Genomic DNA, 57,671 nt, shown 5'->3' on the forward strand with positions numbered 1-57,671 from the left:
GTTGTGCTGTAACGCAAGCACCTGAGCAACAGGTGGTTAATGCACTGGCTGATAACCTTGATGTGCAATATGAAATTCTAACCAATCACGGTGCGAATGAAGGCATGGCTTGTCAGGACCTAGGTGCTGAGTGGGCGTCATGTAATAAAGTGAACATGACCCTGACCAATGACGGTGAAGCGATTGATTCGAAAGATTGGACTATCTACTTCCATAGTATTCGCCTTATTTTAGATGTTGATAACGAACAATTTAAAATCACTCGTGTAACGGGTGACCTACACAAACTAGAACCAACAGATAAGTTCGATGGTTTTGCCGCTGGTGAAGAAGTGATTCTTCCGTTAACGAGTGAGTACTGGCAACTGTTTGAAACTGACTTTATGCCGGGTGCATTCGTAACTGCGCCAAACGCAGAACCTAAGATGATTGCTTCATTGAATACTGAAGATGTCGCGTCGTTCGTAACAGGTTTGGAAGGAAACAACCTTAAGCGTACACCTGATGACAACAATGTCATGGCGACTGCTGTTACGCGTTTCGAAAAGAATGCGGATCTAGCAACGCAAGACGTTTCAACAACGCTTTTACCAACCCCAATGTCGGTAGAAGCGGGTGAAGGTTCAGTGAGCATTGCTGGTGGTATTGCATTACCGAAAGAGGCATTCGATGCTGAGCAGTTCGCTGCAATTGAAGAACGTGCAGATGTGGTAAACGTAGATGTGAGTGGCGACCTACCTGTTAGTGTTGCCGTTGTTCCTACTCAGTTTACGGGTGATTTAGCAAAATCTGGCGCTTATGAACTAAGCATCTCGGAAGAGGGGATTGCGATTAAAGCGTTTGATAAAACAGGTGCTTTCTACGCAGTTCAGTCTATTTTTGGCCTAATAGACAGTCAGAACGCTGAATCACTACCACAACTGTCGATCAAAGATGCACCACGCTTTGATTACCGTGGTGTGATGGTGGATGTTGCTCGAAACTTCCACTCAAAAGATGCCATCCTAGCGACGCTAGATCAAATGGCTGCATACAAGATGAATAAACTTCACCTTCACTTAACGGATGATGAAGGTTGGCGTTTAGAAATCCCAGGTTTACCAGAGCTAACGGATGTAGGGTCTAATCGTTGTTTTGATTTGGAAGAGCAAAGCTGTTTACTGCCTCAGTTAGGTTCAGGTCCAACAACAGACAACTTTGGCTCTGGTTTCTTTAGTAAAGCGGATTACGTCGAGATCTTAAGCTACGCAAAAGCGCGCAGCATCGAAGTAATTCCAGAAATTGATATGCCAGCACACGCTCGTTCTGCTGTGGTATCTATGGAAGCGCGTTACACTCGCCTAATGGCGGAAGGCAAAGAAGCTGAAGCAAGTGAATATCGCTTGATGGATCCACAAGATACTTCAAACGTGACGACGATTCAGTTCTACGATAAGCACAGCTTCATCAACCCATGTATGGAATCATCGACTCGCTTTGTTGATAAAGTGATTACTGAAATTGCAGCTATGCACAATGAAGCAGGTATGCCACTAACGACTTGGCACTTTGGTGGTGATGAAGCGAAAAACATCAAGCTAGGCGCAGGCTTTCAAGATGTTGATGCTCAAGACAAAGTGGCATGGAAAGGTAACATTGAGCTAGACAAGCAAGACAAGCCATTCCAACAGTCTCCACAATGTCAGTCTTTGATTGCTGGTGGTTCAGTGAGTGATTTTGGTCACCTGCCTGGCTACTTTGCAAAAGAAGTATCAAAAATTGTTGCAGACAAAGGCATTCCTCACTTCCAAGCTTGGCAAGATGGCTTGAAGTATGTGGAAGAGGGTGAATCTGGCTTCGCTACTGAAACGACTCGCGTTAACTTCTGGGACGTTCTTTACTGGGGCGGCACTTCATCAGTGTACGACTGGTCAGCGAAAGGTTATGACGTGATTGTCTCTAACCCAGATTACGTATACATGGATATGCCATACGAAGTTGACGCAGCAGAGCGAGGTTACTACTGGGCAACGCGTGCAACGGATACTCGTAAGATGTTTGGCTTCGCACCAGAAAACATGCCACAAAACGCGGAAACCTCATTAGACCGTGACGGCAATGGCTTCACTGGTAAAGGCGAGATTGAAGCAAAACCTTTCTACGGCTTGTCTGCACAGCTTTGGTCTGAAACAGTACGTACCGACGAGCAGTATGAATACATGGTGTTCCCTCGCGTACTTGCAGCAGCAGAGCGCGCATGGCACAGAGCTGATTGGGAAAACGACTACAAAGTGGGCGTTGAATACTCTCAAGATACCGACCTAGTAAATAAGCAGTCTTTAAACAACGACTTTAATCGCTTCGCGAATATTGTTGGTCAACGTGAACTGGCTAAGCTTGAGAAAGCGGGTATTGATTACCGACTACCAGTTCCGGGGGCAAAAGTTATTGATGGCAAGCTAGCGATGAACGTTCAATTCCCTGGCGTAGAGCTTCAATACTCAGCGGATGGTGAAAACTGGTTAACGTACGATGAGCAACAACGTCCTTCGGTTTCAGGCGAAACTTACATCCGCTCTATCTCTGAAAGTGGCGAGAAAGTAAGTCGAGTGACTTCGGTGAAATAATCGATAAGCAACATTAATAGATGAGCTCCCTAACTATTATCTTACTCAGATAAAAGTGGGAGCTTTTTTTTCGTCCAAACTAAGTTCGGTACATTCCTTAAACTGAAACATATAGAAATAACCTTTGTTTATAACGTCAACAATGCACATAAGGTGAGCTTCATCGCAAAAGTGACGCACTTCTCATTCTTCTCTTCAAAAAATAAGTCCGCCATAAAAAACTATAAATCAGGTGTGATTGAAACAACTGAATCTAATTTTATGCCGTGAAATAACGTGATCTTGATCCGTTTTGATTATTGGGTTTCTTTTTTTATCTATTTTTATGTTTTTAAGTTATTGATTTACTTAAGTTAAATAACTTTCCCTTTTTTGATGGTGAGAGAGATCACTCTGCTTGCCCTTTTATTTTGAAACGTAAATTAAATCGAGCAAGATAGATTTCATGCCAGGGAGGCTACCAATTACTCAAGCGGCGAAGGTGAATGATATACCGAAGATATGTCGCTGAAAAATTTAAACTAAGGCAGTTTACTATGAAAAAAATTATCGCTCTAAGTGCACTTTCTCTTGCTTTCGCTTCTAGTGCTTTCGCTGGTTCTTCTTACGTTACAGGTAATATCCAATTTCACGACGATGGCCGTATCCACGGTTCTGATATGACTTCGACTCTAGAAGCTGGCCACACGTTTGACAACTCTCTAGGCGGTTTAACTGTTTACACTGAGTTTGATGGCATCCAACTTGGCGACCTTGAAGGTCTAACTGCTGCTGAAACTGGTGGCGACGCAACAACTGGTCAAGCAAATGCATTCATCACTGTTGGTGGTGAGCAAGCTTTCAATATCACTGACAACCTATGGGTTGCAGCGGGTTACCAACATGTCTTCTCTGCTGGCGAGAGCATTCAGTTCCGTCCATTGGTTAAAATTGGCTACAACTTCGATAACGGTATCTCTATTAGTAACCGTACTCGTGCACACATCGATGACACTTCTGCAGATGCAGACACTGATTACCGCATGGATAACCGCATTGCTTACTCTGTAAACGAAGATCTAGCGCTGAGCTACAACAACGTATACATGATTGATGCTGAAGCTATGGATCACGAGCTTCGTGCAACATGGACTCGTCAAGGTGTTCAACCTTACTTCGAATTCCGTAGCCAAGCTAACGGAGTTGATTTCGCGAACGGCGCGTCTAAAACAAACAACGCATTCGTATTCGGTGCATCTTACGGCTTCTAAGCTGACTCACTTGGCTGCTTAATCGATTAGATTATTAGCCAAGTGAGTTTCTTCGCTAATTAGCTTTTTTGTTAAATAGAGTTTTTGCTAACTAGCGACGAAAACATAGTGGTACTAACAGCCCGGTTGGTGCCGCGACAAGATTTGCTTTACTGTCCAAAAGCAAAGAGCCTAGTAAGTAAACCACAGTCTTGGGTTTGCTTAATGCTAGGCTCTATTTTTATTGCTGATCGTAGGTCTATTTACGTTTTATTTTCCGTTGTAATGACGGTATTCAAACACCTGACCTTTCTCGTTAAATGCATACACAGAATACTCGTCTTTCTTATCGCCATACTCCATGCCCGGAGAGCCCATTGGCATGCCTGGAACCGCCAAGCCAATCGCATTGCGTGGTGGGTTCTCTAAAAAGGCTTTCACGTCCTCTGCAGGAATGTGCCCTTCAAATACGTAACCGTCGATCTCTGCCGTATGGCAAGAGGCTAGTTTTTGCGTTACTCCTAACTTCCGCTTGATTGGGTTCATGTCATCATGGAGTTTCTCTGTGACATCGAAACCTGCGTCTTGCATGTGTTCTGTCCATTCTGTGCAGCAGCCACAATATGGAGACTTATGGTTTAGTACATTAGTAGCGAGAGCTTGTCCTGAAATTGCAGCGAGTGCAGTAAGAGTCATAACTTTACGAATCATGGTGAACCTCATGAATTTGGTTTTTGTTGATATTATAATGAGTGGGTTTGAACAATCTTAATCTGTTGGCATTGCTGACTACGGTGATTGATGACATCGCCATCGCAGCGCCTGCAACGACAGGGCTAAGTAAAAATCCAAAAAATGGGTAGAGCACACCAGCCGCAATTGGAATACCAAGTGAATTATAGATAAAGGCACCAAAGAGGTTTTGCTTCATGTTTCTCACTGTTGCTTGGGAAAGCTCTATCGCGTTACTGACCGATAAGGGCGACGAGTTGAGTAGTGTCATTTGCGCACTTTCAATCGCCACATCGCTGCCGCTACCCATTGCGATTCCTATATCCGCTTGAGCAAGAGCTGGTGCATCGTTAATACCGTCTCCTACCATGGCAACGCTCTTATATTGTTGTTGAAGCTGAACAATATGCTGAGCTTTCTGCTCTGGTAGTACTTCCGAGATAACCTCGTCGATACCGACGTTTTTACCTATTGCTTGAGCCACAGAGTCGTTGTCGCCCGTTAATAGCACAGTGTGAATTCCGGCGGATTTTAGTTGAGCTATCGCCTGTTTGCTATCTATTTTTAACGCGTCTGAAATGCCCAATATGCCTTCCAGTTTTTGGTCAATCACAATGAAAATAGGCGTCCACGCTTGTGTTCGACAAAGCTCGATAAAGTCCGCGCCAATCTCTGTATTGATACCTAATTGGGTGAGGTACTTAAGCGAGCCAACTTGCACGTTCTTGCCGTTAATTGTTGCTTGAACCCCAAGCCCTCGTTGGTTTTCAAATTCGCTGTGTGGGAGTACTGAAACTTCCAAGCTCTCTGCATATTGGCAAACGGCTTTGGCAAGCGGGTGCTCAGATCCCACTTCTACTGAATAAGCGTAAGCCAGTAATTCTTGTTCCGTTAGATTAGAGTAAAAGGCCTGTTGAACGCTTGGTTTGCCTTGGGTCAATGTCCCTGTTTTATCAAACACAACAGCATCGATCTTGCTGGCAGACTGCAATACATCCGCATCTTTAATAAGAACGCCAAACTCAGCCGCTTTACCGACGCCAACAGTAATCGAAAGCGGTGTGGCTAGGCCTAATGCACATGGACAAGCGATGATCAGCACTGTGGTTGATACCACTAACATGTAACTGGCGCTTGGTTGTGGGCCTACAAAAAACCAAACTAGGGCAGCAACGGCAGCGATCGCAACCACAACCGGAACAAAAACGGCTGAGATAGAGTCGGCAAGCTTGGCGATTGCTGGTTTACTGCTTTGCGCTTGGCGAACCATTTGAATGATTCGAGCCAACATGGTGCTTGAGCCGATTCCCGTGGCTTCAATGATTAAGCTGCCATCACCATTAATGGTACCTGCTGAAACGCCATCATTAATTGATTTAACGTTGGGAAGCGGTTCGCCAGTCAGCATCGATTCATCGATATAAGATTCGCCAGATACCACGACACCATCGACAGGGACTTTTTCTCCCGGTTTCACTCGAACTTGCATACCGACTTGAATGGCTTCTACAGCGATGGTTTGCTCTTTACCATCGACGATAACCACAGCCTTTTGAGGTTGTAAATTAATCAGTGCCTGCAAAGATTTGGTGGTGCGTGCCTTGGCTTTGGCTTCAATGTAGTGACCCAAAGAAATAAGGCCAACAATCATTGCGCTCGCTTCAAAATAGACATGGCGTGATGGTTCTGGGAACCATGATGGAATTAGCACAACCAGCATTGAGTAGAACCACGCGGCGCCAGTGCCTAGAGCGACCAAGGTATCCATGGTTGCACGCTTGTGCATCAGTGATTGCCAAGCGTTAGTAAAGAAGCTGCGTCCTGAGGTCGCAAGCAGTATCAAACAGACGACTCCGACCAACCCCCAAGCCAATTGGTCATTAAATGTAGCAATGGTCATGCTGCCACCGAACAGACCCCACGCCATCAGCGGAGCACCGATCAGCAGTGCACTTACTGAATTCTTTAGGAAAGCTTTTTGGGTACGAAGTTGTTGTTTTTGCTGTTTTTGTTGTTGAGTCGCCGCGTCATCAACGAACTCGGCACCATAACCTGCGGTTGTTACCGATTCTATTAGCGCGCTCTCGATGACGTCACGTGTTTCAGATGTGAAGACCAAGGCTGTCTGTTCAGCGAGGTTGATCTGAGCTTGGTCGACGAACTCATTCTTTTTCAGCGCTTTCTCTACCGAAGAAACACAACTCGCACACGTCATTCCCTCAAGAACAAGGTGATAGGTATATTGGCTAGCAGCAGGTTTATCTTGTGTCTGCTCCACTGGCGCTGTTTTTTTATCGTCTTCTGAATTAGATAAAGGCTCATTAACCTCAGAGTAGGGAGCCGCGTGATAACCCACACTTTCGATTAGCTCAATAAGCTCGGATTCTGAAAGCAGAGTAACCAACGACAATTCATGTTTGCTGACTTCTAGGTCTGAGATTAGCTCGGTCTGCTCAAGCGCTTGAGTCAATTTACTCACGCACTTACCACAGCTGAGCCCTGATAATGAAAGATGCAGCGAATTACCCATGGAATAACCAAGGGTCGCTAACTGTTGGTTGAGTTGAACGTAACTAAAAGGAGTAGAAATATCGATGTAGGTCGGCGATATGTCGTTGATCTTCGTATTATCGAGATCGTCAAACAATGTGCGGACCTTCTCAGCACACCCCATGCAATTTAGGCCGTTGAGCACAGCTGTGTAATGGTTCATATCGATACTCCAATTTTCATCTAGCCCTAACATAAACCTTCCCGTAAGGGTAAGGTCAAACATAAATTCAAGAATTTGATATTTGCTGGAATATTGAGTGATGGAATAGATGAGGTTTATCGCGAGCGTGGCGAGAATTTGTCGTTTTAGAGCATTTGACATGTGCTTGAGCTATTGGTTTTCTCCTTCTACGATAGCTTTCGTACAAGATCAGCGCATTAATCATTCACTACTGATTGTAGATTTAAGCGGTGGTGATAAAATAGCGCCCAAAATTTAGTGATATTTTTCTGTTGCAGGCTTTGTAATGGCAATCACTAAAAGAATCACCTACATAATCAAGGTATTTAAATGACGGTTAAAACTCGTTTTGCTCCTAGCCCAACTGGCTATCTTCACGTTGGTGGTGCACGTACTGCACTTTACTCTTGGCTATTCGCTAAGAACCAAGGTGGTGAATTCGTTCTACGTATCGAAGACACGGACCTTGAGCGTAACTCTCAAGAAGCGGTTGATGCAATTCTAGAAGGCATGCAATGGATGGGTATGGAATGGGATGAAGGTCCTTACTACCAATCTAAGCGTTTTGACCGTTACAACGAAATGGTTGATAAGCTACTTGCTGAAGACAAAGCTTTCAAATGCTATGCGTCTAAAGAGCTGCTTGACGAAATTCGTGCAGAGCAAGAAGAAAACAAAGAAATGGCTCGTTACGATGCGAACCACCCTAAAATTGTTGCAGCAAACGAAGCAGCAAAAGAAGGTGATGCATGCGTTATCCGTTTCCGTAACCCTAAAGAAGGCAGTGTAGTCTTTGATGACCAAATCCGTGGTCGCATCGAAATCTCTAACAGCCAACTTGATGACCTAATCATTCGTCGTACAGACGGTGCACCAACATACAACTTCGTTGTTGTAGTGGATGACTGGGACATGGGAATTACACACGTTGTACGTGGTGAAGACCACATCAACAACACACCTCGTCAAATCAACATCTATGAAGCACTAGGCGCGCCAGTTCCAACTTTCGCTCACTGTGCAATGATTCTTGGTGATGACGGTGCGAAACTTTCTAAGCGTCACGGTGCTGTTTCTGTAATGCAATACCGCGACGAAGGTTACCTACCAAATGCACTAAACAACTACCTAGTTCGTTTAGGTTGGTCTCACGGTGACCAAGAGATCTTCTCTCAAGAAGAGATGATTGAATTCTTCAGCCTGAACGCAATCAGCAAGTCTGCTTCTGCATTCAACACTGATAAGCTACTTTGGTTGAACAACCACTACATCAAGACTTCTGAGCCTGAGTACGTTGCTAAATACCTGCAATGGCACCTAGACGCACAAAAGATCGATACAACAAACGGCCCGGCTATCACTGAAGTGATCACGCTAGTTGGCGAGCGTTGTAATACGCTTATCGAACTTGCTGAACAGTCTCGTTACTTCTACGAAGATTTCTCTGAGTTTGAAGCTGGCGCAGCGAAGAAGCACCTACGTGGTGTTGCTAAAGGCCCACTAGAGCTTGCTCTTGCTAAGGTTGAAGCGCTTGAGGATTTCACTACTGCAAACATCAAAGATGGTGTGATTGCAGCAGTATGTGAAGAGCTAGAGGTAGGCATGGGTAAAATCGGTATGCCACTTCGCGTAGCAGTAACAGGTGGCGGCCAGTCTCCTTCTGTTGATGCAGTGATGGAGCTTGTTGGTAAAGAGCGCGTAATCGCTCGCATCAAGATGGCTCTTGAGTTCATCGCTGAGCGTGAAGCTAACGCTTAATTGAGTATTAGCTAGATTGAAAAAAGGGTCAGTAACTTGGTTACTGACCCTTTTTATTTGTCTTGAGTTTTATCTAGCTAAGCTCAGATTTTCTTGAAGATGATTGAAGTGTTGATTCCGCCAAAGGCAAAGTTATTACTCATTACATACTCAACATTCAATTCGCGACCAGAACCTGTAATGTAATCGAGTTTGCCGCAGCGTTCGTCGATGTTTTCAAGGTTCAATGTTGGGCTGAACCAACCGGAATGCATCATTTCTAGGCTCAACCAAGCCTCAATGGCACCACACGCTCCAAGCGTATGACCAAAGTAGCTTTTTAATGAGCTGATTGGCACTTCACCAAAAATGTTCGCGGTCGCATTACTTTCTGCAATATCGCCTTTATCTGTTGCCGTTCCGTGCGCCGAAACGTAACCAATTTTTTCAGCAGGAAGCTGTGCATCTTTCAGCGCTTTCTCCATACAGATTTGCATGGTTTCCATTTGAGGTTGGGTCACATGGGCGGCATCGCAGTTGCTGGCAAAACCGATGATTTCCGCGTAGATCTTTGCACCGCGAGCAACCGCATGTTCATACTCTTCAAGAACAAGCGTACCAGCACCTTCACCGATAACCAGGCCATCGCGCTCACTGTCGTAAGGGCTAGGGGATTTTTCTGGCGTGTCGTTTTTTAAACTGGTAGCAAAAAGGGTATCAAAAACGGCAGATTCGGTTGGGCATAGCTCTTCACCACCACCGGCAACCATCACGGTTTGGTAACCGTGTTTGATCGCTTCATAGGCGTAGCCAATCGCTTGGCTACCTGAAGTACAGGCACTGCTGGTGGGAATCACACGTCCACGTAAGCCAAAGAATAGCCCGACGTTGACCGCTGCGGTGTGTGGCATCATCTGAACGTAAGTCGTTGCGGTGATAGCTCGTGTCGATTTCTCGTTAAGCATCACGCCAAATGCACCAACAGCGTCAGTACTGCCGGTTGAAGAACCATAGGCAATGCCTGTTTCGCCATTAGTCAAAACGTCGTGGCCAATCAGCCCTGCTTGCTCTAACGCGTTTTCAGTAGCAACGGTTGCTAGGCGCGACACACGGCCCATACCACGTACTTGTTTACGCTTATAGTGCTTAGGTAGTTGGAAGTCATCGATTGGAGCTGCAAGCTTAGTGTTTAGACCATCATACTGCTCAAAGCTTGGCATATACTGGGTCGCATTTTCACACGCTTTTAGTTTTGGCTCGATGTGCTGCCAATCGTTGCCAAAAGCGGTAACGCCTGACATGCCAGTTACAACAACGCGGCGGGTCATACTAAGCCTCCATTAACTGAAATTACTTGGCGAGTTACGTAGCCGGCAATATCCGACATTAGGTAGCTGACTAGGCCTGCTACTTCTTCTGGTTCACCCATGCGGCGCAGTGGAACTTGAGGCAGCGCATGCTCTTTTACATGCTCATCAACCATGCCAGTATCGATTAAACCCGGAGCCACACAGTTTACTGTGATCTTGCGTTTTGCTAGTTCTAGAGCAAGTGACTTAGTAGCGCCAATCACGCCCGCTTTTGCTGCGGCATAGTTGGTTTGACCGCGGTTTCCCATGATGCCGGATACAGAAGCCAGAGTAACGATTCGACCGCCTTTACGCTTTTGAACCATTGGCATTACGCACGGGTGCAGTACATTGTAGAAACTGTCGAGGTTGGTGTGAATCACGCCATCCCACTCTTCTTCCGTCATGGCAGGGAAGGCTGTGTCGCGTGTAATGCCCGCATTGTTCACCACACCATAGTAAGCGCCATGCTCGGCAATATCTGACTCAAGCGTTTCGCGACATTCGCTGCGATTGCTGATATCAAATTGGATCAGACGTCCAGCGCCACCCAGTCCGGTGATCGACCTTAACGTGTCTTCAGCACCTTGCTTGTCACCCATGTAATGAACGGCGATTTCAAAACCGTCTTTCGCGAGTTGAATAGCGATCGCTTTACCAATGCCTTTACTGGCACCAGTGACTAAAACCTGACGGGTCATGATGGGCTCCTAGTTTTCATTTCTTGTAATTTTTGTTCGGTCGGCACGTAGACGTTGAGTTGGCATTGAGCCACTAACTCGCCTTGGTCTTCGACTCGGGCGGTAAACACGGCCATGCCACTGTCTTCCATGAGTTGTTCAGCATAGATATCAAGGATTTGACCTTGAGTAAATTCATCACACAGTGACTTGTAGCGACGAGAACCGAGTAAGAAGCCGATTGGAGGAGTGGTGCCGTTTTTCAGCGCATGGTATCCAGACCAAGCTGCAACAGACTGCGCCATAAACTCGATGCCAACATAAGCTGGGACCGTTTGAGATTCGACGTCAAAGAATAGGTTGTGCGCGCCAATATCGACCTGGCAGTGAATCGACAATGCCTCAACGTTGATAGCTCGATCGATTAATATCATCGGATCATCGTGTGGGAGAAGTTGGTCTACAGAAGGGATATCAGTCATTTACTACACCAAAAATCAGGCTAATGTTGTTGCCACCAAAAGCGAACGAGTTGCTTAAGATGTTCTTTACTTTAAGTTTCTGGGAACAGTTTACCAAATCAATCTCAATATCTTCAGCTTTATACTGACATTTTTGTAAGGGGAGTGGTAAGTCATATTTTAGAATATGCCACGCAATTGCAGCCTCTATCGCACTTGCCGCTCCAAGAGTATGTCCTGTTAGAGGCTTGGTTGAACTGACGGGAACCTTGTTTGCAAAAATACGATGGATGGCTTTGCTTTCCATTGAATCATTGAGTGGGGTTGCGGTGCCATGGGCATTAATATAACCGATGTCTTTTGCTCGTAACTGTGCAGAATCTAACGCCTTTCTCATTGCTTGTTCTGCACCGTTCCCTTCTGGATGGGGCGCGGAAATATGGTGTGCGTCGGAGCTGTCGCCATAGCCTAATAGGGCTATATTCGAAGTGCTTTGAGTTGTATTGGTAGCGGTTGGTTTTGTCTTGCTAAGCAACATAAATGCCGCAGCTTCTCCGATGTTGATGCCATCACGAGAGGCGCTAAAGGGCTTACAATGTGTGGTTGATAGCGCTTCAAGACCATGAAAGCCATTGAGCGTCAGTTTACATAGTGTATCGACACCTCCAACCAACACAGCATCAGCCATTCCTGAATCTAACAAACGTTGGGCAGTAACAAATACACGGCCACTTGATGAGCAAGCGGTCGATATCGCATAGCTTGGCCCGGTTAATGCACAATGTTGGCTAACAAACTCAGAGGTGTTGCTTAGCTCTTGTTTTGAATAGTGGAAATCTTCGGGGAAAGAGCCATGTTCTAGTTTGTGTTTAAACGCAGTTTCACCATCAGAAATTCCCGAGGTGCTTGTGCCGATAACTACAGCAATTCTATCGGCACCAAATTGTGATTTTGCTTGCTCGATAGAGTCTTTGATTTGATTAACAGCCGATAACGCCAGTTGATTGTTGCGAGTGGCGTATTCCGCTTGTTCTGATGGGATTTCTGGTAATTCGCCAGCCACCTTACCAACGACCGTCGGCTTACCGTCGTTTAGCATGTCGCTCACTTCAACCATGTTTGATTCATGCTCGCCTTTGAGGCAGCCATGAATGTCAGCAACGCTTGAGCCTAATGCGGAGTGGAAACCACAGTCTTGGATATAAATAGGCATAATGTTTAGCTCTTACTTGGGTTGTCGACAATCGTTGAGTTCAACGTTTGAATGGTGATGGTGTAGCCTTGAATCAAATGCTTGAAAACAATATTGCCTGCCGTTTTATGTGCTCCGGGCTCTGCTTGGTAATCAATTTCAATGATTGGCTGTTGGTTTTCATCAAAGACGGTGCGGCTGTTTTCTGTATCGACCAAATACCAACCGATGTCTTGTAAAGGTTGAGCCCATGCTTCAACTGGCCATAGAGTTAGCATTAAATTAAATAGTACTTGCTCGGGTTGCGGCAGGGTTGCGCCAAGACCAGATAGAACTTGAGTATCAATCGTTTGGTTTTGGTATTGCAGCGATAGAATGCGAGTACCCCAAGAGGAGAAACCCGCCAACACGACTTTGTCTGATGTGACTTCGACTTGAACCGGTAGTTGCTGCGTATCATTTTCCCACGTAGCGCTGATCAGCTGGCTCGCCGTAAATGAGTATCCCAGTTCAGCAGGCAGCGGCAAGGCGAGCTCTGTGTCTTTATCGATTGCGACACTTGCGCCTGTAGGCTGTTGAGACACCATCGAACAAGCGCTGAGTAGTAAGCCCAATCCAACGACGAGCGCTATCTTGATTGTTTTGTTCATCTAAAAGCCTCTCGAGAGTTTGATTTTTCCGCTGCTTGTTGGTTGTTGATTGCAAGTGGCGAAAGCAACCACGCGACGAAAATACCAGTTAGGACGGTAACACCGAAACTATGAATGGCATGAGTTTGACTCAACGATAATAAGCCAAACGAGAGTAACGTCGTGAGGCCTGACAAAGTAATCGCCAATAAGGTGCTTAGTGATTTCTTCTGCTCAGCAAAGAACAGGGTATAGTCGATACCAATCCCTAAAATTAGAATCAGTCCAAGCAGGTTAAACAGATTCAGTGTCGAGCCTAAAATGCCCGTGACCGCTAAACCAGCGACTCCGGCAATTAATGAAGGCAACAGCATTAATAGGCTTTGCTTCACACCGTAGCGCCAACCTAACACCATCCCAATAGCGGCCAAAGCTATCAATAATAGCTCGGTGATCTTGACTCTATATTCCGCAAAGAGAGCAGAGATTTCATCGGCTTTATTGAGGTATTTAACACCTTGCTGCTGAGCAAAGCTTGAATCAAGCCATTGAGAGAACAGTTCTGAATTTGTGACGTCTTTGATCAAAATGACTGACGCTGCTTGTCCGTCTATCGGCTTTAACCAAAGTGGTCGAACAGGTTCTGACACTGGTGATTCTAAAAATCCAGATACCGTGATTGCTTCGAACTTAGGTAATTTTGGAAAGCTAGGCCAACCAAGTGTGTTCTGTAAGATATGGCTTTGCTGGTCATAGAGTTGCTCAACCAATTGATAGTTATCATGCTGGTCTTGTTTACTTAACAATTGCTGATTGATGCTGCGATATCCTGAGATACCTTGGCTATCGACCAAAGAATCTAAGCTCGTAGTGATCTCAGCCAGTTTTTTTAGCAGTTTTTGATCGCTGTTGGCAGTCACCAGCAGCATATTTTGACCACTGCCTAATCCTGATATCTCAGTAATGGCTTGCTCTTGCTGTTTGAGTTGCTCTGGCATCGCCTGAAGTTGTCGAATATCGTCATCGTAGCGAATTTGACTGAGTGATATCAAACTAACGACAGTCACTATTAATGGTAAGCCAATTCTAAACTTTTGGTTGTTCCAGAGGCTTAACCAAGTATGCCAAAGCTTCGACAAGGGAAGACGGCGTTCTTGGCTTGGTTTTGCCGCTAAAACGGGGTACCAACACACCACGCTGGCGTAAGCGGCAATAAGTCCAATTGACGAGAACAGAGCAAGTTGCTGCAAGCCAGGGAAAGGTGCCACCAACAGACCTAGGTAGCCAATCAAGCTGGTGATCAGACCCAAGGTTATCGCAACGAGAATGTGCTTCAAGCCTTTTTCACTTTGCCATTTACTCCCAGCTGCTAAGCGGTCAGTCAGGTAGTGAAAGGAGTAATCGATGGATACGCCAATTAAGCTGGCACCGAACACCAAACTAAACAGGTGAACTTTACCGAAGATAGCGACGGTGCTTGCCAGTGCGACCAATAATCCGGTACTGATTGAAAGCAAAGACAAGGCAAGAGGTAGGGCACTACGAAACGTCAGCCACACCAATAAAATCACACCTGCCAATGAGCCTAAACCAATGGTACTGATTTCTGATTTCGCGCTTTCGGTACCGTAATTGGCGTAGAACACCACACCGGTATGCTGCACTTTGACACCAAACTGCTTTTCGATCTCGCGCTCAATTGAACCAAGAGCGGGAAGTTGCTCTTGAATCGACAAGCTATAAGGTGAGCCTGCCAGAGTCGCCGTCACCAAAATATGAGTTTGCTCATTAGATTGAGCGGTGAGGTAGCCCTCTTTCACAACAAAGTTACTTGATTGAACGCTAACAGCACTGATGTAGTCGCGAAATAACAAGAATGGGTCGAGAGATAGCTCTGCTGCGGTGACGCCTGAGAACGGATTGTACAAAGACTGAATGACATATTGAGCTCGCGAATCCGGCGAGTGTGTCAGCGTCTCTTTTTGTTGTTGAGTTAGAAGTTGAGCTCGGTGACGAAAATAGAAATCGCTCCATTGGCTTTGCGTGCTGGCGTTGATCTTGCCTTGAACTTGCTTAAACAGAGTTGGCTGATTTGAGAAAGATCTTTGGTTGAGGGCTTTTTCAAAAGCGTCAGTCGCTGTCATGGCTTGTTCGACGTCGGAGGCACTTATGATAAACACCACTTGCTCGCTCATCGAGCTGGATATTTGCTGAAAGGCTTGCTCTACCATGGGATCTTGCTGGTTTTCTGGCAGCAATTTCATGATGTTGCTTTCAATGGGTACCGACGAAGAAAAAGCGAATTGTTTGATCAACAATCCGCTAAACAGTATTACGACAACAAGCCAAGCAAGGGCTAGGCTAGAATTGGAATTGTTGCGCTTCAGCATCTGATAATACTTCCGGTAGATGGCTTAACTGGCTAAATTCGATCACAGTGCTGTCCCCACGAACTTCTCTAAGTTCGATACGTTCAATGTCACCTTTTCCTTGCAGTGTGATGGCTTCAAACACCGCGTTCATTGGTGCATTCTTTGGCTTTAGAGTGAGTGTCCATCGTGTGTCTTCTGAACTTGAGTTTGCACTTTCATCAGAATTTTTCGCAGTTGCTGGTTCAAATGAAAGTGAGAATTGCTCTTGAAGCTTTTGCGTATCCCCATGAAACACTGACAAGAAGATATGGCTGAAATAAAACGCCATCGGGTTTTCTTTGTCGGTGATGATTTTAGCGGGTTGATCTGCAAACCTTTGGCTCAGTTTGTTATCGGTTAGCACTAAGCTCACAGGGAAGGGGGTCGCTTGTGTCCAAAGTAAACCATTCGACTTGTCTAACAGGAAAGTACCTTGTGATGTTAGAGGTTGGGCGAACATTTCCATGTTGCGTGTTTGAGTAAACTCACCACGAACGATACTATTTTCGCTTAACACGGTTTGTAGTTCTGTAATAGAACCGACAGCATTTGTGTTCTCGCTAGCGCCAGCAAAGTGACTAGCCATCATTGAAGCAAGCCCTAGCAGTGCGATACTGATTTGCTTACGGCCGTGTTTAAACAGACTCATGTTTCACCTGCTGCTGTGTGTTAGATACTTGAGATGGGTCTGATTGTTGGTCGTTTGGTTGCTGCTCAGCTGATTGGGGTAAGCAGCCAAATTGATGCCAGCGTTCGACTTTATCGGTAAACACCTTCGGCGAAGCAAAACACATCTCTTGCTCTTCAATGGTTACTGCAACCTGCATGGTGTGAGCGCGTGTCATACGAGCACCGGTGTTGGCATCGTGAATTTCGTAGTCAACACGCAAGCGGTTTTCCCATTCAGTTAACTTAGCGGATACCGTGATCTGATGATTAAACGGTATTGCTTTGATGTACTTTACGCGCGTGTCGATGATCGGCCACATGTAGCCCGAATCCTTCATCTCATGGTAGTTGTACTCAATCTTATCCATCATGATGCGCCTAACTTCTTCAAAAAATCGGAAGTAGTTGCCATGGTAGATCACGCCCATTGGGTCGGCATCTTGGAATGAGGTTACTAAAGTAACCTCTGATTTTAATGGATGAAGGATTTCAGACATAAATCGCTCTCAACAATATTGCGTAAAGGGTTAGCTACTCTAGGAGTAAAGTGACCAGTGTTGACTTTGAATACGAGCAATGAAGTGGCGTAGATCGCCTTCAAGTGGTCGATCTTCTACGATAAATTCAAACTCTTTAAGCACTTCGTCGCGAATGTGCTTTAGGTTTTCACTCATGTGGTGCTCATCAAGCTCATTGTGGCGTTTACGAAGCTCAAGCGCTTGTGTCCCCGCCAGAAGTGATGCTGCCGCTACTTGTTCAGTCAGTTCAAGAACGCGTAAGCAGTCACGAGCCGCAATAGTGCCCATGCTGACTTTGTCTTGGTTGTGACACTCGGTTGAACGAGAGAACACGCTTGCTGGCATGGTGTGTTTTAATGCTTCTGCTGTCCAAGCTGAAACGCCAATCTGTACCGCTTTGAAACCGTGGTTGATTGGTTTACGTTCGCCTTCAGCACCGGTTAGGTTAAATGGCAAGCCGTTGTTGAACTTGTAATCCATCAACTGCGCCATTTGTCGATCAAGTAGGTCTGCAAGGTTGGCTACCGCTGTTTTTAGTGTATCCATTGCCATTGCGATGTGGCCACCGTAGAAATGTCCACCGTGCAGTACGCGCTCATTGTCGCCATCGATAATTGGGTTATCGTTAGCGCTGTTGAGCTCGTTCTCAATCATTTGGCGTAGCCAAGGCAGAGAGTCTTGAACCACACCAATCACATGTGGAGCACAACGCAGTGAGTAACGATCTTGTAAGCGATCACTGTTGCGTGGCGGGCGATCTGCTTGTAAGTCATCACGTAGCCATGCAGCAACTTGCTGTTGACCCGGATGAGGCTTCACTGCAAACAGCGCCTCATCGAAATGGAAATCGTTGCCTTGCATACCTACAGACACCATTGCGGTGATCTTAGTCGACAGCTGAGCTAGGTATTCTGCACGTTTGTAGGCGATACAAGCTAAAGCCGTCATTACTGACGTGCCATTCATCAATGCTAAGCCTTCTTTTGGCTTAAGCTTGATAGGGTTAATCCCTAGCTCTTTGTAAACGTCACTAGTAGGGCGAACTTCACCTTTGTAGATGACATCGCGCTCACCAATCAGGGCAGCTGCCAGATAAGACAGCGGCGTTAAATCACCACTGGCACCAACCGATCCTTCTTGAGGAATACGCGGTGAGATATCTTGATTGATCAGAGTGACGATCTGGTTGAGCAAATCGTGCGTCACACCAGAGACACCTTGTGACAATGAACAAAGACGTGTCGCTAATACGGCACGAGCTTGCTCATGAGACAGTATTTCGCCTAAACCACAGCCATGAAAGCGCGTTAGATGCAGTGGTAATTCATCAACAAGGTTTGGCGGAATTGCAACGGTACATGAGTCACCGTAGCCCGTTGTCACACCATAGATCACGCCTTCTTCTTTCAATAGGCGTTCTAAAAAAGCGACACCGCGGTCGATCTTTGATGTGAACTCATTACTTGAGTTCATCGAGGCTTTTGCGCCTTGTGAAATAGCGACAACATCCTCAATCGTGAGGCGTTCGGCACCAAAGGTGATGCTATTTGGATTTTTTTTCGTCATGGTGCTTGCTCAATGTCCAAAAGTTAAAAAAGTTGTACCACTGAAGCGGTGCTTTCAGTGTGTAGTGCTGAAGTCGGTCTGCGTATTTCTGCACGACTTGCTGTAAAGATTGTTCGCGAGTCTTCCTTGGTAGCTCTATCTTGTCGCTGAAATGCTCAAAATAGACATTAAAATGCGGTTTGGTTTGTGAGTCATCTCGTAGGCCAAACAGTAAGAATACTGGCGCTTTGAGAACAGAGGCTAACATAAATGGCCCTTGAGGGAAGGGAGCTTCTTTACCCAAGAACTCTGCCCATACTGAGCGACTCTCTTTGCTGGTGGAGGTTCTATCGCCAACGATCACAATCCATTCACCTTGCTCCAATTTTTGTTGCAACAAGATGGCGGTATCAGGGCCCATCGATGTCACCTGAATCAGGTTTAAATCAGATTGTGGGTTTACTGCTTTCATCACCGAATTAAAGCGTTCGGCGTGTTCCGTGAAGACCAGCGCATTGATTTTGATGTGTGAGTGTCGACGTCCCAAAGCTCGGCACAACTCGATATTACCAAGGTGAGAACCCAGGATTAGCACACCTTGCTGGTTTTCCACCATACTTTCGAATTGCTCTTGACCATGAATAGTCAGGTTATCGACTGAGAAATCACCTTTCCATGCGGCTAATTTGTCTAGCATGGTGTGGCCAAACGAAAGCAGGTGGTTATAACTGGTTAATTCAGCGGGTAACTCAATATTCTGTTGCTCTGCGTATGTCTTAAGCTGGAATAGGTATTGCTCAGAAGCGTTTCGCGCGCGTTTGCCTGTCAAATGGTAGTAACGCATCACACCGCGCAAAATTAGGTTGAATACACCTCGGCCTAATAGTGAGTACACAGCTAACAACAGTTTGATACCGAGAACTGTGCCGCGCTCTTGAGTTCTGGACCAATGAGGCTGTTCAGTGCTATTTGGTATTTGCTGCGCCTGATTGCTTTCTGAAAATTGTGTCGAAGTCGTTGGGTGATCTTCAGAATCTGATTTGAAGTGACGAGCAATCAGCTTAGGGGCTCTTGGCAGCATGCCGAAGAACAGTCGAGTATGCATCCAACTGATTTTTACGTTGTCCCACAGCGCATCGAAATGAGAGACACCATTTTCAGGGTAGATGACTCGCGTCTCAATGAAGTCAATGTCGCAACCTTCCCAGTATAAGCGAACCAGAATCTCGATATCGAAGTCCATTCTCGAACCGACATCGTATTTATTCAGTACTGTTTGTGTCTTATCGATTGGATACGCTCTAAAGCCACACATGCTGTCTTTAATTGAGAGAGATAGAGTTTCTATCCACACCCAAATATGTGTCGCGTAGCGCCCGTAGAGCCTTGCCTTCGGTACGCTATCGTCATAGACAGGCTGACCTGAGATCAGGCGCTGGGGCTTAGCTTGTGACGCTTCGATTAATGCGGGTAGGGCGTCTAGGTCATGTTGACCGTCAGCATCAATCTGAATGGCATGACTAAAGCCGAGCTCCTGTGCTCGCTTGATGCCAGCCTTTACGGCACCGCCTTTGCCTTGGTTCTGCTCAAGCGTCACCAAGGTTACGTTTGAATTCTCTACTAAGGGAGCCAGAAACTGTTTCGTGGTGAGTTCACTGCCATCGTCAACGATGATGATCGGCAACTCAAAATGATGGAGTGACGACACCACTGCAGGCATGGTTTCGCCGTGGTTAAAGCACGGAATTAGGAAGCAAGCTTTGTAGTCGCTTTCTTTTGTTACGTGTTGAGAAGCAGTCTCAGCAGGAGCGCTATTCACTTTTCTCTCCCAGCTTCATTTTTCCTGAAGAGTGGGTCTGTTCACCGCTGTTTGAGGTGTAGCTGAAGCTCAGCTTGTCTTTGTCAGCATCCCATTTGAGTGATAGCTGGATTGTGGCGTCAGGAAGGATAGGCTCTTGGAATTTGATGACCTCCATACCTTTAAAGTAACCAGGGACATTTAACTCTTGGACAGCATAGTGAAGTGCCCAGTCAATTTGTGTCACACCGGGAAGAATAGGGAAGCTCTTAAAGTGCCCCTTAAAATCGGTGATGTCTCCGGTAACATGGAGTGTCAGGGTCGATTCTTTCTCTACAGTGTCAACAGCAATGACGTTTGGTTTTCTCTTATCCATAGCGTGTGCTTAGAATCCTTGGGCTAAAATGGGTCTTCTGACAAAAATATAAAAGATAATCTCAGTATAAAATGCGACCAGTGATTTTTATGATTTGACGAGCTGCTCTATGTGAGAGGTTAGTCGCTTGCCTTGGCTGTTGAGGGGGATCTCATCAACAACACGATACTTTCTTGGAATAGCGATTGGCTCTAACCATTTTCTGAGTTCTGAACGTAACATTAACCAGAATTTACCTTTACTCATGGTTGCGAGAGTCGCTTGGCCTTCCTCTGATAATACCAAAACTGACGCCAAGATTAAGCGTTCAGGCTCTTCAAAGGGAATGACCACACACTCGCTTATCCAAGGTAGTTGCTCCAGTCGCTTTTCAACTTCAACCAGTGATACTCGTTTTTCTTCTATCTTGATCACTCGGTCGGTTCGGCCTTTCAATATAAATTGATTATCTGAGACCATTTCGCACTCGTCTGCGGTTTGATACCAGTTGTTTTTGTCGATGTACGGCGACAATAACTTAATGCAATTCTCACTATTGAGACTGGCCTTAATACAGTCAAAAAGCTGCCAAGGTGTTTGAACGCTCTGTTGCTGACGAAACGCGATGCCGCCGGTTTCTGTGCTGCCAAACACTTCGATAGGTAAATGCCCAAGCAGACCTCGTGATTGATGAGCCGACTCGGTAGGTAAAGGGCCACCAGAAGAGAATACCCCCGCTAGATGCGTAGACTTTGTCTCGTGTTTTAATCGTTTGAGTAGCGCAGGGCTGCTGATCAGCACGCTCTGCTTGTTAGCGTGAGACAGGATCTGTTCCGGGTATTCGAGATTGTTTCGAGAAAATGGAACGCTAGAACAAAGCGGCCATAAGATTCGAAACAACAGACCATAGATATGTTGGTGTGAGACGGTGCTGTGGACTTGGTTGTCTTTAAGCAAGGCGCCCCAGTTTTTATCTAGCTGAGCGATTTCAATATCTAGGTGTTCTAAGGTCTTATGGATTGCTTTTGGTGCACCGCTTGAGCCTGAAGTAAACAAGGTCAATTGGATTGCTGCTAACTCAATGGCGGGAAGATTATCGGTTAGAGGTTCTCGTATTTCGGTGTCTAATAAGGTTTGGATATTGCGAACTTCATTTATTTCCACTGCACCAATCGCATCATCGACCAACAGACAGTCAAAATGCTCACTCAGCTCGGCAAGCGCACACGGTTGATAGTTACCTGGCAAGATGATGTGTTTGTTGCTGGCTGCGCACGCTAAAAAGGCCACTGAAAATAGGTAGCTGTCTTGGGTGCAAATCGCAACTCGTTGAAAAGGGGATGAAGATAAAAGCTGTACGAGTTGAGATAAGTCGTCGTTAAATGTTTGCCACGAAATCTCGCTATTGTCGTCAAAGCAGACAATACAATCAGGCGATCTGTTCTGACTGAGAAGTTCAGACAAGGAAGTGTAAGAGACGGTTTGGGTCATAACAATTTAACTCTGACGAATGCGCTGTCTTACTACCCACTCTCCTGCAAAGAGCAACCCTGCAAATACATAGCTGAGTAAGCCATTGTATAGGGTCCATATTTCAAGAGGTTGGAAGCAGGTGTAAAGGGCGATAGAGCCATTGATAACAAAGAACAGACACCAAACTTTGGTGACTATTCGTGTGTAATCAACGCCACTTTGTGGAAGTTCTGGCTCTTGGAGGCGAGCAAGCCGCTCGATAATCGTTTGCGGTTGCCATAGGCTCGAGGCGAACACAACCAGCATACAAACATTAACGATGACGGGGTAATAAGTTAGCCAGCCGTGCTGTTTGAAGGTTAACCCTAATGCCAGCAGAACAATTCCGGCACTTCCGCTGATCCAAGCTAGGTGTTTTAGCTCTTTGATTTTAGCCTGACCACCGGTGAAAATGCGGACAGCAAAAATAGCGGCTAAGACGATACCAACGGTTTGTAGGCCAAACTTGTTGAGTCCAAAGTAAACCGCTATTGGATAAGTGAAAAGTATGATTGCCGACAGTAAAGTCAGCAGAGGACGCATTATGCGTCCTTCAATAGTTCAACGACAGACTCGACAACGTCATTAACGGTGCGTACTGCTTTGAACTCTTCAGGCTTGATCTTCTTACCTGTAACGTTCTGTAAGTGAACGACCAAATCAACGGCATCAATGCTGTCGAGGTCGAGGTCGAGATAAAGGTGTGCTTCTGGAGTGATATCTTCAGCATCAAGCTCAAACAGCTCGATAAGCGCATCTTTAACCTGGTTGAATACTTCTTGTTGGTTAGCTTGTGTCATAAAGATCTGTCTAGTTGTTCGTTTTAGATGAAATGTAGTTAGCTAGGTTTTCAACCGATGCAAAATGCTGGCGAGTGTTTGAATCGTCGGCATCGATAACAATGTTGTACTTTTTCTTGATAGCAAGGCCGAGCTCAAGGGCATCGATAGAATCTAATCCAAGTCCATCACCAAACAGTGGTGCTTCCGTTTCAATTTCATCAATGCTCATATCTTCAAGATTCAGTGCGTCGATAATCAGTTGTTTTAGTTCGTTGTGTAATGTTTCCACTTAGGCCTACTTAGTACTTTATCTAAATGCTACTTCAAGGGGGGCGATTCTACATTATGTGATGTATTTTCGAAACGCTGATATCACCAGTTGTTTTATTGATGAGCTAAATATTTTCTTCGGAAGGAAAAATAGTCTGTGCAAGGTGTTGATTGAGGCGCCTTGCTGCCGAAGTTAAGTTATTTGAATTCTCAATAAAAGGTGCGACGTCTATTTTACCTTTCACTGCGATATGAAAAAAGGGTTTAGTGGCAGGAACTTGATACCATTTTTTCTCTTTTGTTAAGAATGTCGGAGAAACTGTAATATGAATCACGCGTAAGTCGGTTTGTGTTCGAGTGGCAATTTGTGCCGCACCACGTTGTAAGGATGGTTCAATTCCTGGCGTTGTGCGAGTGCCTTCAGGGAAAACTAACAATACATTTCCACGCGAAAAGCGTTCTTCACAGCGTTCTAAAAGATCGTCAGGGGTTTGGTTGGGTATGTATCCCGCTGCTTTGACAATCCTCTTCATAAACGGGTTTTCCCATATTGCCGCTTTAACAAGACAATCACATTGAGGAAGTTGAGAGGCGATCAGTACATAGTCAATCAAGCTAGGGTGATTGGCGACAATGATGCAGTTGCGATCTTCGCGGAGCAGTTCGGCGCCATCAATTCGGTAATCAATCGCGCCTGTAAACTTCATTATTTGGCAGAATGCATTGAATGAGAAACGGATTAATCGCTGTGCTTTGAGCTCTCTTTCTATGACGTTGCGAGTCGTTAGGGCGATCGAAGGTAAGATTAAGAAGCTTAAGACTAAGCCTCCCAAACCAAAGATGGTAAAGCAGAGCCCCGTCGCGAATACTCGCCAACATTGGCCTACTTTGCTCATTTCTGTGCACCTGTTTGCGCGTTATTGACCCAGGACCAGTTTTGGTGCTTACCAGCAATAGTCCAATGCTGTGTTCCCAATAGGATATGTTGTAGCGTTTGTAGGCCTTGCGGTAAATCAGCTGCTGAGTTGTCTCTAACTTTGGGGGTGCTAGCGATTGGTTTACTTGTTACTGCTCTCGAAACCGAGTAGTCACTGCCTGCTGTGAGTACTAAACCTAGAGCGTAGTCAGCATAGTGCTGATTTTCATATTCTCGATATACATCAGGCAGAGGTTGGTCGAAGTCAATGACGAGTACACGATGTGACGGATACTGATGTAGGTAAAGATAAGCTTCAATCAGGGCGTTGTGAAAGGTATCTTGCCCAGCAGCGATAGAGGTCAGTGGAATCGGCGCTTTTGCAGCAATCGTTGTTAGACCTGCAGCGGTGTTGTGTACCGATTGGGAAAACGCCATTGGAGAGGCGTCGTCACCTTCTAATATTGATTGAATTAAAGTGGCTGTTCGGTGGAGCTCACCATGTCGACTGGCAAAAACCAGATAATCAATCGAGGTATCTTTTAATAGGGTTAATGCGGTTTGGACGGCCAGTTTGCTTTGCAGGCTCATTCGGCGGCGCATCATAGGAGGGATGGCTTTAAATTCAGTTGAGCCATTTTGTGGCCAATCTAAATGAGTGCTCCACGTTTGCCACTCGGCAACGGAATAGAGGCCTGGCGAATTTGCTGACCATTTTTCAATATTAAACGACATTAATTGGGATTGATTTGACATAGAGTATTGATTTACTTTGGGTCTAACTAATACTATGCATGCTTATAAATAAACACGGGTAAGGAGTTTAAATGAAATTACTAAAAATAGCCGTTTCAATGTTATTTATACTCGTTCTTGCAGGCTGTGGACGTGTCCAACCTGTAATGAATATTGAGGATACTCCAGTTGCTTTGAATCTTCAAAGTAAACAGGTGAAATCAGCGATTTATGAGTCTGCTGAGAACCGAGGTTGGTTGGTTTCAGAAATTAAGCCAGGCCTAATCCGTGCTGAACTGTATGTCCGTTCACATCATGCTGTGGTTGATATTCCATATAATGATAAGTTTTACTCTATTCTTTACGTCGAATCCGAGAATTTGAAGTACGACGATGGTGAAATTCACCGTAATTACAACCGTTGGGTTAATAACTTGAACGTTGATATTAAACGCAAGCTTGCACAAATGGCTGCTATGTAGCTCTCTATTATTTTAAAGTTAGGTTTTTCGTGTCGGAATATAAATTAGATCCATTTAACGCATTAGAAGCAAAAACAGAAGCGCAAAAATTGTCTTTTGCTCCTATTGTTTTTCATACAGCTCGTACACTTCGTGATTTAGGTATTTTGAAAGCGTTAGATGATGCGGGCAATGATGGTTTACCCGCTGAAACTATTTCTCAAGCAACGGGTGTATCCGAATACGGTGTCAAAGTTCTGCTTGATATGGCGTTGAGTGCTCACATCGTTACTTGGGATAAGCCTCATTATAAAATGGCTAACCTAGGTTTTTATCTATTGCATGATGGCATGACCAACGCAAATATGGATTTCACGGCTGATGTTTGTTATGCCGCGATGATGCATTTAACCGAAGCAATAGAAGAAGGTACACCTGCAGGCCTGAAAGAGCTGGGTGATTGGGAAACGATTTATCAAGGTTTGTCTCAATTACCAGAAAAAGCAAAAGAGAGCTGGTTTAAGTTTGATCATTTCTACTCAGATCGTTCGTTCCCTGTGTTGCTTGAGAAAGTTTTCAGTAAGAAGCCTAAATCGCTGGTGGATATTGGCGGTAATACAGGTAAGTGGGCAATGCAATGTTGTAACTACGACTCTGATGTCGAGGTGACGATTGTCGATTTGCCGCAGCAATTAGAAATGGCAATGGCAAACGCAACACAGCACGGTCATCAAGATCGAGTGACTCCATTCCCCGCTAACATGCTTGATAAACAGCAAGCGCTGCCGACAGGTACGGATGTGTGGTGGATGAGTCAGTTCCTTGATTGTTTCTCGCCAATGGAAATTCTTAGCATATTAAAGCGTGTTCGCTCTCATATGTCAGAAGACGCGACTGTTTATATCCTTGAACTGTTTTGGGATGCACAGAAATACGATGCGGCTTCTTATAGCTTAAATGCGACGTCTCTCTACTTCACTTGCTTGGCCAACGGCAACAGCCGCTTTTACCGCAGTGAAGATTTCCTAGAGATAGTGGAAGAGGCTGGCTTTGATGTGGTGACTCGTACCGACGATATCGGTCTTGGGCATACGCTTCTGGAGCTGAAAGCTAGCGCGAAATAATCATGGTAAACATGGCTTAAATTAATGAAAAAACTGTCAACTCAAGTAGTGATCATCGGAGCTGGCCCATCAGGGTCTATTGCGGCGTCTTTGCTTCATAAAAAAGGCATCGATGTTCGAGTGATTGAAAAAAGCCTTTTCCCCCGTTTTTCTGTTGGTGAAAGCCTGTTACCAGCGTGCATGGAAGTGATCGAACAAGCGGGCATGAGCGAAGCTGTGGCTAATGCTAACTTCCAATTTAAAGATGGCGCGGCTTTTCGTAAAAATGGTGTTTATACGGCGTTTAATTTTGAAGATAAGTTCTCTTCTGGGCCGGGAACGACGTTTCAGGTTCAACGAGGTACTTTTGATAAGGTAATGGCAGACTGTGCTGAAGCGCAGGGTGTTACCATTGATTACCAACATGAACTGATAGGCATTAACTTCGCTGAAGACCGTACTATATTAGATGTACAAATACAGGGTGGAGAGCGTTATCAGCTAGAGGCTCAATACGTCCTTGATGGTAGTGGTTTTGGTCGAGTGTTACCCAAAATGCTCGATTTAGAAGAGCCATCACGACTTCCTCCGCGCAAAGCTATCTTCACACATATTAATGATCATATCTCAGCAACGGATAGTGATCTTGAATACGATCGCAGTAAAATTTTGGTCTCGGTACATCCAACCAATCCTGATGTTTGGTATTGGTTGATTCCCTTCAGTAACGGAGTCTCTTCATTCGGTGTGGTAGGGGAACCTAAATTCTTTGAATCATACCCAGAAGACAAGATTTCGGCGATTAAGCAGCTGGCAACAGAAGAGTCGGGCTTGGCCGAGATTTTGGCAAATGCGGAGTATCCAAATCCCGCAGGCGAAATTGGTGGCTATTCTGTCAACGTTAAACATCTTGCAACCGATAAGTATGCATTACTGGGTAATGCAGGGGAATTTCTTGACCCTGTATTTTCATCGGGAGTGACTATTGCGATGAAGTCGGCTCAGTTTGTGGTTGAGTGTGTGGAAAAACAACTCAATGGCGAGAAAGTCGACTGGGATCGTGAATACGCTGAACCATTGATGATTGGGGTAAATACTTTTAGAACGTATGTTGAAGGGTGGTACTCGGGGGCTCTTCAGGATGTGATTTTCTATCAAGAACCAAACCCGAAGATAAAGCAAATGGTATGTTCGATTTTGGCGGGCTACGCATGGGATCAAAGCAACCCCTATGTAAACGAGTCAAAACGTCGATTGAAGACGCTGGCAGAGATATGCCGAAGCTAGATGGTCTATTTAGTATGTAATAGCATGCTAAATGGTCACTATGGTTAGCCATAAATCAAAACAGCCGCAATGCGCGGCTGTTTTTGTATCTGATAATCAGCCTCTCAGCTCGAGTACCAACTCCAGTACGTCAGAATCCAAAGTTTCTAACGAAGTTATCGAGGTTGATACTACTTCAGATCAATGCTGTTCAATCGTCCCATAAAGATAAGCAGCTCAATCACATCTTTGTGAGCTTCAAGCAGTGCTCGTTTGGTTTGGCTGTAGGCTGCGAGTCGACCGTGTTTCCGTATAGAACATACTTTCGTTCTGTATTTGTAATCACCATTCTCAGAGAAAACACGCCATTTAGCTATGTAGCACTCGTCGCGATGTTCAGGGTCACTCTGCGTTGGATTGGGCTTAAATACAATTTTAGGCTCTAAACTATGAGGCAGACGTGTCATGAGATAGGGTTCTTTGAGGACCTTTGGCCAAAACTTGCCCCAAAGCTGTCTACCTAGCTCATCTCTTAATTTGATGGTTTTCTTGAGTGCTTTGTCTTCCCCCATACGAACAAAGCCAACTGAACGATGTAATACCGTATCGTCGGGTGTATGAATGTGGATCTTAAAAGCGGTCTTACCTTTCGAGATAAAGCGGTAACCGGTAGCACCAATTAGATTATTCTGGCTCATAGTTTGCTAAATGATGATTATGTTATTAGTAAGGTTACGACAAATACCGCGAAACCGAAACTAATCCTCATGAAAAAAATAAAGCCTTAACAAAAGTGCTAAGGCTTTATTAGGAAATATGAGTTGATGGTGCTGCTAACTACATGATTTTCTGCATTACATCACCAATTTGAATGCTTCCCGCAAGGCTTGGTTGATCAATGGTGAGTTCAGCTTCGTTTTCATAAACGCGAGAAACCGTCAGGGTGATATCGCTTTGAGAGACCTTATTGCGCGGCAAGCCTCTTTGGTCGATAAATGAACCTGTGTGCCAAAGCTGAAGTTTGTCACCTTGTTGTACACCGTGTATTCGGCCTAAATCAATGGTCACCATATTCCCAAACACCGCGGCAACTTCAGGAAGCGTGATCTTACAAGATACTTCTGATTCTAAGTCCAACATAATATTTCGACTGACACGAAGCATCATACTGCCGTAAGTTGATGCCCAGAAACGAGCACTGCGGGTGTCGATTTCACTGGTCTTAGCAAATGGCCATTTTGCAACTTCACGATAGCTTCGGTTGTAAACCTGATGACCTGTTTTACCATCGAATACCTGCATTTCTAACGCAAATTGGCGATTGATAATGTCGTCTTTCAAAAGCTTCGATTCGATGGTTGCGGTTAAGTCGGTGATGTCACCACCTATGATGTACTGTGCCCCGGTATCTTGTGCGATCATTTTGATCACTTCCGGTCGACGCTTGTCTATGTCGTAATTTGTTGTACCAACAGAGACAAAACTGCGAGATTCTTGCGCCAGTTGTCGGTTAACAACATGGCCAAAATCATCACCAATGTTATAGATTCGACCCATCACAGCTTGTTGTGGAGAGGTCACATCAATATTACCGACCAAAAACGTCTTCTTATATTGGCTGTCATGGCAAGCACTTGCCGAAGGGTAGATGTCTACCCTTGCGGTGATCATGATATTGCCACCGCGTTTCTTCTCTTTTTCTACCAGGATGTAGCGTACTTCATGATTGGTAAATTGAAATTCTTTCTTTTTTGCATCTAAGTAGGGGGTGAGGTTTGCAATACTGCCGATGTCAGCGCCTGAGAACTGTATGGCTTTGTAGACGGCATCCTCTAAGGCGTGAACCCTTGCCGCATCCTCTGACGATACTATGGCCGCAGTACCGGTAACTTCATACCAAGAGGCATGAGTGCTGAAGCTGATGGTTGTCAGTAAACTTATTGAAAATAAGTAATAAATTATTTTTTTCATCTATTCGTTACCAGTTGGGTATAAATATTGCTTAACAAATATTTATAAGCTTAAAGCTGACTCAAGTGCGTTTTTCATAATCTGAACCATTAATGAAAAGCAAAGATTGTTCCAACATTGTAATCCATTGAAAAGAGTCATGGCGAGAACATATTGGAACAGCAAGCACTAAATATATCTGGAGATAAGAGAATGAAAAAATGGCTCGTAGTAATGAGTGTCATGTTAATGACATCATGCGCTTATTCGCCAATCTATAACGGTAAATCTGAGTATTCAGGCAGTCCGTTTATGTTGATGGACAGCCCGCGTCATACCATGGATTTTTTCGTGGAAAGCATGACCGAAGATTTGATCTTGTCGAATACGAGTATTTCAGCCAGAACACCCATTGCCATTACCTCGTTTGTCGATCTGCAACACATGGACACAACCAGTTGGTTAGGAAACTCGGTATCAGAAGGTTTCATTCATCAGTTTCAGCGTCGAGGTTTTAAAGTGGTTGATTTTAAAACCACCGGCTCTATCCAAGTGACCCACCAGGGGGATTTTGCTATTAGCCGCGATTGGAAAGACTTAGCCCAAGAGCAAGACGTCCAGTATGTTTTGACTGGAACTATGCTTCGTCAAGAAGGCGGTGTTCTAGTGAATGCTCGTGTGGTCGGAATGCAAACTCGCATCGTTGTTGCCTCCGCACAAGGCTTTTTACCTGCAGACCGTATTGGTCGTGACTTAGATACCCTGAACAGTATTCGAACTCAAGATGGGGTTATTATTCGTTCTGATCCAACGATCAGTCAGCCTCATACTGTTATTCTTCGCCCTTAGGAGTTCGTGATGAAGAAATTAATATTTGTTGTTGCCGCTTTATTGCTTGTCGGCTGTCAACCATTACAAAGCATGAGACCTAATGACTTTTTGGTTGCGGTTGGCTACTCGAGTGTCAGCGAGCAGAAAGGTCGTAATGACGAAGAGAAACGTATCCGAGCAATGAGAGCTTCTAAAATTGATGCGTATCGTGAACTTGCCGAACAAGTGTATGGTATGCGCGTGAGTGGTCGGGCTGAGCTTGAGGATCAGCGTCTTGGTGCTGAAAGAACTTCAGGTGCAGTTGATGGTGTTATCCGTGGGGCTGAAGTGGTGCGCAGTTACCCTGTTGGCGACAGCTATGTGACTGAACTACGGTTAGATATCCGAAAAATGGAACAACTGCGTAATTATGGCGAAGTTCAACCAGTGCCTGAGAAGAGACAACAAACGTTGTTCTAGTTTAAGGATCGTCTAGTTATAGGTTTCTCCTGTTATATTGGCTGCTATTCGCTTTCCAGATGGCGTAACGGCAACCAGTAACGGCTATGAATAAGAAAGCGGCAAGTATTAAAGTACTTGCCGCTTTTTTGTTTATCGGCTTGGGGAGTACATTCACAGGTTTAGTGGGAGATTTGACTAGTGTAACGAGAAGGGTAGGCTGAGATACAGATACAGATACAGATACAGATACAGATACAGATACAGATATGAGAGGGCGGTGGTTTACCTAACTAAGCTTTAACGTTGGTTCCTAGCGTAGAAATTGTATGCGTTTGGCCTCCGGCATTGTAGGTCATGCCAATTTTGCCGTGACTTTGCTGCATCATATTGCTGAGTTTTTTGAAGCTAAGGTGTGCTCGATTCAAGGCTTCGCCATTTACTAGGTTCGCTTGATGGCAGTCGTGCACTATGGACTTGATGGTTGCGACTAACTGAGCAAGTTCAGGGTTCTCGGTCAGTTCAGATATATTAGTATGGGCAGCGATTCGTTGATCGGTTGATCTTAGTTGTTCAACAAGAACCACTTTCTCTTTGGCTATTCGCTCAATATCGCTCGATTGTCGGCTTGTAATAGCGATTTTCTCTGAACTCAATAATTCAGATAAGGCTTTGGCATTTTGAAGTTGGAAATTAACTAAATCTGCTAGTGCCGCCATAATGTAACCTACTAATAACCTCGTGTACTTTAAGATAATAACTTTATTTAAAAGCTAATGTTTGCTTAAAGACCTTTTAATTCGTTTTCAAATTTCATCATGTTGTCGGCCAACTTTTCTGGATCAACAGTGTATGAGCCATTTGCGATCGCTTCTTTTATTGCCGCGACTTTCACTGAATCGAAACTTGGTTGTGCTGCCATCTCTTGATGGAGTTGACCAATCGCCTTGCCTTGTTGGCTTAGTGAAACCGCATCTTTGCTTGCGGGTGATTTAGATGACACATCAGCTCTTGATGCCTCAGACTTAGAATCAGAGCGCACTGCTGAGCGGTTAGTGCTCGCTAGGGTTTGCCCTGAACGAATATTATCAATACCTGCCATAGTTAAGCCTTTTTCTTCAAAATGGGAACCTGTACAGTCAATATCGACCATGGGTGAGAATACTTTAGCAATTTTTAGCTCAATAGTCGAAAACGAACCAAACACCTCAACCGTTATAATTGGATGTTAGAGTTGAGAATAAAAGCGCTAACGATACCGACACTTTAAAGTGAAGTGTTAAAAGTAAACCGTGACTTCAGACATGCTGGTAACAATACCTTCGATTATACGCTGTGATTTGTCATTTTTCACCCTAACTTGATCACCCATTGAGCCATCGGTAAGTGCAGTACCTTTGGTGGTAATGGTCATGCCACCTTTTACTGCCTGTATGATAACCTTCTCATTTCGACATACGACACAAATATCGCCTCTTTCGACAACATCACCGGGTCTTAGGTTCTTTTTTACCTTAGCACCGATGACTTGTTGTGGAGTGGTAAAGCCTTGGCGACGAAATTTGTTGAGAGAGATCATCGCAGTTGTGACGTCGTATTGACCGACAATTTCGCCTCTCGCCAGTGAACGAGTCGTTGTGACAAGTGGTACTGACATTGAAAGGCGCACTGGCACGTAAACACGCCATTCATCAGGAACACAACGAACTAAAACAGTAATGCTGCTGCGAGTGTTGGTTGTTGTAGAGGCACTTGTCTCAAGGGGGATAGGACAATTTGTTGCTTTGATTCTAGAGTCTACATTAGCGGAATTAACAAAAAGTTCACCGCCTCGCGGTTGCTCCACCGAGTCAAGGATGTGTTGCTCAGCCGCTGATTGGATCATGTCAATTTGTTCCGGCGTTGCCGCGTGTGTAAAAAAACTAAACAATATTGTTAGAATGCCGATAAACTTAGCGACAGTTTTAAAAATAGTTCTACACATAGCTATGGAAAAAAGATATATGTTTGCTTTATGATATGTCATTTTATTTCTCTAGTGGTTCGTAGCCTGCAGTAGACTAACACTTTCTATCCAAAAAGTTTGATATGGAGATGAGCTCATGACGGGTATTCTTGATTCAGTGAATCAGCGTACGCAACTCGTCGGTCAAAACCGATTAGAATTACTAACCTTTCGCCTAATGGGGCGTCAGCGTTACGGTATTAATGTATTTAAAGTGAAAGAGGTTTTACAATGCCCTCGTCTGACTTTAATGCCAAATTTACATCATCTCGTAAAAGGTGTGGCTCATATTCGTGGTCAGACAGTTTCTGTCATTGATTTGAGCCTAGCGGTAGGCGGACGTCCTACATCTGATATCGATAAGTGCTTTGTGGTGATTGCTGAATTTAACCGTACTATCCAAGCATTCCTCGTAAGCTCTGTAGATAGAATTGTTAATATGCACTGGGAAGCTATTCTTCCACCACCAGATGGTTCAGGTAAAGATAATTACCTAACAGCGGTAACCAACATCGATAATGAATTGGTTGAAATTCTGGATGTTGAAAAGATTCTTGCTGAGATCTCACCTGTTGATGAAACCATGGATAGCAGAATCGCAGAGGAAATTGCAGAAGTTGAACAAGAGAAAGAATTGGTTCGCCGAATCTTGATTGCTGATGACTCGACGGTTGCTCGTAAGCAGGTTCAACGTGCTATAGAATCTATTGGTTTTGAGGTCATTGCTGTCAAAGATGGTAAAGAAGCCTATGAGACTCTGATGAAAATGGCATCGGAAGGCAGTATTTACGATCAAATTTCATTGGTGATTTCAGATATTGAAATGCCTGAAATGGATGGATACACGCTGACTGCTGAGATTCGTCGTCACGCAGAACTAAAAGATTTATACGTAATTTTGCACTCATCATTGAGTGGTGTATTTAACCAAGCCATGGTTGAGCGTGTAGGGGCTAACTCCTTCATCGCGAAATTCAATCCTGATGAGCTTGGTGGCGCGGTTAAAGCTGCGTTAACTAACTAAAAGAGACATTAATGACTGCTATAACAATAAGTGATCAAGAGTATCGCGATTTCAGCCGTTTCTTAGAATCTCAATGTGGCATTGTATTAGGTGACAGTAAGCAGTATTTAGTGCGCAGTCGTTTAAGCCCATTAGTAACGAAGTTTAATGTTGCTTCATTGTCTGATTTGCTAAGAGATGTAGTGACAGGTCGAAACCGTGAGTTGAGAGTGGCGGCAGTGGATGCTATGACGACTAACGAGACACTTTGGTTCCGAGATACTTATCCGTTTGCTGTACTAGCGGATAAACTTCTACCGGAAATAGCGGCAAATAAACGTCCTATCAAGATTTGGTCTGCGGCAAGCTCTTCAGGTCAAGAACCATACTCAATGGCTATGACGATACTTGAGACCCAAGCACGTAAGCCGGGTATGTTGCCAAATGTATCGATTACCGCTACTGATATTTCAGCAAGTATGTTAGATATGTGCCGCACTGGCGCTTATGACAACCTTGCCTTGGGCCGAGGACTTTCTCCTGAGCGCCGTCGCACTTTCTTTGAAGATGCTGGCGATGGTCGTATGAAAGTGAAAGACAACGTTAAGCGAATGGTAAACTTCCGTCCTCAGAACTTGATGGAGAGCTATGCACTGTTAGGCAAATTCGACATTATCTTTTGTCGTAACGTGTTGATTTATTTCTCTCCGGATATGAAGTCAAAAGTACTTAACCAGATGGCAAATAGCCTGAATCCTGGTGGTTACCTGTTATTGGGTGCGTCTGAATCGTTAACCGGCTTAACAGATCGTTTTGAAATGGTTCGCTGTAATCCAGGCATCATCTACAAATTAAAGTAATTAGTGTCACCACTTTAAGGTGCAATATTACTGTCCAAATTTAAAACCCAGCCAAGTGCTGGGTTTTCTTTTTCTCATTTAATCTATATCTTTAAGTCAGAGTGACATTCCAATTTACTCTATTTGTTGGCTTGTATATTGCAAGTTTACCCACGAGTAACCTGTAAAAGTAATGGTCGGCCACTTTATTTTTAAAGTTGGTATATATATTGCTTGGGTTATTTCATAACAGTCAGTTCTTGAGTTGAGGTTTACATGGCTATTTCTTTTGACAATGCTTTAGGCATTCACCAGCACACAGTTGGTGTACGTGAGCGTAACGCTGAGGTGCTTTCCACCAATATCGCGCAAGCTAACACGCCTGGGTATAAAGCAAAGGGATTAGACTTTAATAAATCACTGCAGGCGGCAAGTTCTGGGGCAAGCATTGGTCTTAGCCGAACAGACGGTCGGCATATTTCTGCCTCAACAACGGTGAATGGGGAAACGAAGTATCGAATTCCTACGCAACCTGATACTGGAGATGGCAATACGGTTGATTTGGATTTGGAACGAAATCTTTTCATGCAAAACCAAATTAGGCATCAAGCCTCTCTCGACTTCTTAGGAAGTAAGTTCAAGAATTTAACTAAAGCGATAAAAGGGGAATAACTAGATGAGCTTATTTAATGTATTCAATGTGACTGGTTCTGCGATGAGTGCTGAATCTGTTCGTCTAAATACTACCTCAAGTAACCTTGCTAACGCAGACAGTGTAAGTAGCTCTGCTAAAGACACTTACAAGGCTCGTCACGCAGTGTTTGGCGCTGAGTTAAATCAGGCACGTAATAGTGGTCACACTGTGCCAGTAAAAGTATTAGGTATCGTAGAAAGCGATAAACCGCTGAATGCGGAGTACAACCCAGATCACCCGTTAGCGAACAACGAAGGCTACATCTATAAGCCTAACGTTAACGTTATGGAAGAAATGGCAAACATGATTTCAGCATCACGTGCGTATCAAACAAACGTACAGGTTGCTGACTCGAGTAAACAAATGCTGCTGCGTACGCTGCAGATGGGTCAATAAGGATAAGGAGGTAGCAAATGGCTGGAATCAACAATGTTGGTCAAAGCGGCTTGTCCTATGTTGACCAGCTGAAGAGTCTTCAAGATGGTGCTAAGAAGCCCGATGAAACGACAGGTAAGCAAGATCTTAAACAAGATGACTTCTTATCGTTGTTGACTAAGCAACTTGCACAACAAGACCCTTTTAAGCCGGTTAGCAATGACCAGATGATTGCGCAAATGGCTTCATTTGCGACCGTAGATGGCATTGGCAAAATGAATACACAGTTTGAAAGCTTGAATTCATCAATGACCTCTAACCAAGCACTGCAGGCATCTTCTTTGGTTGGCCGCGATGTATTGGTTCCTGGAGCGGCAGGTGTGAAACAAGGTGATGGCGGTATGGCGTCAATGGTTAAGCTTCCTCAGGCAATGGACAATGTAATGGTCCGTGTTGAGAATGAAGTTGGCCAATTGGTTCGCACTTTTGATATCGGCTCAAAACCATCTGGTGACACGCGTGTTGAGTGGGACGGAAAAGACGAAGACGGTAATCCATTGCCGGCCGGTAAATACAACGTGAAAGCGTCGGGTTTATTGGAAGGTGAGAACACAGAGTTCCAAGTGTCGAGTTATGCGAACGTGAACAGTGTGCTTCTTGGTAAAGGCGATGGCAACGTACTACTCAATCTGGCTGGTTTTACATCGCCAGTACGACTTGCTGAAGTACTAGAAGTTGGTAAAGCGTAGCTCTTTTTAGAGTGATTATGCTAGCTAGATTAGGAGAATATTGGAATGTCATATGTATCTTTAAGCGGTCTATCCGCTGCACAGTTAGACCTGAATACAACCAGTAACAACATTGCGAACGCAAACACATTTGGCTTTAAAGAGTCTCGTGCGGAGTTCGGGGATGTTTACTCAAGCTCGTTGTTCACTAACGCAAAAACGACGCCAGGAGGTGGTGCGCAAGCTAGCCAAGTGGCACAACAGTTCCATGAAGGTTCAAGTATCTATACGAATAACCCAATGGACTTGCGTGTAAGTGGTACAGGTTTCTTTGCAGTATCGAAAGACCGTATGGTGCCAGAGATCAATGAACTAACGCGTAATGGTGCATTTCACCTAAACAAAGACAACTACATGGTTACGGCCAATGATGAGTTTCTTTTAGGTTATGATGTCGATCCAAACTCGGGTGAAGTTCTTTCTTATGCACCAAAGCCTCTCGACATTCCAGCTGAGTTTGGTAAGCCTAAACAGACAGAAAACATTGAAGTAGGGGTTAACCTTCCTGCGAACGGTGATCTTAAAGACCCGGCAACATTTGACTTCAAAGATCCAGATACCTATAACCGTGCAACGTCTTCGACGGTCTACGATTCTATGGGACAGTCTTACAAGTTAACGACTTACTACCTAAAAGATCAGACTCAACCGAATACTTGGCAAACGTACTACACCATGTCAGATGAAACGGGCGAGAAGCCGGTAAATATTACTGGTGGCGACGCGACGAATTCAGCAGGTCATGTTGGTCACACCATGAAATTCAACAATGACGGTACCTTAGCAAGCCTTAACAGTGGTCAGCCAATTCTATCTGATCCTATCGGCGCTGGTGAGAACGCAATTGATTTGAACGGTGCAGATCCGACACAGGTACTTAACTTTGGTCTGGATTCTTCAACTCAGTTTGCCGCTCCATTCGAACTGTCTAGGTTTGATGAAGATGGCGCGACAACTGGTTTCTTAACGAAAATCGATTTCGATGAGTACGGCAGTGTTCTAGGCAGTTACTCAAACGGTGAAAATGTGATACTAGGCCGCGTAGGTTTAGTTCGTGTACCTAATGAGCATGGTCTAGATAAGAAAGGCGGCACTCAATGGGATTCTACTAACGCTTCAGGTGATAAAATCTGGGGTGAATCAAATAAAGGTTCATTTGGTAGTATCAACAATGGCTCACTAGAGCAGTCGAATATCGATATGACTCAAGAATTGGTTGATTTGATTTCTGCTCAACGTAACTTCCAAGCGAACTCTCGTTCTCTAGAAGTACACAACCAACTACAACAGAATATTCTTCAGATTCGTTAATCGTTTCGAGCGTTTGAATCATCTGCGAATACCCAATTCAATGTTATTGAATTGGGTATTGTTGATGAATTACGTATGGCTGTTTGTTTTTCTATTTGCCGCCCCTATTGCCGCCCGGTAATGCCTCTGGCAACAATTCTTCCTCAATGATCCTTTATGGTCAGTTTTTTTTGTTGTTTCTCCGTTTAAGTTTTTGATAAATAACAGTTAAAAATATTGGCATAGTGTTTGCTTTATTAGTTCCAGAAAATGATTTTTGGAGCAAAATTATGGATCGCGCACTGTTTCTTGCCATGAGCGGCGCTAAGCAAAATATGCAGGCTTTGCAGCTGCGTTCGAACAACCTTGCCAATGTAAGTACAACGGGTTTCCGTGCTGATTTAGCACAGGCACGTTCAATGCAAGCGTATGGCGAAGGTATGCCTACTCGTGTTTTCAGCATGACAGAGCGTCCGGGTCATAATTTCGCTCAGGGTAGTGTGGTTACTACAGGCCGAGATCTAGACGTCACCATTCAAGGTGATGGTTGGATTTCAGTTATGGACAACACTGGTCGTGAAGGTTTAACTCGCAACGGTAACCTAAGGGTTGACCAAAACGGTCTACTTACCAACGCAAGTGGCCATTTAGTGCTTGGTGAAAACGACGCACCAATCACGCTCCCAATCCCAATCAGTAAAGTAGAAATTGGTACTGATGGTACGATTTCGGTGATTCCTCAAGGCGCTCCAGCTGAAGAATTAGCCGTAGTTGATCGTATTAAGCTTGTGCGTCCAGATAACCAAAGCTTGTTTAAAGATACGAATGGCCTCTTCCGTTCGAAAAACCCAGATCAGGCATACGAAGCAGATGCAGCGGTAACGTTGCTTAAAGGTGCTATCGAAGGCAGTAACGTAAATGCCGTAGGTGAAATGACCAGCTTAATTGACTTACAACGTCAGTTTGAAATGCAGGTCAAGATGATGAGCACAGCAGAGGAAATGGACAAGTCGTCTGATTCACTGCTTCGTATGAGCTAATAGAATTTTAAGGAAATTACTATGCATCCAGCATTATGGGTAAGTAAAACCGGTTTAGACGCCCAACAAACCAATATTTCAACAATTTCAAACAACCTTGCCAACGCCTCAACCATTGGTTTTAAAAAGAGCCGCGCGGTGTTTGAAGATCTGTTCTATCAGAATATTAACCAACCAGGTGGCCAATCGTCTCAGAATACTGAGTTGCCAAGTGGTTTGATGTTGGGTGCTGGTTCTAAGGTAGTTGCAACCCAAAAGGTGCACACTCACGGTAACGCACAAACAACGTCGAATAGCCTAGATATGATGATTGAAGGCGACGGTTTCTTCCAAGTTGAGATGCCAGACGGTGAAACAGGTTACAGCCGTAATGGTCAGTTCACATTGAACGGTGACGGCGCGATCGTAACATCGGGTCAAGGTTATGCCCTACAACCCGAAATCGTTATTCCTGAAGACGCGATCTCGGTAACGGTTGGGAACGATGGTGAGGTGTCGGTTCGTCTACGTGGTCAGCAAGACAACGTCGTGGTTGGTCAAATCACTATTACTGATTTCGTAAACCCAGGTGGTTTAGAGCCCATTGGCCAAAACCTTTACTTGCCTACAGGTGCAAGTGGTGACCCGCAAGAGGGTGTTCCGGGGTTGAATGGCTTAGGTAATGTTCGTCAGTCTATGCTTGAAGCATCCAATGTAAACGTAACTGAAGAGTTGGTTAACATGATTGAAGCTCAACGTGTATACGAAATGAACTCAAAAGTTATCTCGGCGGTAGATAAGATGATGAGCTTCGTTAACCAACAACTGTAGCTAGTTAATTCGCTGTTTACTTATTTCTTTTGATCGTTCTGTTTACCATTGCCCGCTGAGAGTATGTCGCCATGAAACGTATTGTTTGTTTAGCCCTATTTTTGTCTATGACTGGCTGCGCCCCATTGGCTCCAATTGAAACTCCGGCGCAAGAGAACGCAACCACAGTGGTTGATGCCGTAGAAGGCGACAAGTCGGCCCAGGAAAGCTCTGGTATTATCGACACACTTCGAGATAGAACGGACCCTATTGCTGGTGATCCTGCATGGGCGCCAATTAACCCGAAGAAAAAACAAGAGCATTATGCGGCAGCAACAGGCTCACTGTTCAATGCTAACCACATTGGTAGCATGTATGACGACTCAAAACCTCGCGGTATTGGTGACATTATTACAGTTGCGTTAGATGAGAATACGCGAGCGACTAAAAAAGCTAATGCAGATATGTCTAAATCGAACGATGCATCGATGGAACCGTTAGCTGTAGGCGGTGAAAACCTAGAACTTGGTAAATACAACTTTTCTTACGATCTGAGTAACACCAACACCTTTGCTGGAGATGCATCAGCTAACCAAAGTAACAGCATCAGCGGTTACATTACGGTTGAAGTTATTGAAGTATTAGCTAATGGCAACCTAGTGGTTCGTGGTGAAAAGTGGATGACGTTGAATACGGGTGATGAGTACATTCGCTTAAGTGGCACCATCCGCCCTGATGATATCGACTTTGAGAATACCATTGCTTCGAACCGTGTTTCGAATGCACGAATTCAGTACTCAGGTACGGGTGTGCAGAAAGATATGCAAGAACCTGGGTTCTTGGCACGATTCTTTAATGTATCTTTGTAGAGCTAGAGACTGTGTCGACATACTGACACTTTCAGAATTATCTAATTTCAAGCTAACTCATTATAAATTAAAGCAATACAGACAGGTTACTCAATGAAAAAACTAACACTCGTACTCTTCGGCATGCTATTTCTTGCCTCCAGTGCTCATGCCGCGCGTATAAAAGACGTGGCAAAAGTAGCGGGTGTTCGTAGTAACCAACTTGTCGGTTATGGTTTGGTGACGGGTTTGCCGGGCACCGGTGAGACAACTCCCTTTACCGATCAAACGTTTAACGCAATGCTGCAAAATTTTGGCATTCAATTGCCGCCTGGCACCAAGCCAAAAACCAAAAACGTTGCGGCGGTAATCGTTACCGCTGAACTTCCGGCATTCTCCAAGCAAGGTCAGGAAGTAGACGTAACGGTGTCGTCTATTGGTTCAGCAAAAAGCCTTCGTGGTGGTACTTTGCTGCAGACTTTTCTTAAAGGTCTGGACGGTCAAGTGTACGCTGTGGCACAAGGTAATTTGGTTGTGAGTGGTTTTAGTGCTCAAGGCAACGATGGTTCTAAGCTCGTTGGTAACAACCCAAACGTCGGTATCATCTCTAGCGGTGCGACGGTAGAGCAAGAAATCCCAACCCCATTTGGTCGTGGTGACTACATCACTTTCAACTTAATCCAATCTGATTTTACTACGGCTCAGCGTTTAGCTGATGCGGTTAATAATTTTCTAGGCCCTCAAATGGCGTCTGCGGTAGATGCGACTTCTGTAAAAGTTCGTGCTCCACGTGAAATCAGCCAACGTGTGGCTTTCTTGTCTGCCATCGAAAACATCGAATTTGACCCTGCAGAGGGCTCTGCAAAAATCATTGTTAACTCTCGTACCGGTACTATTGTTGTTGGTAAGCATGTGCGCTTAAAAGCAGCAGCAGTAACCCACGGCGGCATGACAGTCGCAATCAAAGAAAATCTAAACGTAAGTCAACCTAACGCATTCTCTGGTGGTCAAACGGTAGTCGTTCCTGATTCGGACATCGAAGTAACCGAAGCCGATGGTAAAATGTTCAAGTTCGAACCCGGTTTAACGCTCGATGATTTGGTACGCGCTGTCAATGAAGTCGGCGCCGCACCTTCTGATTTAATGGCAATCCTTCAAGCACTGAAACAAGCGGGTGCAATTGAAGGTCAGTTGATCATTATTTAAGGGATAAAGCATGATTAAAAATAACAATGACATCGGCTTTATTCACGATATTGGTAGCCTAGACCGTCTTCGTCAACAAGCGGTAAGCGGTGAAGAAGGCAGTGAAAAAGAAGCGCTAACCGCTGCAGCAAAACAGTTTGAATCTATTTTTACCTCGATGTTGTTTAAGTCGATGCGTGATGCGAACTCGAGCTTTAAGTCAGATATGTTAAACAGCCAGAATGAACAGTTTTATCGTCAGATGCAAGATGACCAAATGGCGAGTGAACTCAGTGCGTCAGGTTCGCTCGGTCTTGCGGACATGATCGTAGCTCAGTTAAGCGCTGGCCAAGCAAATGATGCAACTGAAGATAAGGTTCGCAATGAAGGCTTTGATACCTCTCTGCAAAGACCGCAGTACTCGGGGCGTTCACAAGATAGAACACCCGAAGTTCAATCTGCGCAAGCTATGTCAGCAACAGACGTGTCAGTAGCCAAACAACCAGTTTCCTTCGATTCTCCAGAATCGTTTGTTGCCTCAATGAAGCCTTACGCTGAAAAAGCAGCGAGTGCGCTCGGTGTCGATTCATCACTGCTATTGGCACAAGCGGCACTTGAAACAGGTTGGGGTTCTAAGATGATTAAGAACTCTTTGGGCAACAGCAACAACCTATTCAATATCAAAGCCGATAGAAGTTGGAAGGGCGATAAGGTTGCTACTCAAACTCTAGAGTTCCATGGTAAAACAGCCGTTAAAGAGTCTGCTTCTTTCCGTTCTTACTCTAATTTCGAAGATAGCTTTGATGATTACGTGAAGTTCTTGAACGAAAATCCAAGATACGAAACGGCATTGCAGCATCAAGGTAACTCTGAGAATTTCATCAAAGGCATTCACCAGGCGGGTTACGCAACCGACCCTAACTATGCCGACAAAGTTTTACGAGTTAAAGCTAAGATTGATGAGATGAAATAGCGTTATTGAATGCACTCGAGAGCTTGCCACCGGCAGGCTCTTTTCTTATCCGCCCCTTCAGTCTTACGCACCATCCATAGTTTTCTCCTTACACTTCAACAAATTATTGTCTTTTAACTCTCCGTTATTTCTATTGGCACATATATTGCTAAATATCTTAATAATAAGCTGTAGTAGTTAATCAGTTCATGCTGATTTTGTTAAGTTTTTTGGGGGCATTATGGCGTCGGATCTTCTGAATGTAGGAGCACAAAGTGTTCTTACTGCTCAGAGACAGCTAAACACCACTGGTCATAACATTTCTAACGCCAACACAGAAGGCTATAGCCGCCAGTCTGTGGTTCAAGGTGTGAATGACCCGCGCCAGTACGGTGGTCAAACCTACGGTATGGGTGTGCATGTGGAAAATGTTCGCCGCTCGTGGGACCAATTTGCCGTCAAGGAACTTAACCTATCAACAACCAATGCCGCTAACAAAGCGGATACCGAAGCTAACCTGGATATGCTGTCAAGCATGTTGTCATCGGTTGTTTCGAAGAAAATCCCAGAGAACCTTAATGAGTGGTTTGATTCTGTTAAGACGCTCGCTGATACCCCGAATGATGTGGGTACACGAAAAGTCGTCATAGAAAAAGCTGGGTTATTGAGTAAAACGTTAAATGAATTTCATGAAACCGTTCGTCAACAGTCTGATTCTGCGAATAAGAAATTAGACATGGGTATCGAGCGAGTTAACCAAATTGCATACGAGATCCGTGATCTTCAGCGACTAATGGTACGAACTCCTGGACCTCATAATGATCTACAAGATCAGCACGAACAGCTAGTTAATGAGCTTTCTGGTTACACTAAAGTGACGGTGACACCACGAGCTAATAATGAAGGCTTTAATGTCCATATCGGTAATGGTCATACCTTAGTTTCTGGTACAGAAGCGAGCCAACTGAAAATGATCGATGGCGTACCAGATGCACATCAGCGTCGTCTTGCTATCGTAGAAGGAAAGTCATTAAAGGCGATTACTAACCGCGATATTGATGGACAAATCGGCGCGATGTTAGACATGCGTGATGAACATATTCCTGCAGTTATGGATGAGCTTGGTCGTTTGGCGACCGCGTTTTCATACGAGGTCAATGCACTGCAATCGCAAGGTTTGGATCTCAATGGCAATGTAGGTAAAAACCTGTTTACCGATGTGAACTCTGAGTTAGTGGCTAAGTCTCGTGTTACTGCTCACGGACAGTCAAAAGCGGATGTCGCGGTCTATATTGATGATACTTCTGCTCTGAAAGGCGGCGAGTATGGTCTGAAATACGATGGCAGCGATTATGTGGTGATTAAGCCAGATGGCGAAACGGTAAAAGTTAGCACTAATTCAACCGGCAATGCCTTTTATTTAGATGGCATGCGAGTGGAAGTTCGAAATCCGCCTGAACTGGGTGAGAAGCTTTTACTACGCCCAACCCGCAATTTTGCCGCGCAGATTCAGATGGAAACCAAAGACCCTAAAGATATTGCGGCGCAAAGCTATGAGGCATCAACTACCTTTGCCAAAGGCACTGCAGGTTTCAAAATTTTGGCGGCAGGTCAATTACGAGAATTTGAAGTGATCGTGTCACCAAAGGGCGAACAGTTTGCAGTTACCGATCCTAAGGGCAACATACTTATGCAGCCTCAACCGTATCCACCACAAGGCCCAGTGACGATTAATGGCACAACGTTTGAACTTACACCGGGCGCGGTGGCAAACGATAAATTTACGGCAAACCTTGTCCCATCAGAAGGTGACAATGGCAACTTGCGTAAATTGCAAGATCTCCAAACAGGCAAAGTCTTGGATGATGGTGAGTCTACGATTTTAGATCTTTACCACAACTTGAATACCAATACGGGCTTGAAATCTTCAACGGCAAATCGCTTGAGTGATATTGCTAGGCTAGAAAAAGAGTCAGCTCAAGAACGTATTGCTTCAGTCTCTGGGGTGAACCTAGATGAAGAAGCGGCAAATATGATGAAATTTCAGCAAGCGTACATGGCTTCTTCACGCATCATGCAAGCCGCCAATGATACGTTTAATACTATTTTGGCTTTGAGGTAGGAGATATAAATGTTGACTCGTATTTCTAGCTTTCATAATTATCAGTCAGTACAAAATGACTTTCGCCGCCAAGAAAACAAGGTGCATCATAATCAAGCACAACTGGCTTCCGGTAAGAAATTACAGTCGGCGAGTGATGATCCTTTGGCGACGCATTATTTACAAAACATCGGTCAGCAATCTGAGCAACTTAAACAGTATGTCGATGCGATCACTCTAATTAGAAACCGCCTTGAACATCATGAAGTCATGGTCGCCAACTCGGAAGGGTTCGCGGATGAAGCAAAACGAACCGTGATGGAAATGATTAACGGTGCACTTTCTCCGGAAGACCGCTTAGCGAAGAAACGTGAAATTCAAGAGTTATCGAATAATCTTCTGCATTTAGCTAATACTCAAGATGAGTCAGGTAACTACACATTTTCAGGAACCAAGCCCAAGAGCCAGCCATTTTTTCAAGATAATGAAGGGAACGTTTCTTATCAAGGTGATGACTATCAAAGAAAGATGCGAGTAGCAACGAGCTTTGAAATGGCAATGAATGATCCGGGCAGTAAGTTGTTTATGGAAATAGATAACCCGTTTGGTGACTACGAGCCTCAATATGATCTTGAACCAGCCTCTGAGTTATTACTAGGGCGCGCAACCAATAAAGCTGACGATAGTTCTACTTATAAAGTGACTTTTGTTGATATGCAAACAGGCAAGTTCGCTTACCAGCTTGAAAAAGATGGCGAAGTGGTTGCCTCGGAAGATTTTGATCCTTCGAAAGGTGTTGTCTATGAAGGTCTGAATATCCAATTCAAGGGGCAGATCACGAAGGGTGACTCGATCACTTTAGAGCCGAGAAAGACATTTTCTATTTTTGATACATTCAAAGATACCGCCGAACAGGCTGAAAATCCAGTATCGGATGCATCGGCAACGGCAAAACTGCACCAAATGACAGAAGAATTTCATGCCGCGTTTATTCATTTGACTAAGGCGAGAACGGATGTCGGTGCACGTTTGAGTACGTTGGATATTCAAGAGCAGCAACATGAAGATTTTAAGTTGTCTTTAGCGAAAGCAAAAAGCAACTTTGAAGACTTGGACTATTCGAAAGCCATCATTGAATTCAATGAAAACTCTCGAGCGTTACAAGCTTCACAACAAGCGTTTGGCAAGACCAAAGACCTGACCTTGTTTAATTATATTTAGCTGTGAACAGTCGTTAATCTGGGGTTAGTTCTCTGCCGTATGTGCTATGCCATACGTGCGAATGATTCTATCGATTGCCGCTTTTTTATTCAAAGTGGCATGTTTGAAAAATAGCGGCAAAAAACGGCAACGAGAGATATCAATCTCTTGTTTTCTCTACTTAATATAATTGGCTTTTATAGTAATTCATTTTTAAGTGTTTGTTTTTCATGTTTATTTTAAATTTATTGAAATTAAAATAAAAGTTGGCACACAACATGCTTTTATACTTTTCATAAATGATTAATACAGATCTTAAACCTTATCTAGGGTTTATCGCGTAATACACGGTCAGTGCTTATCCATATGAGAGTAAAGCTGGCCGCTTCGCAGAAATTTTGCGAACTCATAAGGAGAGCAATATGGCTATTAATGTAAGCACTAACGTATCTGCTATGACAGCACAACGATACTTGAATAAATCGTCTAATGAACTAGCGACTTCTATGGAACGTTTGTCATCAGGCCATAAGATCAACAGTGCAAAAGATGATGCAGCTGGCCTACAAATATCAAACCGTTTAACAGCACAGTCTCGTGGTCTTGATGTAGCAATGCGTAATGCAAATGATGGCATTTCGATTGCTCAAACTGCAGAAGGCGCGATGAACGAATCAACGAACATACTACAGCGTATGCGTGATCTAGCGATTCAGTCATCAAACGGCACTAACTCACCAGCAGAGCGTCAAGCATTAAACGAAGAGACAATGGCTCTTCAAGATGAACTTAACCGTATCGCAGAGACAACAGCTTTCGGTGGCCGTCGTTTATTGAATGGTTCATTTGGTGAAGCTTCATTCCAGATTGGTTCAAACTCTGGTGAAGCGATGATTATGGCGCTGACTAGTATTCGTGCGGATGATTTCCGTATGGGCGGAACAACATTCGACACTGAAAACGCTAAAGATAAAAGCTGGGAAGTACCAGTAGCAGCAAAAGATCTTAAGTTTGAATTCAAAACTAAAGCGGGTGAAGAGATTACTCTCGATATAAGCGCCAAAGCCGGCGACGATATCGAAGAACTCGCAACTTACATTAATGGTCAATCTGATTTAATTAACGCATCGGTTACTGATGAAGGTCGCATACAGGTATTTGTTGCCGAGCCAGATTTAGATGGTGAGATGAGAATCTCGGGTGGTTTAGCCTCTGAACTAGGCTTCAAAAATGATGCTCCTGAAGGCCAGGAAACCACAACCACGGCGGATGGCAAAGTTGTACCTGCACCTGCTGTAGGTCGAACGACATTAGTTCAAGATGTCGATTTGAATACTGTAGCTGGTTCACAAAACGCAATCAGTGTCATCGACTCTGCAATGCAGTACGTTGATTCACAGCGTGCTGATTTGGGTGCGAAACAAAACCGTCTAAGCCACAGTATTAATAACTTGGCAAACGTTCAAGAGAACGTAGACGCTTCAAACAGCCGAATCAAAGATACGGACTTTGCGAAAGAGACAACGCAAATGACCAAAGCTCAAATTCTGCAACAAGCTGGTACATCTATACTAGCTCAAGCAAAACAGTTGCCTAACTCTGCAATATCACTATTGCAATAGTTATTGGTTGAACTCGCTATTCGTGTTCAGACGTGAACCGCTTAGCGAGGGATACTGGCAAGCATACTTACTATTGGGTGTTTAGCTCTCTCATCTCTCACCTGCTATCCATTTTTACGGTAAGAATGCAACGGCGTGTCGGAAATGTGTTCATTTCTCGATGATCTCCGCACAGGCTCTGACACGCCAACTAGCCCCGGTTCCTTCACAGGAAAAGGGGCTTTTTCCTTTCTATTTCTACACTTTTGTTTTCTTTTAGAGCGTCTAGTTTACTTTTCAAATCCGTAAAACCTCGATCTCACTTACCTGTTTCACGACAAACAACTCAACTCTTTGTATAAGAAGCATACCAATCTGAACTCTTTGGCGACTATTCATTTATCTACATTGGGTAACTCAAATAGTGATTAGTGTGTTTTTTAAACACTTTTTAAATGCGTTCTCAATTGAAGACTGCCACTGTTATAGAAAATTTGAGATTTTAAGTGCCTGATAAATTTGATTTTAATATTTAATTTGTGGTTTTTTGAAAGTTTTTCTAAAGCTTCTGAATTTTGAGCCGTTATTAAAAGTAACTTAGAGATAACTACTTGGTTTTCCGAGACGTCGGAAACCGCTATACCGGAAAATCAATTGGAGAAATCACCATGGCAGTGAATGTAAATACCAACGTATCAGCAATGACAGCACAACGTTACCTAAACAGTGCAAACAGCGCTCAACAAACATCAATGGAACGCCTATCTTCAGGTTCTAAAATCAACAGCGCAAAAGATGACGCTGCAGGCCTACAAATCTCGAACCGTTTGAACGTTCAGAGTCGTGGTCTTGATGTTGCTGTACGTAACGCGAACGATGGTATCTCTATCGCTCAAACGGCAGAAGGTGCGATGAATGAAACATCAAACATTCTGCAACGTATGCGTGACTTGTCTCTGCAATCAACAAACGGTTCGAATACAAAAGCTGACCGTGTTGCAATCCAAGAAGAAGTTACAGCACTGAACGATGAACTAAATCGTATTGCTGAAACAACCTCTTTTGGTGGTAACAAGCTGCTTAACGGTACTCACGGTACTAAGTCATTCCAAATTGGTGCAGACAATGGTGAGGCAGTAATGCTTCAGCTGAAAGACATGCGTTCTGATAACGACCAAATGGGCGGCAACAGCTACCAATTTACAGAAGCTAAAGGTAAAGATTGGGGTGTAACAGCTGGTGCTAATGATTTAACCATGTCATTAAAAGATAGCTTCGGTGACCAACGAGAAATCAACATCTCGGCTAAAGCAGGCGATGATATTGAAGAGCTAGCGACTTACATTAACGGTCAACAAGACCTAGTAAAAGCGTCAATTGATGAAGAAGGTAAACTGCAAATCTTCGCTGGTAACAACAAAGTTGATGGGGAAATTGCATTTTCTGGTGCTTTATCAGATGAACTAGGCATGACAGCAGGTGCGAAACCTGAGGACCCAAAAACGCTAGAGGCTAAGCAAGTTACGGTTGATAGTATCGACGTAACGTCTGTTGGTGGTGCACAAGAATCTGTAGCTGTTATCGATGCGGCACTTAAATATGTAGATAGCCACCGTTCTGAGCTTGGTGCTTTCCAAAACCGTTTCGACCACGCAATTAACAACTTAGACAACATCAACGAAAACGTTAATGCATCTAAGAGCCGTATCAAAGATACCGATTTCGCTAAAGAGACGACTCAGATGACTAAATCTCAGATCCTTTCTCAAGCTTCAAGCTCGATTCTTGCTCAAGCGAAGCAAGCTCCGAACTCGGCACTTAGCCTACTAGGTTAATCGGTTGAAAGGCCACATTGACCATGTGCATTATTGTTTATAATCGTCAATGTCAGGCTTCCACAAATTAGCTCGTGGTGAGAGATGAGCGCTAAATAAACCCAGCTTCGGCTGGGTTTTTTATTGCCTGCTATTTGGCTAGGGTGAATTTGGAAAAAGTGCAATGTTGGTTGATAGAAGAAAAAGCGAGATCCTCTATCACGTTCGTTCCTCACAGTAGGGAATGACCGAGTCGGGAAATGATGATCTACTTCACGTTTTTTTTAACATTGAAAATAATACGAAAAAAAATGCATTTTTTATTAAAGCTTCTAGTTAAGGGGCCGTTAAAGGGATTGAGAGAAATGATATGTACCAATGTAAGGTGAGAGAGACACTGGTATATAAAACAAAATAACATGTGTTTTTGTGAGGTGAGAGTCACATAAGTGCATGAAAAAATGCCTAAAGGAGATCAACTATGGCGATTAATGTAAGCACAAATGTGTCTGCAATGACGGCTCAGCGCTACCTAAATAGTGCGGCTGAAGGTACTCAAAAATCAATGGAGCGTTTGTCTTCTGGCTATAAAATCAATAGCGCAAAAGATGATGCTGCAGGCCTACAAATCTCTAACCGCTTAACGTCGCAAAGTCGTGGCCTAGATATGGCTGTAAAAAACGCGAACGATGGTATCTCTATTGCACAGACAGCTGAAGGTGCAATGAATGAGTCAACCAATATCCTGCAACGAATGCGTGACCTTTCTCTTCAATCTTCAAATGGTTCAAACACGAAATCTGAACGTGTTGCAATTCAAGAAGAAGTCTCTGCTCTAAACACTGAGCTTAACCGTATCGCTGAAACGACCTCTTTTGGTGGTAATAAGCTTTTGAACGGAACTTTCGGTAGTCAATCTTTCCAAATTGGTGCAGATTCTGGTGAAGCAGTAATGCTGACAATGAATAATATGCGTACCGATACTGAAGCGATGGGCGGTAAGAGTTATAGCGTTGCTGAGGGGAAAGATACGTCTTGGCGCGTAGGTGAAGATTCTGTCCTAACGATGAAGTACCAAGATCAGTTTGGTGACGTTCAAGATCTGTCGATTACTGCGAAAAAAGGTAATGACATGGAAGAACTTGCCACTTACCTAAACGGTCAAAGCCCGGATGTTCAAGCTTCGGTAGGTGAAGGCGGTAAATTGCAACTCTTCGCTTCAAGCCAAAAAGTTGATGGTAATGTTGAGTTTGGCGGCTCTCTTGCTGAAGAGCTAGGTCTTGGCTCTGGTAAAGATGCAGAAGGTAAAGAGATTCCTGGCAGCAGCAAGGCTATTGTAACGGATGTTACTGTTAACGACATTGATGTAACTTCTGTTGCAGGTTCAAACAACGCTGTATCTATTATTGACGGTGCCTTAAAGGCAGTAGACAGTAATCGTGCCTCTCTTGGTGCATTCCAAAACCGTTTTGACCACGCAATCAGCAACTTAGAAAATATTAACGAAAACGTTAATGCGTCTAAGAGCCGAATCAAAGATACTGATTACGCAAAAGAAACAACGGCAATGACGAAGTCTCAAATCTTACAACAAGCGAGTACTTCTATTTTAGCTCAAGCAAAACAATCACCATCAGCAGCTTTAAGCTTATTGGGCTAAACTTACTTCAGTAAGTAACGGTAAACTCTACTGTAGGTAGAGTTTTACTGTTAGGCTCATAAAGTTGGGAGGGAGAGTGTTATGGAAATATTATCTAACGCATCGAACATCCAGCCTTATGGCTCACCTAATGGCATTAAATTTGCAAGCGATAAAGGTAGTAGTGCGTCGAGTACTTCACAACCGAAAGAAACAACATCTTATGACAAGGTAGAAAAATCGAAAGAGATGGCTACCGAAGCGGCGATTAAATTAGCTCAACATAGACAAGAGTTAAATGATGCGGAGCGAGTCAAAATGGTGGAGAAGGTAAACGAATTTATATCTTCTCTCAACAAGGGTGTTGCTTTTAAGGTTGATGAAGAGACTGGGAGAGATGTGGTTACCATTTATGAGACCACAACGGGCGATATTATTCGCCAAATTCCCGATGAAGAAATGCTCGAAATTCTAAGGCGCCTAGCAGCCCAAACCTCGAATAGTGGAATATTGGAGGCTAAGGTTTAAGTCGTATTATTGAGGTGGTTTAATGAGTTTTGGCCCAATGGGGATTTCGTCTGGCATGGATATCAATTCCATGGTCAGCAAAATTGTTGATTCGGAGCGTGTGCCTAAACAGCAACAAATCAACAATGAACGAACGCGAATCGACACCAGCATTAGTGCCTATGGAAGACTCAGAGAGTCCCTTGATTCGATGAAAAATCTGATGACAAGCTTTCGCCAGGACAAAGCTTTTGCTGTACGAACAGTAGAAAGCTCTGATGAAGGTCTTGTCTCTGCAACCGCGACTACCGAAGCGATCGCTGGCAAATATGCTATCGATGTGTTGCAGCTTGCCCAGAGCCATAAAGTGGCTTCTGATGTACTATCAGAGGACATGAAATTTGGCCCAGGTAAGCTGCAGGTTTCGCTTGGTAAAGAGAGCTTCGAGACACAAGTTAGTGCTAACTCAAAACTGCGTGATGTTGTTAGAGCAATTAACAGTGCCGGGGATAATCCGGGTGTTCGAGCTTCTATTATTAACGACAAAGAAGGACCACGGTTAGTCCTCGCTTCAAATATGTCTGGTGAAGACAATCAAATAAAACTCCACGTTGACTCTGAAGATAACAACCCTCTAAAAAAATTAGAATATAAAACCCTATCGGAAAGACTGAAAGCCTTAGAAGATGCTCGCTCAGTAGCGCAAGGCGTCTTGGCTGATGCCCCTCCCAAATTGGATGCCGACGGTAACCCTATTCCAGACGGCTTCGCTGTTCCTCTGCGAGACGCTAACGGAAACACTATATTTGATGTAAACGGTAATCCTATTTATGAAAGAAAATCGGAACCCGTCGTTGAACCCGAAGATCCTTTCGCTGAATTTGACCGTGACAATTTAACTTATGGTCAAGCTGCGGCAATGGCTGGTCAGAAGGCGCTAGATGCGGCAGCTTTAGCGGCTTCAGGGATGCCAGAAGATACAATCCCTGGGTGGAACAATACCGCTTCAGGTACATTACTCGATTCTTTTTTTAGGCCTGAACTTGAGCTTGACGAAAAAGCCATAGAGAAAGCAGCTGATATTCCAGGGTGGTCAAATACTGCCGCTGGTACGTTGACGGATTCTTATGTTACTCCCAAAGAGGCACAGCAGAAACTCGATGCCGAGAAAGCCAGAATAGAAAGTAAATTGGTTGATGAACGTTCTGAGTTAGCGAAGAGAGTTGAAAGAGGTGAACTAACCCCACTTCAGGCTCAGCAATTAGAGAGAGCGAAATTATCTCCAGCAGAACGAGCACACTTAGAGAAGGTTGATAAAGCTCAAGCTGACCTTGCGTTAGCTCAACAGTCTTTTGACCAATACAGCGGTATGACTGAAGTGCAAGCAGGACAAAATTCTATGGTTGTTCTAGACGGCATTGCTCAGCTCTCTAGCAATAACAATGTGATTGAAGATGCCGTTGAAGGTATTGATATTACGGTTAAAGGTAAAACCCCTAAAGATAAGCCGCCAGCAGAGATTGGTGTTGAGTACGACCGTAATCGTGTTCGTGAAGATATTGAAGCTTTTGTTAACTCTTATAATCAGTTTTACCAAGTATCTAAAGACTTAGCGGGTGTCGATCCACTGACTGGTCAAAAAGGCCCTCTCTCTGGCGACAGTACAGTACGCAGTGCAGATTCACGATTGAAAGGTGTGTTCTCATCAAGCATTGAAGACGCGCCAGACAATCTAAAGTCTTTGACTGAATTTGGCATCACCACCACAAGACAAGGCTCGCTAGAAATCAATTACGATATGCTTGACCGTCAACTCAACAATCACTTTGATAAGTTGGGTGAATTCTTTGGTGGTAACAATGGCTTCGCTAAAAAAGTCGAAGATGCGATTCAAGGGATCACGGGTGTTACCGGTTCTATCCGTACGAGAGAGAAGAGCTTGGTCGAACAAAACTATCGGTTGGTTGATGACCAAGTCGCGCTCGATCGCCGTATGGATAGCCTGCAGAATCGCACGCACTCTAAGTTCACTGCTATGCAGGATGCGACCAGCAAGATGCAATCTCAGTTAGGCAGCATGATGAGTGCAATGGGCTAATAGATGAGCAAACTGCTTCAAGAGCTTTGTGAGCTCGATCAATTAATTATGTCTAAGCTCGAATTTAGTGAAATTAATGCTGAAGAAATCGTGCATCTTGTCGATAACAGAGAACAGTTATTGCAAAACGTGCTTCAATTAATCGATTCATATCCCGACGTTAAGCAAAGCTCCGAGTGGTTTGAAGCCATTTCGAGAACAAGACAATTGGTCGAACTGATGCAGTCTGAGACTGGTCTAGTAGGTAAAAACTTACATAAATACCGACATGCTGCCAAATCAGTTCAACAATACAAAAAGTTTTTATAGAAGAGGTTTACTATGCGCGGTTCTTTACAGGCATATAAAAAGGTATCAGTGGATAGCCAGCTTACAGCTGCCTCACCGCATAAAATTGTTCAGATGCTAATGGCTGGTGCTATCGAGCGCTTAATTCAAGGTAAAGCAGCAATGCAAGCGGGCAACATTCCGGTGAAAGGTGAGCGACTGAGTAAGGCTCTAGATATCATTATTAGCCTGCGTAGTTGCCTATCAATGTCCGATGGTGGCGACATTGCGAAAAATCTAGATCAACTTTATGAGTTTATGATCACGCAAATTTCTGCTGCAAATCACAAAAATGATCCTCAGCCAATTGATGATGTTATTGATATTATCCGCGAAATTAAGAGCGCTTGGGACCAAATTCCGAATGAATATCACAATTTAACGTCTGCGGATGTTGGTATTTAAAGAAACATCCCAGTTTAAACCAATCGCATATCTCTGAATTGCTTGGTTGCCTTATTTTTATAATCAAATAAAATAGAAGCCATTAGATAGCCTAATGGCTTTTTTCGTTGCTGGTTTCCTAGATTTGTCCACGTAGATTATAATCATTGATATTTTCTCTGTTTTGTCTCTTACGTCGCTTACCAATTTCCGCATCGCACCAAAATAAAGGCAATAATTCCTACTTATGCAAGGTTTGGCAAAACTGCTTGTCGTCGATGATAACGCTCAAAATCGTCACAATTTAAGCACAATATTAGAGTTTGTAGGAGAGAGCTGCGAAGTAATCAGCTCTGAACAAGCATACAAAGTTGACTGGTCCCTACAGTGGGCCGGTTGCATCATTGGTTCAATTAAAGCCAAAGGCTTCGCATTACTGAATGAAAAGCTTGTTCATGTTAATCACATCCCTTTACTGGTGATTGGCAAAAACGATTACCCGGTTGACGAACTTACTAACTTTGTTGGTGAACTCGAACTTCCTCTTAACTACCCGCAATTAAGTGATGCACTAAGACACTGTAAAGACTTCTTAGGCCGTAAAGGCGTTCAAATTGTACCTTCAGCGCGTAAGAATACGCTTTTTCGTAGTCTAGTTGGGCAGAGTGTTGGTATCCAAGAAGTTCGTCACTTGATTGAACAAGTCTCTTCTACTGAAGCAAACGTATTGATTCTTGGTGAGTCAGGCACGGGCAAAGAAGTTGTAGCACGTAATGTTCACTATCATTCTAAACGTCGTTCAGGACCTTTCGTTCCCGTAAACTGTGGCGCTATACCGCCAGACTTGCTCGAAAGTGAACTGTTTGGTCATGAGAAGGGCGCGTTTACTGGTGCAATTACCGCACGTAAAGGCCGTTTTGAGTTGGCTGAAGGTGGTACACTGTTTCTTGATGAAATTGGTGATATGCCAATGGCGATGCAAGTTAAGTTGCTTCGTGTTTTACAAGAACGCAGTTTTGAACGTGTAGGTGGCAATAGTACCATTCAAGCTGATGTTCGAGTGATTGCGGCAACACACCGCAATCTTGAAAATATGATCGAAGATGATTTGTTCCGTGAAGACCTTTACTATCGCTTGAACGTTTTCCCAATTGAAATGCCATCGCTTCAGGAGCGAAAAGAAGATGTTCCCCTATTGCTTCAGGAGTTGATGACCAGAATGGAAGCTGAAGGTGGCATGCCAATCTGTTTTACTCCCCGTGCCATCAACTCTTTGATGGAGCATTGCTGGCCGGGCAACGTACGTGAGTTAGCTAATTTAGTTGAGCGAATGGTTATTTTATATCCAAATAGCTTGGTTGATGTGAATCATCTACCAACTAAATATAGATACAGTGATATCCCAGAGTTTCAGCCAGAGTTTAATAATTTTGCATCAGAGGAAGAGCAAGAGCGAGATGCTCTTTCTGACTTGTTCTCAGAAGACTTCAGTTTTGAGCAGCACGATGAGCTTGCTGACAATGCGAACGCACCTCAAGATTTACCCGCTGAAGGGGTTAACTTGAAAGAACTACTCGCTGATATGGAAGTGAATATGATCAATCAAGCGTTGGAGGCTCAGGGCGGTATTGTTGCTCGCGCTGCTGACATGCTTGGAATGCGCAGAACCACTCTGGTCGAAAAAATGCGTAAATATAACTTGCAGCGTTAGTGCCTATTTTCGATGAAAACGAAAACTAGTACACACTTTAGCATTTTAGCATTTTAGCTTTTTGGCAACTTTAGCTAAACGAACAGATAAACCATAGTCGAGTTGTTGCTTGCTTAACTATGTGATAAATATAGCAAATAGCCTGACTTGTGTTGTACATGTCAGGCTGTTTTAGTATTTGAGGCAAATTTTTGACATGCACCTATCTAACGAACCAGAAAATCAATCACATCTAGATTCTGTTGAGCAACAGGTTGAGCGCTATAAGCAAGTGCTCGATGTTATGCCTGCGGGGGTCATCTTGTTAGATACACATGGTGAAGTGAGAGAAGCGAATCCTGAAGCACACCGTATTCTCGGGGTTGAGTTGGTTGGCGAGAAATGGTTTTCGGTAATACAAAATGCCTTTGAACCAAGGGACGATGATGGGCATGAGATCTCATTGAAGAATGGGCGAAAAGTGCGCTTAGCGATTTCAGCCTCGACTACAGGTCAGCTTATTTTGATTACAGACCTGACAGAAACCCGCCTACTGCAGTCTCGTGTGAGCGATCTTCAGCGTTTATCTTCACTCGGAAGAATGGTCGCTTCGCTTGCCCATCAGGTTCGCACGCCGCTTTCTAGTGCGATGCTGTATGCATCAAACCTTGCCGCGCCAAATTTGCCGCCGGCAACAAAAACGCGTTTTCAATCTAAGCTGATGGATAGGTTGCATGATTTAGAGAAACAAGTGAATGACATGCTGTTGTTTGCCAAAGGTGGCGACAACAAGGTGGTTAAGCCATTCACCATCGCGGAACTCATCATTGAGTTTCATCCTATGGTGGAGGCTGCGTTAAAAAGCAACCAGATTGATTATTGTCAGGAAGTTGAAGATGAAAAGACTCAAATGTTTGGCAACGCCAATGCTATCGCTTCTGCTTTAAGTAACCTAGTTTTGAACGCGGTTCAAATTGCTGGCAAGAAATCGCAGATTGATGTGTTTTTTAGACCCGTAAACGGTGAACTTAAGATATCAGTGCAAGACAGTGGCCCCGGAGTGCCTAAAGAACTACAAGGTAAGATTATGGAACCTTTCTTTACCACTCGTTCTCAAGGCACAGGTCTAGGTTTAGCGGTTGTACAAATGGTATGCCGAGCACATGAAGGTCGACTGGAATTGATATCAGAAGAGGGTGACGGCGCATGCTTTACCATGTGTCTACCGTTGGAAAGAAGCTCTTCTTCTGAAGACTAATAAGTTTTAACTGAATTTACACTGGAGAATCCTATGGCTCAAAGCAAAGTGTTAATCGTCGAAGATGATGAAGGTCTACGCGAAGCCCTTGTCGATACACTCGCGCTTGCTGGTTACGAATGGCTGGAAGCGGATTGTGCGGAAGATGCTCTGGTAAAATTGAAATCAAACTCTGTTGATATCGTGGTCTCTGATGTACAGATGGCCGGTATGGGCGGTTTAGCATTGCTAAGAAACATCAAGCAGCATTGGCCAAATCTTCCGGTTCTATTGATGACGGCCTATGCCAACATTGAAGATGCGGTCGCGGCAATGAAAGAAGGCGCTATCGATTA

55 protein-coding genes (1 of these 55 cut by a window edge) are annotated in these 57,671 nt (G+C 44.2%); 31 read left to right on the plus strand and 24 right to left on the minus strand.

Going from position 1 to position 57,671, the window contains the following annotated elements; translation table 11 throughout:
- The coding region (locus MED222_RS02455; protein WP_009848609.1) for a beta-N-acetylhexosaminidase at positions 1-2,606 on the plus strand (2,606 nt) is incomplete at its 5' end.
- A 536-nt stretch (positions 2,607-3,142) separates the two neighbouring features.
- Positions 3,143-3,856: an oligogalacturonate-specific porin KdgM family protein gene (locus MED222_RS02450; protein ID WP_009848608.1), complete on the plus strand. Its 714-nt coding sequence runs from the start codon at positions 3,143-3,145 to the stop codon at positions 3,854-3,856.
- A 249-nt stretch (positions 3,857-4,105) separates the two neighbouring features.
- Here the strand turns inward: MED222_RS02450 and MED222_RS02445 are convergent, their stop codons facing one another.
- Complete coding sequence (locus MED222_RS02445; RefSeq protein WP_009848607.1) at positions 4,106-4,546, minus strand: DUF411 domain-containing protein; 441 nt, start codon at positions 4,544-4,546, stop codon at positions 4,106-4,108.
- Entirely contained in the window at positions 4,536-7,343 is a 2,808-nt protein-coding gene (locus MED222_RS02440; protein WP_083784155.1) for a heavy metal translocating P-type ATPase, read from the minus strand. The genes MED222_RS02445 and MED222_RS02440 overlap by 11 nt, the downstream gene beginning before the upstream one ends.
- Before the next feature lie 288 nt (positions 7,344-7,631).
- Between MED222_RS02440 and gltX the strand changes: the two genes are divergently transcribed.
- On the plus strand, positions 7,632-9,059 hold the full coding sequence (gene gltX, locus MED222_RS02435; protein ID WP_009848605.1) for a glutamate--tRNA ligase: 1,428 nt from the start codon (positions 7,632-7,634) through the stop codon (positions 9,057-9,059).
- Positions 9,060-9,142: 83 nt separating this feature from the next.
- Here the strand turns inward: gltX and MED222_RS02430 are convergent, their stop codons facing one another.
- From MED222_RS02430 to MED222_RS02350, 17 genes are all read right to left on the minus strand, one after another.
- Complete coding sequence (locus tag MED222_RS02430; RefSeq protein ID WP_009848604.1) at positions 9,143-10,366, minus strand: beta-ketoacyl-ACP synthase; 1,224 nt, start codon at positions 10,364-10,366, stop codon at positions 9,143-9,145.
- Positions 10,363-11,088 (minus strand): 3-ketoacyl-ACP reductase FabG2, encoded by a 726-nt coding sequence (locus MED222_RS02425; RefSeq protein ID WP_009848603.1) that lies wholly within the window; start codon positions 11,086-11,088, stop codon positions 10,363-10,365. Before MED222_RS02425 ends, MED222_RS02430 begins: the two co-directional genes overlap by 4 nt.
- Complete coding sequence (locus MED222_RS02420) at positions 11,085-11,549, minus strand: hotdog family protein (RefSeq protein ID WP_009848602.1); 465 nt, start codon at positions 11,547-11,549, stop codon at positions 11,085-11,087. Before MED222_RS02420 ends, MED222_RS02425 begins: the two co-directional genes overlap by 4 nt.
- Entirely contained in the window at positions 11,542-12,741 is a 1,200-nt protein-coding gene (locus MED222_RS02415; protein ID WP_009848601.1) for a beta-ketoacyl-[acyl-carrier-protein] synthase family protein, read from the minus strand. Before MED222_RS02415 ends, MED222_RS02420 begins: the two co-directional genes overlap by 8 nt.
- Positions 12,742-12,746: 5 nt before the next feature.
- Positions 12,747-13,370 (minus strand): DUF3261 domain-containing protein, encoded by a 624-nt coding sequence (locus tag MED222_RS02410; protein WP_009848600.1) that lies wholly within the window; start codon positions 13,368-13,370, stop codon positions 12,747-12,749.
- A complete protein-coding gene (locus MED222_RS02405; RefSeq protein ID WP_009848599.1) occupies positions 13,367-15,739 on the minus strand; it encodes an MMPL family transporter in 2,373 nt (790 codons plus the stop codon). The genes MED222_RS02410 and MED222_RS02405 overlap by 4 nt, the downstream gene beginning before the upstream one ends.
- Positions 15,711-16,409: a LolA family protein gene (locus tag MED222_RS02400; protein ID WP_009848598.1), complete on the minus strand. Its 699-nt coding sequence runs from the start codon at positions 16,407-16,409 to the stop codon at positions 15,711-15,713. Before MED222_RS02400 ends, MED222_RS02405 begins: the two co-directional genes overlap by 29 nt.
- Positions 16,396-16,926, minus strand: coding sequence for an acyl-CoA thioesterase (locus tag MED222_RS02395; RefSeq protein WP_009848597.1), 531 nt, complete (start codon positions 16,924-16,926; stop codon positions 16,396-16,398). Before MED222_RS02395 ends, MED222_RS02400 begins: the two co-directional genes overlap by 14 nt.
- Before the next feature lie 39 nt (positions 16,927-16,965).
- Positions 16,966-18,513: an HAL/PAL/TAL family ammonia-lyase gene (locus tag MED222_RS02390; RefSeq protein ID WP_009848596.1), complete on the minus strand. Its 1,548-nt coding sequence runs from the start codon at positions 18,511-18,513 to the stop codon at positions 16,966-16,968.
- Positions 18,491-20,311, minus strand: coding sequence for a glycosyltransferase family 2 protein (locus MED222_RS02385; protein WP_009848595.1), 1,821 nt, complete (start codon positions 20,309-20,311; stop codon positions 18,491-18,493). The genes MED222_RS02390 and MED222_RS02385 overlap by 23 nt, the downstream gene beginning before the upstream one ends.
- Positions 20,304-20,666, minus strand: a complete 363-nt coding sequence (locus tag MED222_RS02380; protein WP_009848594.1) for an ApeI family dehydratase — start codon at positions 20,664-20,666, stop codon at positions 20,304-20,306. Before MED222_RS02380 ends, MED222_RS02385 begins: the two co-directional genes overlap by 8 nt.
- 87 nt (positions 20,667-20,753) lie before the next feature.
- The gene (locus tag MED222_RS02375; RefSeq protein ID WP_009848593.1) at positions 20,754-22,136 is read right to left on the minus strand and encodes an AMP-binding protein; all 1,383 of its coding nucleotides are present in this window, start codon (positions 22,134-22,136) and stop codon (positions 20,754-20,756) included.
- 6 nt (positions 22,137-22,142) lie between these two features.
- Positions 22,143-22,700: a septation protein IspZ gene (locus MED222_RS02370; protein ID WP_009848592.1), complete on the minus strand. Its 558-nt coding sequence runs from the start codon at positions 22,698-22,700 to the stop codon at positions 22,143-22,145.
- Entirely contained in the window at positions 22,700-22,957 is a 258-nt protein-coding gene (locus tag MED222_RS02365) for an acyl carrier protein (RefSeq protein ID WP_009848591.1), read from the minus strand. Before MED222_RS02365 ends, MED222_RS02370 begins: the two co-directional genes overlap by 1 nt.
- Before the next feature lie 10 nt (positions 22,958-22,967).
- Complete coding sequence (locus tag MED222_RS02360; RefSeq protein WP_009848590.1) at positions 22,968-23,228, minus strand: phosphopantetheine-binding protein; 261 nt, start codon at positions 23,226-23,228, stop codon at positions 22,968-22,970.
- A 106-nt stretch (positions 23,229-23,334) separates the two neighbouring features.
- Complete coding sequence (locus MED222_RS02355) at positions 23,335-24,105, minus strand: lysophospholipid acyltransferase family protein (protein ID WP_009848589.1); 771 nt, start codon at positions 24,103-24,105, stop codon at positions 23,335-23,337.
- The gene (locus tag MED222_RS02350; RefSeq protein ID WP_170962735.1) at positions 24,102-24,881 is read right to left on the minus strand and encodes a beta-ketoacyl synthase chain length factor; all 780 of its coding nucleotides are present in this window, start codon (positions 24,879-24,881) and stop codon (positions 24,102-24,104) included. The genes MED222_RS02355 and MED222_RS02350 overlap by 4 nt, the downstream gene beginning before the upstream one ends.
- 71 nt (positions 24,882-24,952) lie before the next feature.
- On the opposite strand from MED222_RS02350, the gene MED222_RS02345 reads away from it, so the two are divergent.
- The 3 genes from MED222_RS02345 to MED222_RS02335 are packed head-to-tail and all read left to right on the plus strand — an operon-like array spanning position 24,953 to position 27,711.
- On the plus strand, positions 24,953-25,342 hold the full coding sequence (locus MED222_RS02345) for a hypothetical protein (protein ID WP_009848587.1): 390 nt from the start codon (positions 24,953-24,955) through the stop codon (positions 25,340-25,342).
- A gap of 29 nt (positions 25,343-25,371) precedes the next feature.
- On the plus strand, positions 25,372-26,445 hold the full coding sequence (locus MED222_RS02340; RefSeq protein ID WP_009848586.1) for a methyltransferase: 1,074 nt from the start codon (positions 25,372-25,374) through the stop codon (positions 26,443-26,445).
- Positions 26,446-26,469: 24 nt separating this feature from the next.
- Positions 26,470-27,711 (plus strand): NAD(P)/FAD-dependent oxidoreductase, encoded by a 1,242-nt coding sequence (locus MED222_RS02335; protein ID WP_009848585.1) that lies wholly within the window; start codon positions 26,470-26,472, stop codon positions 27,709-27,711.
- Positions 27,712-27,881: 170 nt separating this feature from the next.
- Here MED222_RS02335 and MED222_RS02330 read toward each other — a convergent pair whose 3' ends face one another.
- Positions 27,882-28,388 (minus strand): hypothetical protein, encoded by a 507-nt coding sequence (locus MED222_RS02330; RefSeq protein ID WP_009848584.1) that lies wholly within the window; start codon positions 28,386-28,388, stop codon positions 27,882-27,884.
- A gap of 139 nt (positions 28,389-28,527) precedes the next feature.
- Positions 28,528-29,661, minus strand: a complete 1,134-nt coding sequence (locus tag MED222_RS02325; protein ID WP_009848583.1) for a flagellar assembly protein FlgT — start codon at positions 29,659-29,661, stop codon at positions 28,528-28,530.
- 192 nt (positions 29,662-29,853) lie between these two features.
- Here MED222_RS02325 and MED222_RS02320 point away from each other — a divergent pair, with 192 nt between their 5' ends.
- The gene (locus MED222_RS02320) at positions 29,854-30,489 is read left to right on the plus strand and encodes a FlgO family outer membrane protein (RefSeq protein ID WP_012603422.1); all 636 of its coding nucleotides are present in this window, start codon (positions 29,854-29,856) and stop codon (positions 30,487-30,489) included.
- A 9-nt stretch (positions 30,490-30,498) separates the two neighbouring features.
- Entirely contained in the window at positions 30,499-30,930 is a 432-nt protein-coding gene (flgP, locus tag MED222_RS02315) for a flagellar assembly lipoprotein FlgP (RefSeq protein ID WP_009848581.1), read from the plus strand.
- A gap of 272 nt (positions 30,931-31,202) precedes the next feature.
- Here flgP and MED222_RS02310 read toward each other — a convergent pair whose 3' ends face one another.
- The 3 genes from MED222_RS02310 to flgA all read right to left on the minus strand — a co-directional run bounded on the left by MED222_RS02310 (position 31,203) and on the right by flgA (position 32,935).
- Positions 31,203-31,628, minus strand: coding sequence for a flagella synthesis protein FlgN (locus MED222_RS02310; RefSeq protein ID WP_009848580.1), 426 nt, complete (start codon positions 31,626-31,628; stop codon positions 31,203-31,205).
- 65 nt (positions 31,629-31,693) lie between these two features.
- Positions 31,694-32,011, minus strand: coding sequence for a flagellar biosynthesis anti-sigma factor FlgM (flgM, locus tag MED222_RS02305; RefSeq protein WP_029225445.1), 318 nt, complete (start codon positions 32,009-32,011; stop codon positions 31,694-31,696).
- Positions 32,012-32,188: 177 nt separating this feature from the next.
- Positions 32,189-32,935 (minus strand): flagellar basal body P-ring formation chaperone FlgA, encoded by a 747-nt coding sequence (gene flgA, locus MED222_RS02300; protein WP_012603426.1) that lies wholly within the window; start codon positions 32,933-32,935, stop codon positions 32,189-32,191.
- A gap of 76 nt (positions 32,936-33,011) precedes the next feature.
- Between flgA and MED222_RS02295 the strand changes: the two genes are divergently transcribed.
- The 23 genes from MED222_RS02295 to MED222_RS02185 all read left to right on the plus strand — a co-directional run.
- Positions 33,012-33,938 carry a chemotaxis protein CheV gene (locus tag MED222_RS02295; protein ID WP_009848577.1) on the plus strand — a complete coding sequence of 309 codons (927 nt, stop codon included), beginning with the start codon at positions 33,012-33,014 and terminating at the stop codon, positions 33,936-33,938.
- An 11-nt stretch (positions 33,939-33,949) separates the two neighbouring features.
- The gene (locus tag MED222_RS02290) at positions 33,950-34,777 is read left to right on the plus strand and encodes a protein-glutamate O-methyltransferase (RefSeq protein ID WP_009848576.1); all 828 of its coding nucleotides are present in this window, start codon (positions 33,950-33,952) and stop codon (positions 34,775-34,777) included.
- Positions 34,778-35,032: 255 nt separating this feature from the next.
- The gene (flgB, locus tag MED222_RS02285) at positions 35,033-35,428 is read left to right on the plus strand and encodes a flagellar basal body rod protein FlgB (RefSeq protein WP_009848575.1); all 396 of its coding nucleotides are present in this window, start codon (positions 35,033-35,035) and stop codon (positions 35,426-35,428) included.
- A gap of 4 nt (positions 35,429-35,432) precedes the next feature.
- Positions 35,433-35,846, plus strand: a complete 414-nt coding sequence (gene flgC / locus MED222_RS02280; protein WP_009848574.1) for a flagellar basal body rod protein FlgC — start codon at positions 35,433-35,435, stop codon at positions 35,844-35,846.
- 17 nt (positions 35,847-35,863) lie between these two features.
- A complete protein-coding gene (gene flgD, locus MED222_RS02275; RefSeq protein WP_009848573.1) occupies positions 35,864-36,574 on the plus strand; it encodes a flagellar hook assembly protein FlgD in 711 nt (236 codons plus the stop codon).
- A gap of 45 nt (positions 36,575-36,619) precedes the next feature.
- The gene (gene flgE, locus MED222_RS02270) at positions 36,620-37,924 is read left to right on the plus strand and encodes a flagellar hook protein FlgE (protein ID WP_009848572.1); all 1,305 of its coding nucleotides are present in this window, start codon (positions 36,620-36,622) and stop codon (positions 37,922-37,924) included.
- A gap of 269 nt (positions 37,925-38,193) precedes the next feature.
- Positions 38,194-38,943: a flagellar basal-body rod protein FlgF gene (gene flgF, locus MED222_RS02265; RefSeq protein ID WP_009848571.1), complete on the plus strand. Its 750-nt coding sequence runs from the start codon at positions 38,194-38,196 to the stop codon at positions 38,941-38,943.
- A 21-nt stretch (positions 38,944-38,964) separates the two neighbouring features.
- Positions 38,965-39,753 carry a flagellar basal-body rod protein FlgG gene (flgG, locus tag MED222_RS02260; RefSeq protein ID WP_009848570.1) on the plus strand — a complete coding sequence of 263 codons (789 nt, stop codon included), beginning with the start codon at positions 38,965-38,967 and terminating at the stop codon, positions 39,751-39,753.
- 71 nt (positions 39,754-39,824) lie between these two features.
- A complete protein-coding gene (flgH, locus tag MED222_RS02255) occupies positions 39,825-40,601 on the plus strand; it encodes a flagellar basal body L-ring protein FlgH (protein ID WP_009848569.1) in 777 nt (258 codons plus the stop codon).
- Between the two features lie 93 nt (positions 40,602-40,694).
- Positions 40,695-41,786 (plus strand): flagellar basal body P-ring protein FlgI, encoded by a 1,092-nt coding sequence (locus tag MED222_RS02250; RefSeq protein ID WP_009848568.1) that lies wholly within the window; start codon positions 40,695-40,697, stop codon positions 41,784-41,786.
- Positions 41,787-41,796: 10 nt separating this feature from the next.
- Positions 41,797-42,738, plus strand: a complete 942-nt coding sequence (gene flgJ / locus MED222_RS02245; protein WP_009848567.1) for a flagellar assembly peptidoglycan hydrolase FlgJ — start codon at positions 41,797-41,799, stop codon at positions 42,736-42,738.
- A 220-nt stretch (positions 42,739-42,958) separates the two neighbouring features.
- Complete coding sequence (gene flgK / locus MED222_RS02240; RefSeq protein WP_009848566.1) at positions 42,959-44,839, plus strand: flagellar hook-associated protein FlgK; 1,881 nt, start codon at positions 42,959-42,961, stop codon at positions 44,837-44,839.
- Positions 44,840-44,848: 9 nt separating this feature from the next.
- On the plus strand, positions 44,849-46,039 hold the full coding sequence (gene flgL / locus MED222_RS02235) for a flagellar hook-associated protein FlgL (RefSeq protein ID WP_009848565.1): 1,191 nt from the start codon (positions 44,849-44,851) through the stop codon (positions 46,037-46,039).
- A 401-nt stretch (positions 46,040-46,440) separates the two neighbouring features.
- A complete protein-coding gene (locus MED222_RS02230) occupies positions 46,441-47,640 on the plus strand; it encodes a flagellin (protein WP_009848564.1) in 1,200 nt (399 codons plus the stop codon).
- Positions 47,641-48,287: 647 nt separating this feature from the next.
- On the plus strand, positions 48,288-49,454 hold the full coding sequence (locus MED222_RS02225) for a flagellin (protein ID WP_009848563.1): 1,167 nt from the start codon (positions 48,288-48,290) through the stop codon (positions 49,452-49,454).
- 460 nt (positions 49,455-49,914) lie between these two features.
- Positions 49,915-51,093: a flagellin gene (locus MED222_RS02220; RefSeq protein WP_009848562.1), complete on the plus strand. Its 1,179-nt coding sequence runs from the start codon at positions 49,915-49,917 to the stop codon at positions 51,091-51,093.
- Positions 51,094-51,174: 81 nt separating this feature from the next.
- Positions 51,175-51,600, plus strand: a complete 426-nt coding sequence (flaG, locus tag MED222_RS02215) for a flagellar protein FlaG (protein ID WP_009848561.1) — start codon at positions 51,175-51,177, stop codon at positions 51,598-51,600.
- Between the two features lie 70 nt (positions 51,601-51,670).
- On the plus strand, positions 51,671-53,677 hold the full coding sequence (gene fliD, locus MED222_RS02210) for a flagellar filament capping protein FliD (RefSeq protein ID WP_369809713.1): 2,007 nt from the start codon (positions 51,671-51,673) through the stop codon (positions 53,675-53,677).
- A gap of 3 nt (positions 53,678-53,680) precedes the next feature.
- Positions 53,681-53,986: a flagellar protein FliT gene (locus tag MED222_RS02205; protein ID WP_009848559.1), complete on the plus strand. Its 306-nt coding sequence runs from the start codon at positions 53,681-53,683 to the stop codon at positions 53,984-53,986.
- 12 nt (positions 53,987-53,998) lie between these two features.
- Complete coding sequence (fliS, locus tag MED222_RS02200) at positions 53,999-54,409, plus strand: flagellar export chaperone FliS (RefSeq protein WP_009848558.1); 411 nt, start codon at positions 53,999-54,001, stop codon at positions 54,407-54,409.
- Positions 54,410-54,635: 226 nt separating this feature from the next.
- The gene (locus MED222_RS02195; protein ID WP_009848557.1) at positions 54,636-56,099 is read left to right on the plus strand and encodes a sigma-54 dependent transcriptional regulator; all 1,464 of its coding nucleotides are present in this window, start codon (positions 54,636-54,638) and stop codon (positions 56,097-56,099) included.
- A gap of 196 nt (positions 56,100-56,295) precedes the next feature.
- Positions 56,296-57,336, plus strand: coding sequence for a sensor histidine kinase (locus MED222_RS02190; protein WP_009848556.1), 1,041 nt, complete (start codon positions 56,296-56,298; stop codon positions 57,334-57,336).
- Between the two features lie 33 nt (positions 57,337-57,369).
- A protein-coding gene (locus MED222_RS02185; protein ID WP_009848555.1) for a sigma-54-dependent transcriptional regulator crosses the window boundary here: on the plus strand, positions 57,370-57,671 show its 5' portion. The gene runs 1,108 nt beyond the window's last position; the window shows 302 of its 1,410 coding nt (coding positions 1-302); its start codon is at positions 57,370-57,372; the stop codon falls past the right edge of the window.

It is taken from the genome of Vibrio sp. MED222 (assembly GCF_000153005.1).
Classification (GTDB): domain Bacteria; phylum Pseudomonadota; class Gammaproteobacteria; order Enterobacterales; family Vibrionaceae; genus Vibrio; species Vibrio tasmaniensis_A.

What these genes read in the sequence shown, in the direction of transcription:
- MED222_RS02450 (WP_009848608.1), top strand. Translation starts at nt 3,143, where the DNA reads ATGAAAAAAATTATCGCTCTAAGTGCACTTTCTCTTGCTTTCGCTTCT.
- MED222_RS02445 (WP_009848607.1), bottom strand. Translation starts at nt 4,546, where the DNA reads ATGATTCGTAAAGTTATGACTCTTACTGCACTCGCTGCAATTTCAGGA.
- MED222_RS02440 (WP_083784155.1), bottom strand. Translation starts at nt 7,343, where the DNA reads ATGTTTGACCTTACCCTTACGGGAAGGTTTATGTTAGGGCTAGATGAA.
- gltX (WP_009848605.1), top strand. Translation starts at nt 7,632, where the DNA reads ATGACGGTTAAAACTCGTTTTGCTCCTAGCCCAACTGGCTATCTTCAC.
- MED222_RS02430 (WP_009848604.1), bottom strand. Translation starts at nt 10,366, where the DNA reads ATGACCCGCCGCGTTGTTGTAACTGGCATGTCAGGCGTTACCGCTTTT.
- MED222_RS02425 (WP_009848603.1), bottom strand. Translation starts at nt 11,088, where the DNA reads ATGACCCGTCAGGTTTTAGTCACTGGTGCCAGTAAAGGCATTGGTAAA.
- MED222_RS02420 (WP_009848602.1), bottom strand. Translation starts at nt 11,549, where the DNA reads ATGACTGATATCCCTTCTGTAGACCAACTTCTCCCACACGATGATCCG.
- MED222_RS02415 (WP_009848601.1), bottom strand. Translation starts at nt 12,741, where the DNA reads ATGCCTATTTATATCCAAGACTGTGGTTTCCACTCCGCATTAGGCTCA.
- MED222_RS02410 (WP_009848600.1), bottom strand. Translation starts at nt 13,370, where the DNA reads ATGAACAAAACAATCAAGATAGCGCTCGTCGTTGGATTGGGCTTACTA.
- MED222_RS02405 (WP_009848599.1), bottom strand. Translation starts at nt 15,739, where the DNA reads ATGCTGAAGCGCAACAATTCCAATTCTAGCCTAGCCCTTGCTTGGCTT.
- MED222_RS02400 (WP_009848598.1), bottom strand. Translation starts at nt 16,409, where the DNA reads ATGAGTCTGTTTAAACACGGCCGTAAGCAAATCAGTATCGCACTGCTA.
- MED222_RS02395 (WP_009848597.1), bottom strand. Translation starts at nt 16,926, where the DNA reads ATGTCTGAAATCCTTCATCCATTAAAATCAGAGGTTACTTTAGTAACC.
- MED222_RS02390 (WP_009848596.1), bottom strand. Translation starts at nt 18,513, where the DNA reads ATGACGAAAAAAAATCCAAATAGCATCACCTTTGGTGCCGAACGCCTC.
- MED222_RS02380 (WP_009848594.1), bottom strand. Translation starts at nt 20,666, where the DNA reads ATGGATAAGAGAAAACCAAACGTCATTGCTGTTGACACTGTAGAGAAA.
- MED222_RS02375 (WP_009848593.1), bottom strand. Translation starts at nt 22,136, where the DNA reads ATGACCCAAACCGTCTCTTACACTTCCTTGTCTGAACTTCTCAGTCAG.
- MED222_RS02370 (WP_009848592.1), bottom strand. Translation starts at nt 22,700, where the DNA reads ATGCGTCCTCTGCTGACTTTACTGTCGGCAATCATACTTTTCACTTAT.
- MED222_RS02365 (WP_009848591.1), bottom strand. Translation starts at nt 22,957, where the DNA reads ATGACACAAGCTAACCAACAAGAAGTATTCAACCAGGTTAAAGATGCG.
- MED222_RS02355 (WP_009848589.1), bottom strand. Translation starts at nt 24,105, where the DNA reads ATGAGCAAAGTAGGCCAATGTTGGCGAGTATTCGCGACGGGGCTCTGC.
- MED222_RS02350 (WP_170962735.1), bottom strand. Translation starts at nt 24,881, where the DNA reads ATGTCAAATCAATCCCAATTAATGTCGTTTAATATTGAAAAATGGTCA.
- MED222_RS02345 (WP_009848587.1), top strand. Translation starts at nt 24,953, where the DNA reads ATGAAATTACTAAAAATAGCCGTTTCAATGTTATTTATACTCGTTCTT.
- MED222_RS02335 (WP_009848585.1), top strand. Translation starts at nt 26,470, where the DNA reads ATGAAAAAACTGTCAACTCAAGTAGTGATCATCGGAGCTGGCCCATCA.
- MED222_RS02330 (WP_009848584.1), bottom strand. Translation starts at nt 28,388, where the DNA reads ATGAGCCAGAATAATCTAATTGGTGCTACCGGTTACCGCTTTATCTCG.
- MED222_RS02325 (WP_009848583.1), bottom strand. Translation starts at nt 29,661, where the DNA reads ATGAAAAAAATAATTTATTACTTATTTTCAATAAGTTTACTGACAACC.
- MED222_RS02320 (WP_012603422.1), top strand. Translation starts at nt 29,854, where the DNA reads ATGAAAAAATGGCTCGTAGTAATGAGTGTCATGTTAATGACATCATGC.
- flgP (WP_009848581.1), top strand. Translation starts at nt 30,499, where the DNA reads ATGAAGAAATTAATATTTGTTGTTGCCGCTTTATTGCTTGTCGGCTGT.
- MED222_RS02310 (WP_009848580.1), bottom strand. Translation starts at nt 31,628, where the DNA reads ATGGCGGCACTAGCAGATTTAGTTAATTTCCAACTTCAAAATGCCAAA.
- flgM (WP_029225445.1), bottom strand. Translation starts at nt 32,011, where the DNA reads ATGGCAGGTATTGATAATATTCGTTCAGGGCAAACCCTAGCGAGCACT.
- flgA (WP_012603426.1), bottom strand. Translation starts at nt 32,935, where the DNA reads ATGACATATCATAAAGCAAACATATATCTTTTTTCCATAGCTATGTGT.
- MED222_RS02295 (WP_009848577.1), top strand. Translation starts at nt 33,012, where the DNA reads ATGACGGGTATTCTTGATTCAGTGAATCAGCGTACGCAACTCGTCGGT.
- MED222_RS02290 (WP_009848576.1), top strand. Translation starts at nt 33,950, where the DNA reads ATGACTGCTATAACAATAAGTGATCAAGAGTATCGCGATTTCAGCCGT.
- flgB (WP_009848575.1), top strand. Translation starts at nt 35,033, where the DNA reads ATGGCTATTTCTTTTGACAATGCTTTAGGCATTCACCAGCACACAGTT.
- flgC (WP_009848574.1), top strand. Translation starts at nt 35,433, where the DNA reads ATGAGCTTATTTAATGTATTCAATGTGACTGGTTCTGCGATGAGTGCT.
- flgD (WP_009848573.1), top strand. Translation starts at nt 35,864, where the DNA reads ATGGCTGGAATCAACAATGTTGGTCAAAGCGGCTTGTCCTATGTTGAC.
- flgE (WP_009848572.1), top strand. Translation starts at nt 36,620, where the DNA reads ATGTCATATGTATCTTTAAGCGGTCTATCCGCTGCACAGTTAGACCTG.
- flgF (WP_009848571.1), top strand. Translation starts at nt 38,194, where the DNA reads ATGGATCGCGCACTGTTTCTTGCCATGAGCGGCGCTAAGCAAAATATG.
- flgG (WP_009848570.1), top strand. Translation starts at nt 38,965, where the DNA reads ATGCATCCAGCATTATGGGTAAGTAAAACCGGTTTAGACGCCCAACAA.
- flgH (WP_009848569.1), top strand. Translation starts at nt 39,825, where the DNA reads ATGAAACGTATTGTTTGTTTAGCCCTATTTTTGTCTATGACTGGCTGC.
- MED222_RS02250 (WP_009848568.1), top strand. Translation starts at nt 40,695, where the DNA reads ATGAAAAAACTAACACTCGTACTCTTCGGCATGCTATTTCTTGCCTCC.
- flgJ (WP_009848567.1), top strand. Translation starts at nt 41,797, where the DNA reads ATGATTAAAAATAACAATGACATCGGCTTTATTCACGATATTGGTAGC.
- flgK (WP_009848566.1), top strand. Translation starts at nt 42,959, where the DNA reads ATGGCGTCGGATCTTCTGAATGTAGGAGCACAAAGTGTTCTTACTGCT.
- flgL (WP_009848565.1), top strand. Translation starts at nt 44,849, where the DNA reads ATGTTGACTCGTATTTCTAGCTTTCATAATTATCAGTCAGTACAAAAT.
- MED222_RS02230 (WP_009848564.1), top strand. Translation starts at nt 46,441, where the DNA reads ATGGCTATTAATGTAAGCACTAACGTATCTGCTATGACAGCACAACGA.
- MED222_RS02225 (WP_009848563.1), top strand. Translation starts at nt 48,288, where the DNA reads ATGGCAGTGAATGTAAATACCAACGTATCAGCAATGACAGCACAACGT.
- MED222_RS02220 (WP_009848562.1), top strand. Translation starts at nt 49,915, where the DNA reads ATGGCGATTAATGTAAGCACAAATGTGTCTGCAATGACGGCTCAGCGC.
- flaG (WP_009848561.1), top strand. Translation starts at nt 51,175, where the DNA reads ATGGAAATATTATCTAACGCATCGAACATCCAGCCTTATGGCTCACCT.
- fliD (WP_369809713.1), top strand. Translation starts at nt 51,671, where the DNA reads ATGGTCAGCAAAATTGTTGATTCGGAGCGTGTGCCTAAACAGCAACAA.
- MED222_RS02205 (WP_009848559.1), top strand. Translation starts at nt 53,681, where the DNA reads ATGAGCAAACTGCTTCAAGAGCTTTGTGAGCTCGATCAATTAATTATG.
- fliS (WP_009848558.1), top strand. Translation starts at nt 53,999, where the DNA reads ATGCGCGGTTCTTTACAGGCATATAAAAAGGTATCAGTGGATAGCCAG.
- MED222_RS02195 (WP_009848557.1), top strand. Translation starts at nt 54,636, where the DNA reads ATGCAAGGTTTGGCAAAACTGCTTGTCGTCGATGATAACGCTCAAAAT.
- MED222_RS02190 (WP_009848556.1), top strand. Translation starts at nt 56,296, where the DNA reads ATGCACCTATCTAACGAACCAGAAAATCAATCACATCTAGATTCTGTT.